The organism is Mucilaginibacter gossypii, assembly GCF_900100945.1.
GTDB classification, from domain to species: domain Bacteria; phylum Bacteroidota; class Bacteroidia; order Sphingobacteriales; family Sphingobacteriaceae; genus Mucilaginibacter; species Mucilaginibacter gossypii.
Genome location: NZ_FNCG01000004.1, coordinates 346029 through 403699, shown reverse-complemented (window position 1 = coordinate 403699; position 57671 = coordinate 346029). Strand labels below are relative to the sequence as shown.

Sequence of the window (57671 nt, the reverse complement as noted above, 5' to 3'; positions counted from 1 at the left end):
ATCAAGCCACGAGCATGACATATTGATATAATTTAATGTATCAGGAGATTGATTGCTCAAAGTTACCGGCATTACCGCATAAAGACATCTGTGTAACTTACCATCGCTATAGCATACGGTATCTTTCATTTGCCTAACGGAATCTTGATTAATAGTTATTATAAACATCCTCCTGTCAGTTTCCGAAAGCGCTGCAAATCCTGCAGGAACCCTACTTACAAGATCATGCCGGTAAAAGCCCGTATTTGTTTTAAATATCCCATCATCCCATCCCGTGCGGATCAATTTCGCGTTCGCATAATTTGTATCTGTGCGAGTACCTATTTGATTATGTATTATAAAGGATCGCTTTAGATATAAATCACTGCTTCTCCCGGCAGGCTTCCCCACGATAATTTCCGCTTGATGTTTTTCTTGACCAGCAACCCGATCGAGAAATAAAAAAAGAATAAACAAAAACAAGATCGGTTTAATGTTCATGATAGGCTTATCAGTTTAAACTAAGATAGCCGGTTTAATGAATAGTATATGTTAAATAGTACTAAATCTGTTTTATTCCATTTTGGAGGATTACACACTTATAATAATTACTATAAACAACAAAGGCCGCCAATGGCAGCCTTTGTTGTTATCATAATCTATAAGCAATAATTATTGTTTATCCCAATATACCCTTGTATTTAATGCATCAGGACCTTGACGGGCTATTACAGCGTTGTAATTAGCTTTATTAAGGTCGTTCTCGGTTTGCGGATATTGTTGCCTGCGCGGGATCTTTTGATCCGGGCTTAATGAACCAGGAACCGGATCAAGTAATTTAGGCAAGCCTGTACGGCGATATTCTGCCCATGACTCCCAACCGTTACCTAAGAAACCTGCAATCCATTTCTGGGTCATGATCTGGTTCATAGCAGTTGCTGCAGAAAATTTAACTGATGCCTGCGCAAGATAAGCGCTTTCATCTGCCGAGCTAACACCGTTTTGCTCCAATGATGCAGCTATACCTTTGTTATAGAAATCGGCAGCAGCGCCGTCACCACCAGCAATCCAGTTAAGGTGAGCAGCTTCGGCCTGGGTAAACATAATTTGTGCGTATGATGTCCAGACTGTTGGTGAAGCCTGGCCGGAAACGGCTAAACCAATCAATGATACGTTACCTGGTTTACTACGTGTTCCTTTATTATAGTTACCCAAAGCATCGCCAAAAGTACCATAAGGTAAACCTACGTAAGTTTTCGATGCTGTTTGCGCAGCATAAACCGGCAACCTTGGGTCTTTAAGATCACTTAAAGTATTAACAACAAGACTGCTTACGGCGTAGTCGTAGCGGCTTCTGTAATTGGTGTAATATGGGTTTTCGTTAGTTTGGATAGCCAAATAATCGTATACGGCGTTGTCATCGTTTGAAGTCATTAAACCGCCTGCTACTGCTTTTGCATATTCAGTTTTACCGGTTGCAGGATCAGCTTTTGATAACCTCAATGCCATAACCGCATGTAACGAGTTAGCCCAATGTTTCCACTTAGTAGCATCTCCACCAAATAAAATATCATTGCTTAAAGCTGCACCGCCGTCAAATTGTGCCTGCGCTTCGTCAAGTTCCTTCATTAAAGCCGCATAAACATCTTTTTGCGCATCAAATGCCGGAGTTAAGCCAGATACGCCATTTAAAGCCTGAGAGTAAGGAATATCACCCCACCTATCAGTAATGGTTAGGTAAATAAATGCCCTTAATATGCGCGCGGCTGCAATCTGGTTAGCATTTGAACCAAATTTAATAGTCGACTGCAGGCTTTTCTTAGCTGGATCCGTATTAAACTGGATCAGTGTCTTCAAGTCCTCAAGTGGACCAGTGTAATAACCCTGGTAGTCATATTGTTTTAACGAAAACTGCGATTCGTTGGTATAAAATGTTTCAGCAAGGTACTGAGAGTATAACTCGCCGGTGAATGCGTTGATATTAGTTGTTGCACCGGCGCCGTTTACACCACCTAAGTATTGCAGCGCACTGGTTAACAGATAACCTGTTTGCGCATTTGGCGACTGGTTTGGGTTAACGTTTAAATCGCCGCCCACTTTACATGAGGCAAGTATAAACATACCAGCCCCGATTATATATTTACTGATATATGATTTTTTCATAATGAAGAACTTGTTAGAATGTTACCTTAATGTTGAAACCTAAGTTTCTTGTGTTTGGCAATTGGCCACCTTCATAAAATGAAGTCTGCAATTGTGATGGGTCAACACCTTTAACTTTTGAATAGATCATCCATGGGTTTTGGGTTGTGATACCAAAGTACGCAGTTTGGAATGGTAACCTGCCTAACATCTTTTTAGGGAACGAATAACCAATGCTCACCTCTCTTAATTTAACGTAAGATGCGTCATAAGTCCATTTTTCCCAAATCTGGCTGTATGATTGCTCGTATAAAGTACGGGTTTCTACATAAGTAGTGTTCGGAGTACCATCAGCATGTACACCTGCTACCAAGGTACCACCACCTTCAGCTACCGGGTTACGTACCGGGTTACCTTTTGCGTTGTTACCTATGGTTTCGATACCTAAGCCCGAACCATTGAGGTTTTGCTGGGTAACTGATACAAATTTACCGCCTTTTTGGAAGTCAAGAGAAAAAGCAAGTACCACGTTTTTGTAGTTAAACGAGTTGGTAAAACCACCTGTATAGCTTGGTAACATGCTACCAAGGTTAACGTTGTCCTGCCTTACCGGAAGGCCATCAGCACCAATTATGATATTTCCTTTGCCATCTCGTGCAAAACCAGATCCAATGATCTGACCATAAGACTGATTAAGATAACCGTTGATACCAAAGCTTGGTGAACCAACAAAGCCAAAGCTTTGAGCGCCGGCAGACTGAACGCCACCTGGGCCATAACCGGCAAGACCGTCGGGAGTTACTTTTACGTTAGTTACACCCGGGTAAAGCGAAACAATTTTGTTGCGGTTAAATGAAACGTTGAAATCAGCATTCCATGTAAAATCTTTCGATTTAATTGGTGTACCTCCAAGGCTGATCTCGATACCGTTATTACGGATAGAACCTGCATTGATAACAACTGTTGAATAACCGGTTGTACCATTAACAGGCAATGATAAGATCTGATCTTTAGTAGTACGCGTGTAGTAGTTAAAGTCAAACTTAACCCTGTCTTTGATGAAATGCAATTCGGTACCAATTTCATATGATGTTGAAAGGCTTGGAGTTAAATTTGCATTTGGCAAAGTATTGGGTACTGTTTGCACAGCATCATTTCCATGCGGAGTAGTGCTTAGGTTATAAGTTGGGTATGTTGAGTAAATAGGCGCGTCAGAACCTAATTTAGCTGCGGATAACCTCAATTTACCAAATGTTAAGATGTCGTTTTTAGGCATCAGCTCGGTAAATACGAATGAACCTGATAAACCGCCATACCAGTATGAGTTGTGGTTAACCGGCAAGGTTGAAGACCTATCGTTACGGGCATTGAAATCAAGGTATAAGAAATCTTTATAGCCAAATGAGGTATAACCGTAATAGCTGTTTACCCTTGAAAGCGCATTGTAGCTAAATGAGGTTGCCGCATTTGCAGAGTTGCTTAAAGTATACAAATCAGGAATTGCTAAACCGCCTACTGTTGCACCTGATAAGTAAGTGTAACGATCCTGACGTGATTCTGCATAAACACCTGCCTTTACAGAAAGGTCTTTAAAGTTATGGCTATAGCTTACGTTACCGACATAGTTATTTTCTTTGTAGGTGTATTGATTTTGAGTGTATGAATCAGGGTTTATTGTACCTGAACCTACTTGTGCACTCGCATCGCGGGTCAATAAATCCTGCCTTGCTATGAATGATGCAGAAATGTCTTTAGTAAACTGATAGCTTAAAGTTAAGTTACCGTAAACGCGGTTGCTGTTTGATTTTGAAGTATTCTCGTAAACCTCAGTGTACGGGTTATCCCAGTAGTGCGGAGTTAAATCGTCAGGGCCGGAAATGTTCCATGATGTAAATGTACCATCGGCCCTTCTATAATTTTTAAGTTTATCAATTTCAACATCCCTGTGAAACCACTGGCTAAATGAACCTATGGTTTGTTTACCATAATCTTCTGAAGGAATGTTGAATGAATTAATTTGCGAAAAGTTAACGTTAGCGCTTGCAGTTAATTTTTTAGTAAGCTTCAGCTCCCCATTTACGCTTACGTTATTACGTTTCTGATCGCTGTTTGGAGTGATACCCGTACGATCTATGTTAGTGTATGAAACCCTCAGGTTATAGTCATCGCCTGCTTTTGAGAAAGCTGCGTTGGTATTGAAAGTAACACCCGTACGGTAAAAATCACGTACGTTATTAGGTTGCGGTACAAATGGTTTCAATTTACCAAAATCTGGATTGGTTGGATCCCAGAAATACCATGGCGCGTAAAGTGTACCATCCATTTTAGGGCCCCAGCTTTCGTCAACACCATAATCATAAATTTTTACGCCGTTAAATTTTGCGTATGAAGCAGGAGAGCCATTAGCAGGGTCATACTGATAAGTATCCCATTTTACACTTGTACCGCCACCATATTCGTTTTGATAGTCAGGTAGCTGATAAACTTTTTCGAAAGTGGTTGATTGATTGATTGAAACACCAACGCCTTTGTTTGCGCCTTTTTTTAATGTGATAACAACTGCGCCTTCAGATGCGCGCTGACCATAAAGTGCCGTAGCAGCAGGGCCCTTCAATACCGAAACTGATTCGATATCATCATTGTTCACTGCGTTCGGATCAGTAATAACACCGTTTACTACATAAATTGGGTTACCTCCAGATAATGAGTTGATACCACGGATACGGATAGTTGATACACCAAATTTTGCACCAGAACCACCTAAAACTTGTACACCGGCTATTTTACCGGCAAGTGCGGTGTTAAGGTCAGATTGCTTGGTAACCGTAAGGTCATCACCTTTAACCTGTTGCGCGGCATAACCCAATGATTTCTGTTGCCTAGTGATACCTAACGCGGTTACGATTACCTCGTTAAGGCCGCGGGCTGATGCTTCTAAAACCACTTTTAGGTTTGCTGAAGCGCCTACAGGTACATCCTGTGTAGCATAACCAATAAAGCTGAATGATAGAACCGCGTTGTTTGGAACGCTGAGTGAAAATTTACCGTCGATGGTGGTTTGGGTACCGGTAGTTGTCCCTTTTATCTTCACCGATACACCCGGCAGAGGAAGGCCGTCCTCCTTGGCTGTTACCGTACCGGTAACAGTGTGATTTTGCGCAAAAAGCTGTGTTACAGCAAATACGAAACTGCACAAAATTAGTAGTAGTCGTTTTTTCATAGAAAAAATTTAGCTAATAGTTAAGGAAGCAAACTTAATAGCCAATGACAAAATAAAACAAATAATGAATGTAATATTTCTTTTACATGAATTTTTTTAACTTCAATGAAGGTTTTAGGAAATAATCAACAAGAAATTACCTTTGCTATCGTTAATACCATATGGCCGTTAGATCCGGCCGGTAATAAGTCAGTTAATATTGTTAATTATAAATTAGGAAAATGCGCGAGGCATTTTCCTAATTTGTTTTATAAGCTCTTGTAAATCACAACACAATAAAATTAACTGTCACGAGAAATCCAACAGAAAAACTACAACTTGCCGGTCCTTAAACTCCCTTTTTACAACTATAAATTGTACCATGCATAGCCTGTTGAAAAAGGTATGACAGGAAGGAAAAACCTTAATTTTTTCATACTCTTCGGCGAGAAACTGCCACGTAACAATAAATTTACATGATTTATCGCATAATATTCCCTACCAATCCGGGCTTTAAATGACGCGGGGATGACAGAAAGAAGAGGGGGCGCCACATTTCAGAAACTATTTAAAAATGTTTTGGGAGTATTTTGTTTAAAAAGCATATCAATCCTTCTCTTCTTCCCCAATAGAGAGGGCGGGGGTGATGAGTCGACCGACCTTTACAAATCTCTCAAATACGGTTTCGGTATGTGGTGCGTCGGCAAGTTCATCTGTCAAATCCTGTCCGGCCCAGTGCTCATAATGTTTTCCGTTTCGCCATAAGCGGCTTTCAGTTACATCATAAATATCACCTTTATAGGCTACCCAGATCCGGGGCTTATCCTGCCCATTGCGTAAGGCCAGTTGTGATTTGTTGTATATTGGCAACTCACTCATTGGCTTAACTTTTGTCGTTTAAAATATTCAAAAAAACCAATGTTCATGAGCAGTAAAGCCATCAGGTAAAAATGATCCTCAAATGGGATGGTGCCAACCCGCTTTCCCAGGTTTTCGGCGTTATTGTACAACACTATTGGTACAGACGTTAATATGCCGTTTACTATATAAAAAGGCAAAAGCGCCACAATGTAAGCAAGGTAATAACGATTAACCCAATCGGCCTTAAAAACGTATTGAATCAGCACCACAAGCAGTAGCAATAAGCCAAACGTAATCTCGGTATAAAGCCGGTCGTGATATAATATCAGCATCAGGATGCTCAGCAATATTACCATACTGCTTATAATGCCGGTAAGCCTGAAAGGCATCAGCCACTTAACATAGTGATTAAGGCAGGCGTAAATGAATATACAGGCAAACGGTACCGTTAAAAAGAATAGCATTTCCTCTAAGGGCAAACCAAAAAACTTAACGCCTATGATGTATGCCGGATTGAACGACCAAACACCTCTTATGGTAAAAAGCACGTCCCAAAACAAAAAAAACAAACCGGTAATGGCCATGCCGGGCCATATAAATTTCCAGGTTTTGTAAAACTGCACCCTTTTATCAAATGAAAGCACAACGGGAAAAAATACCGTTAGCAGGTTGATCAGTAAATAGGTGTATCTCACGTAAGTTCGGTTAAGTGTTTATTGAGTGCCTGGCTTTGGGCAGGAGTACATCTTTTGGAATGAAGCAGGAATTTGATAATCTGGATTGTCAATTCCTTATCGGCCGAGCCATAATTCTTTTTACCCAGTTGGGCTATGATATCCTCAGTATCCGCAGCAAGGTCTTTATTAAAGCCTAAAATAGAAGGCACATTGTGTTCAACAGAAAAGCGCATGAACCTGATCTCGATATTATGCGGATCTTCAATTAATGCCTGCCTAAATACCTTTTCCGATCTGTTAAGATATTTCAATTTTAAATATGGGTTCCAGGCATGTTTGGCTTTTAAGGCAAACAGGCCGCCTATAAAACCATTGACTATACCACTCTTTTCTTTGATACCATTAAGGTTATTAAACAACGAATCGGTGGTTTTGCTTTTATCAATAGCAATAAGCATTTGCTTGCGCAGTACTTTCAGATTGGGTTCTTCGGCTTCAGCCGTTTTCAACCCAAATACCAATGCCAATATGCTGGCTATAAAAAAGATCTTGCTGAACATTAAATAACATTTAACTTTTGCTGCAGAACAGCTTTGATGTACAAACTCATTTTACACAAATCAGAAACCCTGATGCGTTTTTGTAGTATTACATTGGCAGGTGTGTAACTTATTTTTTTAAACAACTGCAGGTAGTAAATATAGGCAATATAAACCCCAAGCCTGGTACCGGCAGGCAGGCATTTTATCCCCTCAAAGGCTTCATCAAAATCGTGTTTAATTTCCGCCTCAATGGCAAGCTTATCATGCTCGGTAAAATTATTGAAATCGACCCCGGGAAAGTATGAGCGCCCACGTTCTGTATAATCTGCCTTAACATCCCTTAAAAAATTGATCTTTTGGAAAGCTGCCCCCAAGCTTCGGGCCTTCGGTACAAGGGCCTGATACTGAATATCATCATTGGTAAAAACACGCAGGCACATCATGCCGATAACCTCTGCCGAACCATAGATATAAGTTTGGTAGCTATCCTCATCATAGGCTTTATTATGCAGGTCCATTTCCATTGATCGCAGAAAAGCCCTGATCAATTCATGATCGATCTCAAACTGGTTAACTACCTGTTGAAAAGAATGAATCACAGGATTAGTGCTGATCCTTTCTTCAATCGCCTTAAAGGTCTCTTCCTCAAAACTGTTGATCAGTTGCTGCTGGTCGTACCCATGAAAGGTATCTACAATTTCATCAGCGTAACGTACAAAGCCGTAAATGGCATAAATAGGATAACGAAAACTTTTATCGAAAGTTCTAATGCCCAGACTAAAGGAAGTGCTATATTTTTTTGTTATAAGTTTACTGCATTCAAAACAAGTTTCATCGTACAGGTTCATCATCGGCACTCGCGTGGTCATTTTTTCAAAAGTACAAATTCAAAGCGGTATTGTTTTTTATAGGCCTAAAACATTTTTCTTATCTTGGGCTTCACATTAAACATGAACAGCAAACATATTATTGTTATTGGTTCGGGATTTGCTGGTTTATCAGCAGCCTGTGTTTTAGCTAAAGAAGGATTTAAAGTTACCATACTGGAAAAAAATGACCAGCCCGGCGGCCGTGCCAGGGCCTGGGAGCAGGATGGTTTCAGGTTTGATATGGGGCCAAGCTGGTACTGGATGCCCGACGTATTTGAAAACTTTTTTGCACTGTTCGGCAAAAAAACTTCCGATTATTACCGGCTAAAAAGGCTTGATCCCGGCTACCGTGTTTATTACAGCAAAAATGAAATATTTGATGTTCCAGCGGATATGGTTGAGCTTGAAGCCCTGTTTGAACAAGCCGAACCTGGCAGTAGTAAAGCATTACGGGATTTTTTAAACCAGGCGGCATATAAATATAAAGTAGGCATGGGTGAGTACGTTTTCCGCCCCTCCCATTCCATCACCGAATTTATCGACTTTAACCTTATCAAAAAAAGCTTCAGCATGCAGCTGCTTACCAGTATGAGCAGCCATGTACGCAAATATTTTAAAAACCCCCAATTAATTAAACTACTGGAGTTCCCCGTGTTATTTTTAGGAGCCACCCCGCAAAATACCCCAGCCATGTATAGCATGATGAACTATGCGGACCTTGCCCTGGGCACCTGGTACCCTATGGGTGGCATGAACGAAATAGTAAAAGCTATGGTAAGCATGGCCATCGAACTGGGGGTTGAGATCAAGCTCAATACAGAGGTTACAAAAATCAATATACAGGATAAACAGGTTGATAAAATCCAAACCAATAACGGCGTATTCACCGCCGATATGGTAATTGCAGGGGCAGATTATCAACATGTTGACCAGCATTTAATTGAAAAACCCTATCGTAACTACACTACTAAATACTGGAATAGCCGTACGATGTCGCCATCGAGCTTATTGTTCTATATCGGCACTAATAAAAAAGTGCCGAACATACAGCACCATAACCTATTCTTCGACGAAGACTTTGAATTGCATGCCAAGGAGATCTATACTGCGCCCCAATGGCCCTCCAGTCCGTTGTTTTATGTTTGCTGTAGTTCAAAAACGGATAGCACGGTTGCCCCCGAGGGCGGCGAGAACCTGTTTTTCCTGATGCCGATAGCGCCGGGCTTAAATGATGACGAAACCATCCGCGAAAAATATTTCACCCTGATGATGGATAGGTTTGCTCAGATTACCGGGCATGACATAAGGGATTCGATCGTGGTGAAACGGAGCTATGCGCTAAATGATTTCAAAGTCGATTATCATTCCTTTAAAGGCAACGCTTACGGGTTGGCAAATACACTTGCCCAAACTGCTTTTTTTAAACCCGCCATGCAGGCAAAACATATCAACAACCTGTTGTATACTGGCCAGCTTACTGTGCCCGGGCCAGGTGTGCCGCCGGCAATTATCTCAGGGCAGGTGGTAGCGAAGGAGGCAATGAAGAAGTTGGCGTATTAGCAATAACAGCAATGTCGTAAACATGACGTAAACAAGTCGGCAATTAATATCTTTAGGCAGTTATACTTTTGTTCAGCAAAATATATCAATATGAAAACCTATAACCCCGGAAAAAAGATTAAGGAATTGCGCAACCGTAAAGGATTAAGCCAGGAAGAATTGGCTGAACAAGCCCAACTAAGTTTAAGAACCGTGCAACGAATAGAAAACGATGAACAGACGCAAGGGGCGATACACTTAAAAGACTGGCAACCGCACTAAATATTACTCCTGAAGATTTAACAGAATTGCCTTTCGAACCGGCAGGAATTTTGAATCATGATAGCAGAAACTTCTTACTACAATTCAATTTATCAGCCTTAAGCTTCATTATATTCCCTATGTTGGGAATAGCATTGCCACTGGCCTTGTGGTTATCCAACAGAAAAAAAATAAAGGATATAGATAAACCTTGTAAACGGCTTATCAATTTTCAAATATCATGGTGTTTAGCTATCGTTTTAACAGCTATTGTTCTTTTTAACCACGAATTTTTTCATATTCCCTCATCTATATTGAACCTTGGCGTGGGCGAACTTATATTATTGAGTATGCCGTTGTTTTATGCTACAAACTTTATTTATATCGTTTTCAACAGCGTATTGGTATATAATACCCGGCAAATATTTTATCAGCCGGCTGTACCTTTTTTAAGATAACACAGCCCGGTTAATAACCTGGATTGAAACAAGAAACCCGCCTCATGAGCGGGTTTCTTCTATATATATGATGGAGTTTAATTAAATATTAATTCTCTGCGTAAACGGGTTTGGCGATGCCGTTATCATATGCCTTTAGGTTTTTCTTGAGCAGTTTGCGTGCTACGTGTATACGGGTTTTTACCGTACCGATCGGGATATCCAGGTGATCGGCAATTTCATGGTATTTATGACCTTCAAAGTACATGGTGAAGGGTACATAATAATCTTCGGGTAGCCTGTCTAAAGCTTTTTTAATATCATCCATAACAAATTTGGCTTCGCCCTGATTTTTGGTTGAACTAAATACCAGGTTGGGCGATGATATTTCATCACTCTTGGTAACGAAAGTGCTCATTTTAACAAAACGGCGATAGTTGTTGATGAATGTGTTTTTCATGATGGTATATAACCATCCTTTTAAATTGGTGCCTTCCTTAAACTTGTTGTAGTAAGTTATGGCCTTCAACATTGTATCCTGGACAAGGTCGTTAGCATCGTCTGCGTCGTGCGTGAAATGTAAAGCGTATGATCTTAAAGAAGTCGCCTGACGTAGTACAAGGGTGTTAAACTCAATCTTTGTCATTTTGTTAAAGTTTTGTGTTAACAATTAGACAAGCATGATGCCATTAAGCCAAAGTGTGTAGTAAAAAGTCCACATTTAAACATCAGTATTGAAACTTACCCATTGTGTAATATTCACACATTGATTACAAATACAATACTGAAAAACAGAACGTTATGAATTTTTACAGCAGAAAATCAAACTTATTCAGGGAACATTTGTAACAGGAATGTTATTGAGAAGAAATTTTATTAAAAATGAAAATTCACTTTAAATAAACTTATTTAACTAATAATATTAACCTCACGTTGTAGTGTAACGCCAAATTTAGTGTACACACTGTCTATGATTTGCGACGAAAAGTTATACACTTCCTGCCCCGTAGCGCCTCCGTGGTTCACCAAAACCAGGGCTTGGTTCTTCCATGTTCCTGTGTGCCCCACGGTTTTTCCTTTCCATCCACATTGTTCAATAAGCCATCCGGCAGCCAGTTTTACGCCGCCATCAGCAGCAGGATAATTTACCACATCAGGAAATTTAGCTTGCACCACAGCAAATTCTTCGGCACTGATCACCGGGTTTTTAAAGAAGCTGCCCGCGTTTCCTATAGTTGACGGATCGGGGAGTTTGGATACCCGGATATGCGCCACCACCTGCGATACATCTTTAATAGTAGGGTTTGAGATACCCCTGTTTTGTAATTCTTGCTCAATGGCCCCATACCTGGTGTTAATGCTTGCCACCAGCGATAAGTGGAACTTTACCGATACTATAATATACTGTTCTTTCAGTTCAGCTTTAAAAATGCTTTCGCGGTAACCAAATTTACAATCCTCTTTGCTGAAATTTCTGAATGTTCCTGTCGCTATTTCAAAAGCGCGGCAACTGTGAAATACATCTTTAAGCTCCACGCCATAGGCACCTATATTTTGTATAGGCGATGCCCCTACCGAACCCGGGATCAGGCTCAGATTTTCGACACCAGCATATTCATGCGCAACGCAATAATTAACCAGGTCATTCCATACCTCGCCACCACCTGCTTCTACATAAACATCGTCATGACTAATCCGGTGCTCAATACCGCGGATGTTCATGCGCACAACCAGTCCGTCAAAATCATCAACCATAAGCATATTGCTGCCGCCACCGAGTATTAGTCGCTCTGTTTGCTGCCACTGCGGGTCGGCAAACAGTTCTGTTAGTTCGGTTTCATGGGCTATCTCTACAAAATAACGGGCGCTGGTATCAATACCGAAGGTGTTAAAATTTTTGAGGGATACGTTTTCTTGTATTTGCAGCATGGGTATTTGATGTCGGATTTCGGATGTTCGATTTCGGAGTTTCCAGCGCAAAAATAGTTAAAAGATGCTGATTGTTTGATTTTGGATTTTTCACAATTTAATTGTTCTTTCAACGGTGTTCAAGAGGGCTACGCCGTTTCGGATGTTCGATTTCGGATTTTTTCTGAACAGACAAACCTCTTCCTCACTCACCCAATCAACCACTCACTACCCACCCTACCGTTAAAATTTGTTAAATAATTTCAAAACCATTTGTAAATACGAAATCTATCGTAGATATTTGTACGAAGAAATTCGTAATAGAGAGACAGATGGAAATTAAACCAACAGAAAGCGAACTTGAAATTTTACAGGTGATCTGGAAAAAGGGCCAGTGCACCGTACGTGAAGTTCACGAGGAGCTTGCTAAAAACAAGGATGCCGGCTACACCACCACCTTAAAACTCATGCAAATTATGCATGATAAGGGAATGGTTGAGCGCGACACCACTTCAAAAACCCATGTTTACAAGGCTTTATTCACAATGGAGCAGGCCCAAAGCAACGCTCTGGATAAAATCTTGTCTACTGTATTTAAGGGCTCCACTTCCGATTTGGTGATCCAGGCGCTTGGCCAGCACCGCGCATCAAAAGACGAGATTGACGCTATTAAAAATTTTTTGAATCAATTTGATCAGGATAAAAAATAAACGTGATGGAAAATTTATTCTATAATATAAGCCAGGTGTTGGGCGTAACTATTCTGCAATCGTTATGGCAGGGTTTGTTAGTATGGTTTGCCTTAAGGTTAGTGTTTATTTGCAGGCCGCAGTTATCGGCCATTAAAAAGCACAATTTGGCCATGGGCGCCATCCTTGCCATAAGCGCCTGGTTTATATACACGTTTATCCATCAGTTCAGGTTGCACGAGTGGATCAATTTTACATCCGCCAATGCACCATCTTTATTACCACGTTTCTACCTTCCGCTGCATGAAGTAGCATTCAAACCGCAAAACAATTATTACGAATACGTTATAAAAGGCTATCTGCCTTATATATCAGCCCTTTACTTTGCTGGTTTGGTATTTAACCTGCTTAAAGTTAGCTTAAGCTGGCAAAGGATCAGCCTGATAAAACGTACCATGGTACCCGCCGACAGGCTACAGGACTTTGCCGATGAGCTTTGCCAAAAGCTGGGCATTACTAAAAATGTGTGGGTAAACTTTAGCCGTATGGTTGATGCCCCTTGTATGATAGGCTTTTTAAGCCCCATTATTTTGGTGCCGATAACCCTTACTACATACTTATCGGCTACCGAGGTTGAAGCCATTTTACTGCACGAGCTATCGCACATTAAACGTAATGATTACCTGCTGAACCTGATGCAGCAATTTATTTCCATACTGTTATTCTTTAATCCCTTTGCCCAATTAATTAATCGAATCATTAATCAGGAGCGCGAAAACAGCTGCGATGACCTTGTTGTGCAAACAACACAGCAACCCTTGATCTATGCACACGCGCTTTTGAAGCTTGAGCAAACCAGGCAGCAGCATTTACAGCTGGCCCTGGCTGCTAATGGCAAAAAATATCATTTATTAAACAGAATTGAACGCATCATGAAAACAAAGAAACCTATAGGCAATATCCGCCACCTGCTTGTGGCCATTGCCATAATGGCTGCCGGCGTTAGCAGCATTGCCTGGCTAAACCCCACCATAAAAGATGGCAAGCTCTCAGTTAAAAAAGTTGCTGCGCCTGCCGCCTTACATGCTCTATTTGTGGAAGATACCATACGCAAGGTGGCTCCTAAAACTAAAAAACCTGTAACCTATAAAAAGAAAACCCAGGCCGAAATAGTTAAAGCCAAACAACGCCATGATTCTTTTAACTACGACGGTTTTAACGATGCTGAGCTTGAAAAACTCAGCGCCGAAGTAAACAAACAAGGCGAGCTGATTGGTAAATACTACAACAGCAATGATTTCAAAAAGCAACAGGAAATGCTTGAAGCTAAAAGCAAAGCCCTGCAGGCCTATTATAATACTGAAGGCATGGAAAAAATGAAGCTGGAAATGCAAAAAATGGGCGAAGATTTTCAAAAGGAATATGGCGAAACGTCCGAATCTAAAAAAACCAGCGAACAGATGGGTGAGATAGGCCGCAAGATTGGTGCTTATTACAGCAGTCCTGAGTTTAAAAAAATGAACGAAGAGCTGGAGAAAAAATATGGCATCCCGCATGATCGTGGGTATCGTGGTTATAACGACGATAGAGACCCTAACTACAAAAAATACCAGGACGAACTGCAAAGCAAGATCCCGGCCGATGTGAAGGCGCAAACAGAGCAATTGAAAAACCTGGGCCAAAAAATCCGCAGCCGCTATGACTCGCCGGAATTTATTGCCAAAAGAAACCGTATGCAGGCCATGGGCGATAGCATCAGGATGGCCTACAACAATCCCGACATGAAAAAACTACAGGAGGATATGAGGGACATTGGCCGGCAAATGCGCGGCTTCCAGGATAGCCCTGAAATTAGAGCGGCACAACAACGGCTTAAAGAAGCCAGCAAAAAACTGCGGGACTATATGAAAAGCCCGGCGTTTAAACAAAAAATGAAACTTTACCGCGATAAAATGGATAAAGACTTTGATTACAAGTTTGACACCGACGATAAAGAAGATATCAAACCAGACACAGCTGACTAAATAAATTAGCAATTAGCATTAAAAATCTTTTTTAAAGAACCTTAATTTGTAATTTAGTGTCCTCAATAAAATGAGGACACTTTTTTTATGCTTCAAAAGCTAACCATTAATAATTACGCGCTTATCGATAACCTGGAGATAGGTTTTGATAGCGGCCTGAACATATTAACCGGCGAAACCGGTGCAGGTAAATCGATCATATTGGGTGCCCTTTCACTTATTTTAGGACAACGGGCCGAAAGCAAGTACTTTTTTAACCAGCAAAAAAAATGCGTTATTGAGGGCACTTTCAAAATCAGTGGCTTTCATTTAGCCGATTTTTTTGAGGATAACGATCTGGATTATGAAACCGAAACGGTATTGCGCCGTGAAATTTCGGCCGATGGTAAATCCCGTGCTTTTGTAAACGATACGCCGGTTAACCTCACAGCATTGAAGCAACTGGGCGAAAAGCTGATTGACATCCATTCCCAGCATGCTACGCTGGAGATCAATGATCCGGATTTTCAACTGTTAGTGGTTGACTCCGTCGCCCGTCATTCGGATCTGCTGTTTGATTATCAAACCAAATTCAAAGCATATAAAAAGTCGTTAAGCAAGCTGAACCAGCTCATAGCCGAAAATGATAAAGGCAAAGCCGATCTTGATTATTTCCAGTTTCAGTTTGATGAACTTGAAAAAGGTGCTTTGGTTGCCGATGAGCAGGAACATTTGGAGCTGGAACTAAACACCCTCAACAATGCCGAAGAAATTAAGCGCAACCTTTTAGGCGCCAACTATCTTTTACAGGATGGCGAAGCTGCAGCGTTGACTCAGCTAAAAGAAGCCGGACAGGCTTTGGGTTCTATAGAAAAATACAACCCGGCTGTGGCTGAATTGCACCAGCGCATCAATAGCATTATCATAGAATTGAAAGATATTGCTGCTGAAATTGATGCCATTGAACAGCATACTTTTATTGATGAAGCCCGTGCCGAAGAGGTGAACAACCGGTTAAGCATGATCTACAATCTGCAAAAAAAGCATCGGGTAAATACCATCGCCGAGCTATTGCAGATTCAGGAAGAATTATCAGACAAAGTGCAGCAAGCCCTTTTTGGTGACGAAGCCATTGAAAAGCTGCAAAAACAAATTGCCGCCGATAAAGCCGAACTTGAAAAGCTGGCGACACAGTTATCAGTCAACCGCAAAAAAGCTATCCCGGATATTGAGAAACAAATATTGGCAACACTGGCCGAGATGGGGATGGGAAACTCGATGTTAAGCATTGAGCAAATGCCCCCCCCGCCCCCTAAAGGGGGGGCTACTGAGCAAGCTCCCTTACTTACTGCTACGGGGATTGATAACATTAAATTTTTATTTTCGGCTAATAAGGGACATGCTTTGGCTGAGATGAGCAAGGTGGCATCCGGTGGAGAGCTTTCGAGGTTGATGCTGAGCATTAAATCTATTGTGGCGCAATACACTGCCTTGCCTACTATTATTTTTGATGAGATTGACACTGGTGTATCTGGCGAGGTAGCCAATAAGGTTGGGCAGATAATGGAGCGATTAGCGCAAAACCTACAGGTAATCACCATTACCCACCTGCCGCAAATCGCCAGCAAAGGACAAAGCCATTATTTTGTTTATAAAGATGATAGCGAAGCCGCTACCTTTACCCGGATCAAGCAATTGGACAACGATGAACGCGTATTGGAGATAGCCAAAATGCTAAGCGGGGATAAGCCGGGCGAAAGTGCTTTGCAAAATGCGAGAGAGTTACTCTTCAGTTAGCAGTTTTGAGTTTGCAGCAGGCAATAACGGCCGTTAGTTTAAACAGCCAATCAGCAACTGAAATAAAATTATAACTTTGCTTCAATTATAAAAACTTAACAAATGGCTTATAATTTATTAAAAGGTAAAAAAGGCATCATTTTCGGTGCGCTAAATGAGCAATCAATAGCCTGGAAGGTAGCACAACGTGCCGTACAGGAAGGTGCTGAAATTGTATTATCAAATGCCCCTATTGCTTTACGCATGGGCGAACTCAATAAACTGGCCGAAGAATGCAATGCGCCGGTTATTGGTGCCGATGTTACCAATGGCGATGATATCAATAACCTGTTCACCAAAACCATGGAGCATTTTGGCGGCAAGGTTGATTTCATCCTGCACTCAATAGGCATGAGCGTTAACGTGCGCAAAAACATTCCTTATTTTGAAAACAACTACGAATTTACCCACAAAGGTTTCGATATATCAGCATTAAGTCTTCACCGCATTTTGCAGGCTGCCATGAAACATGATGCCATTAATGAATGGGGATCAGTACTGGCATTAAGCTACATCGCTGCCCAGCGTTACTTCCCTGGTTATAATGACATGGCCGATAACAAAGCGGTATTGGAAAGCATTGCCCGTAACTTTGGTTATGAGTACGGCATGGCTAAAAAAGTACGTGTTAACACTATTTCTCAATCGCCAACCCGTACAACCGCCGGTTCGGGCGTAAAAGGCTTCGACGGTTTTATTGAATTTGCCGAAAAAATGAGCCCGCTGGGTAATGCTGATGCTGATCAGTGCGCTGATTACTGCGTTACTATGTTTAGCGATTTAACCAAAATGGTTACTATGCAAAACTTGTTTCACGATGGTGGTTTCTCATTCACCGGCGTAACCCAGGCGGTTATTGATCAGATGGGGAAATAATTTCAAATGTTCTTAAACAAAAAGGAGCGTTGCGTTTGCAAGGCTCCTTTTTGTTTTGAGTTAAATTGGATTACGGCACCAATACTATTTTCACTTTTAACGGGCCGGGGATACCGTTACCTGTAGGGACGCTTCCGTCGGAATTTTGAGCATCAATGTATAGCTTGCCTGTTTGATATACAAACCTGTAACTTATCCCCCCATATACATCCGGTAGCTGTTCATAGGTACCATTATCCTCTAAATACACCAAAACAGCACCGTGATTGTTATAGTAGTCAGTAATTTCGGGTACATTTAAAGTCGTGGTATAGCCGTTAATACTATTGTCGAGCACAAAATTTGGAGTGGTATCAAAAATAGTGGTAGCGCTCGGGCTGGTAGTTACATATTCCTTTTTACACGATGTTGCAGCAAGTACTATAGTGCAGCAAATTAAAGTCAAGATTTTTTTCATAAAGTATTGCGTTAGTTATATAACTGTTTGAACAAAAAATTGTTCAAAGGTTTAAACGTTTTTTAAATTATTTTATTTCGAATCTTTATTTCTGATAAATTTTCATGCAGCTATATTGTTAAACTAAAATTTTAGTTTAATTTTAACCATGCGTAAGTTATTGTTGCTTTTATCGTTACTGATACCTGCGTACTGTATGGGCCAGGTAAAAATTACCGGCAAAGTAATCAACATGACCGATACCAAGCCCGTGCCCAATGCCAGTGTGTTTTTAAACAATGCCCAGGTAGGCAACAAAACGGCTGATGACGGTACTTTCACCCTCAGCAACGTAAAGCCCGGCAAGTATGATTTCATTATATCCATAGTTGGTTATGAAACCTACACTTATAGTTTGCAGGCGGGCAGTGCCAATATCAACCTGGGGACCATCAGTATTATCCCCAAAACCTTTCAGCTAAATGAGATTAAGATCAGGCCCGATCCTAACCGTGAAAAATACTATGCTATTTTCAGGCAGCAATTTTTAGGCTATTCGGACAATGCCGCTAAATGTAAAATCCTGAACTCAGATGTGCTTGATTTTGATTATGATGAAGCTACCCGAATCTTAAAAGCTACTTCTCACGATTTTTTGGAGATTGAAAACAAGGCACTGGGTTATAAGATCCGATACAAATTAACCAACTTCAATTACAACCCGGCAAAAGCCATGTTGTATTATGAGGGAATCTCCAACTTCGAAGACCTGAAGGGAACCGAAAAACAAAAGCGTAAATGGCGTAAAGAACGACAATCAGCGTACCTTGGTTCATATATGCATTTCTATCGGTCGGCTATAAAAGATAGTCTCACACAAGAAAACTTTGTTGTGATGCGCCTGATCCGTAAGCCTAATCCTAATTATCACGGTGGCCCCAATAATAAATACCTGCAAAGTCTTGTCAATAAACCCTTAGACAGAGCCGACTTTTTCAAGCTAACAGACCAGGAAGGCTTATTTGCTATAGGATTTACCGATTGCCTGTATGTTATGTATACTAAAAAAGGCCGGGAAGCTTCAGACAATTCTTTCCAGGCGTTTAACATGCCTAACAACGCTACAACTATTATTTCTTTCGATGAGCCATATGCCTTTTTTGATAACAATGGTATTGTAGCTAATCCTCATTCCGTAATCTATGAAGGTGACTGGGGCATAAGCCGCGTTGTCGAAATGTTACCTGTTGATTATGAGCCGGTGGTGGAAAAAAAGTAAGTCTGAATCAGAATTTTCAGAATTAAAGGATTTACAGAATATTGTCTGAACTAGAATTAAACGAATTGAGTGAATTATCAGAATGAAAAGGCAATTAAATAAATTCTTAAAATTCAAAAAATTCGAGTTCAGACAAAAATCCGATTAATCCCAAAAATCCACTAAAATCCTAGTTCAGACAGCAAACAAAACCCCGTTCCGAAAAATCGAAACGGGGTTTTAATATTAATACAGTATTGCAAAATTACTTTTGCTCTTCCTGCTCTGGTTTTTTGCTTTCGCCTTTGCGGTCGGTGATTTTGATCTTTTTGGTTTCGGTATCAAAATCAACTACCATCACATCACCTTCGGCTAATTCACCTTTAAGGATCTCTTCGGCAATTGGATCTTCCAGGTATTTCTGGATGGCACGTTTAAGCGGCCTTGCACCAAATTGCGAGTCATAACCTTTATCGGCAATGAAATCTTTTGCAGCATCGGTAAGCTCGATTTTGAAACCTAAGCCATTTACACGGCTAAACAGGTAAGCAAGCTCGATATCGATGATTTTGAAGATTTCTTCTTTACCTAATGAGTTAAATACGATAACGTCATCAATACGGTTCAGGAACTCAGGAGCAAATGCACGTTTCAAGGCATTCTCAATAACACCACGTGAATGGCTTTCGGCCTGTAAAGTTTTAGCATTGGTGCTGAAACCCACGCCCTGACCAAAGTCTTTCAACTGGCGGGCACCGATGTTTGATGTCATGATGATGATAGTATTCCTGAAATCAACCTTGCGGCCTAATGAATCAGTAAGCTGACCTTCGTCCAACACCTGTAACAGGATATTGAATACATCAGGGTGAGCTTTTTCAATCTCATCCAGCAACACTACTGCATATGGTTTACGACGAACTTTTTCAGTCAACTGACCACCTTCTTCGTAACCTACGTAGCCCGGAGGCGCACCCACTAAACGGGATACTGCGAATTTCTCCATGTATTCGCTCATGTCAATCTGGATCAGGGCATCTTCGGTATCGAACATAAAGCGGGCAAGCTCTTTAGCAAGCTCGGTTTTACCAACACCTGTAGGGCCTAAAAAGATGAATGAACCAATAGGTTTTTTAGGATCTTTCAAACCTGCACGAGTACGCTGTATAGCACGGGTTAGCTTTTTGATAGCCTCATCCTGACCAATGATCTTGCTGGCAACAGTATCGCTCATGTGCAACAGCTTCTGACTGTCGGCCTGACCTACACGTTGTACAGGGATGCCGGTCATCATTGATACTACTTCGGCAACGTTATCCTCGGTTACAGTGTAACGTTTTGATTTTGTTTCAGCTTCCCAAACAGCTTTTGCCTGGTCAAGCTCAACTAACAAATTCTTTTCAGTATCACGTAACTGAGCAGCTTCCTCGTATTTCTGGCTGCGAACAACTTTGTTTTTTTCAATCTTGATCTGTTCTATCTTTTGCTCAATATCTAAAATGTTTTGAGGCACGTGGATATTGGTTAAGTGAACGCGTGAACCTGCTTCATCAAGCGCGTCGATAGCCTTGTCCGGTAAAAACCTGTCGGTAATGTAACGCGTGGTTAAGTTAACGCAAGCATTAATTGCTTCAGGAGTATAAGTAACACCGTGGTGTTCTTCATATTTATCCTTAATGCGGTTCAGGATCTCGATAGTTTCAGTCGGCGTAGCCGGCTCAACCATTACCTTTTGGAAACGACGGTCCAAAGCACCATCTTTTTCAATGTACTGGCGGTATTCATCTAAAGTGGTTGCGCCAATACATTGTATCTCTCCCCTCGCCAAAGCTGGTTTAAACATATTTGACGCATCAAGCGAACCTGAAGCACCACCAGCGCCTACTATAGTATGGATCTCGTCAATAAATAAAATTACATCAGGTGATTTTTCCAGTTCGTTCATTACCGCTTTCATACGCTCTTCAAACTGGCCACGGTATTTGGTACCGGCAACCAATGAGGCTAAATCAAGTGTAACTACACGCTTATTGAACAATACACGTGATACTTTGCGCTGAACAATGCGTAATGCAAGGCCTTCGGCAATGGCCGATTTACCTACACCAGGCTCACCTATTAATATAGGGTTGTTCTTTTTACGGCGCGATAGAATTTGTGATACCCTTTCGATCTCTTTTTCACGACCGACAATAGGGTCAAGCTTGCCATCTTCAGCAGCGCGGGTTAAATCGCGGCCAAAGTTATCAAGTACCGGTGTTTTTGATTTAATGTCGGATACTTTTTTAGGCTGACTAAATGACTCTTCTTCTTTAAAGTCATCGTCGCCACCTGTAGGTGACCCCGGCATCTCGTCAGTAACATCGTTTTTATGCGATTCAACTTCGCCTTTAAATACTTCGTAGTTTACATTAAACTGTACAAGTATTTGTGAGGCAATGTTGTCCTCATCGCGAAGGATGGACAGCAGCAGGTGCTCTGTACCAATTACATCGCTTTTAAATATTTTGGCTTCCAGATAAGTTATCTTCAATACCTTCTCGGCCTGTTTTGTTAACGGGATGCTGCCGATATGTACGTTTGTTCCAATAGTTCCCTTTACTGCATCCTCAACGGCGCGGCGAAGTTTTGCGGTATCAACGTTCAATCCCTTCAGCAATTTAATTGCTACACCATCCCCATCGCGGATAAGCCCAAGCAAAAGATGTTCAGTACCTATATAGTCATGCCCAAGACGTAATGCCTCTTCCCTGCTATATTGAATAACATCCTTTACCCTCGGCGAAAATTTAGCTTCCATATATACCTTTCTAATTATTGAACGCCCTAATGTATAAATTATGTTTTTACAAATTACGACGCCTGTTTACTTTCATCAACAATATTGCCAACATTTAATGCTTTGCAGAAACAGACATTGTAATGATACGCAATGTATCAAAGTTTGGCATCAATCAACAGTTTTTATCTGAAAAGCCCGCTAACAAGCATTTTTTTTACAATATACGAACGAAACTTACCTGTTTGATATAAATATCCTAAAAAAGTTTAAACAAATTTCAAATATTTAATAACATTTCCACCTTTTAAGGCATTTCGTCATAAACATGACAATTAGGCATTAACCACCGGGTATCGTCATATAACTTATATACGGGAAACCCGCGGTGATGGTTGTGCGCTTCGCTTAAGATTCAATTAAATTTAAATTAACATTATAACTCAAAAAACAACTTAAAATTACTGCCCCCTAATCATTAATCTACAACCTCCGTTTCATCTATTTTAGCCATATTTGAATTTCTATTTATTGATCCAATTATAATGGCAGACGAAAAGATAATTTTTTCAATGGCCGGGGTGAGCAAAGTTTATCCCCCGCAAAAAACAGTATTAAAAAACATATACCTGTCGTTTTTTTACGGCGCTAAAATTGGCGTTATCGGCTTAAATGGCTCCGGTAAATCGTCATTGCTCAAAATTATTGCAGGGATTGATAAAACCAATATAGGCGAAGTGGTGTTTTCGCCTGGATATACCGTTGGCTACCTGAGCCAGGAACCGGAACTTGACCCTGAAAAAACCGTGCGCGAAATAGTTGAGGAAGGGGTTTCTGAAACTACTGCCTTACTAAAGGAGTATGAAGAGATCAACGAAAAATTCGGTCTTCCGGAATATTATGAAGATGCCGATGCCATGGAAAAACTCATGAACCGCCAGGGCGAATTACAGGATAAAATTGATGCGGTAAACGCATGGGAACTGGATAGCAAACTGGAACGCGCCATGGATGCCCTTCGCTGTCCTGAACCGGATACCAAAATCTCAGTATTATCTGGTGGTGAGCGCCGCCGCGTAGCTTTATGTCGCCTTTTATTAAAGGAGCCGGATGTATTGTTGCTTGATGAGCCTACCAACCACTTAGATGCCGAATCTATTGATTGGCTGGAACAACATTTACAACAATATAAAGGAACAGTTATAGCTGTAACGCACGATAGATATTTCCTTGATAACGTTGCCGGCTGGATCCTGGAACTTGACCGTGGAGAAGGTATCCCATGGAAAGGAAATTATTCCTCATGGTTAGATCAAAAAGCCAAGCGTTTGGCCCAGGAAGAAAAGAGTGAAAGCAAACGTCAGAAAACCCTGGAGCGCGAGCTGGAATGGGTGCGTATGGGCCCGAAAGGCCGCCACGCCAAATCAAAAGCCCGTTTAGGCAATTACGAAAAACTGGCATCTGAGGAAACTAAAGAGCGCGAAGAAAAACTGGAGCTGTTCATTCCGCCGGGCCCGCGTTTGGGTAATGTAGTGATTGAGGCCAATGGCGTAAGCAAATCATACGGCGATAAATTATTGTTCGATAACCTGAGCTTTTCCTTGCCTCCGGCAGGTATAGTTGGTATTATTGGCCCTAACGGCGCCGGTAAAACTACACTGTTCCGCTTAATCACCGGACAGGATCAGCCCGATGCAGGTACCTTCCGTGTAGGTGAAACAGTAGCTTTAGGTTATGTAGACCAGATGCACGACGACCTTGACCCCAACAAATCTGTTTGGGAAAACGTAACGGGCGGCTTGGAAACCATTATGGTAGGTAACCGCCCGCTAAATTCAAGAGCATATGTATCTAAGTTTAACTTTAACGGTGCCGATCAGCAGAAAAAGGTAGGTGTACTATCAGGTGGCGAGCGTAACCGTGTGCACTTATCTATCACCCTCAAAAAAGGGTCGAATGTATTACTGCTGGATGAGCCTACTAACGATATTGACGTAAATACTTTACGTGCATTGGAAGAAGCCCTGGAAAACTTTGGCGGTTGTGCCGTAGTCATCAGTCACGACCGCTGGTTCCTCGACCGTATCTGTACCCACATCCTGGCCTTTGAAGGTAACTCACAGGTTTACTTCTTTGAAGGAAATTATTCTGACTACGAAGAGAACAGGAAGAAACGCCTGGGAGATGTTGCGCCGAAAAGGATTAAGTATAAAAAACTGACTGCGTAAAAACTTCATGTAAAGGTCGCATCTAACACAATTGATGCGGCCTTTGCTTTTATTTCTTAATTGCGGTAGTATAAGATGCTATATGTAATAGAAAAACTTAAATACCTGTTAAATAAATACGAGTTTGAACGGAGGTTAAAACCTTTGGAACAGAATATTTTAAACGCCCTTCCTTTTCAACTACCTGAAGACTATAAATATTACCTCGAAAATTACGGACCGTTTGGGGAGTTTATTGGCGAAAACTTTGTGCGCCTATGGCCAGGCGAAGAACTTGCAGAAGCAAACGATGGTTATGAATTTCCTGAATACAGGCCAGGTATATTAGGTATTGGCACCAACGGTGGAGGCGAATTCTTTGGCATCCAATTTAAAAAAGATGGAACTCATCGTATTATTCTTTCAGATTTTCTTAATGACGAAGAAAAGTACTTTATTGAAATCGGCACATCTTTTTCAGATATGCTTATTCGATTGGATAATGGCAAAGATTGGTTTGAATAAAATAAAATCCAAAATCTGCCGTGTGGGTTTAGCGATAGCGTAACCCGTGGTAAACACGCATAAAGCTTTCAGCTTTATCACTGAAGCTGAAAGCTTAAGCAATGCCCACTCCGGGTTACGCTATCGCTAAACCCGAAGTAGTTTTGAATATAACAAAAAATGCCATCCTGTTAGGATGGCATTTTTTTTAGCTATTGAAATAAAATCTTACTTTATCCCGTAATGATCATTCATTAATTTCTCAAACAAACCGCCAGGTAAAATCGACTTTAGCGTAGGCACTATAGTTTGTCCCACCTGCCCAACCAGGTAACGATGTTTAGGGCTTGACGAAGCTACTATCGAAACCAGCTTTTTAGCTAATGATTCAGGACTTGGGGCAATGCTTTCGTCTTTCTCCATAGCGGCAACTGCGGCGTTGTATTCGGTTTCCAGTTTATCGTTCTTGATTGGGAATTTAACCTTAGCGCGGTTCTGGCTAAAGTCTGATTTAAAGTCGCCGGGGTTAAGCAGGGTTACTTTAACACCTGTATTGCGCAGTTCCATCCTTAAACTTTGTGAGTAGCCTTCAATAGCATATTTTGAAGCGCTATACATACCTTGATATGGCAAGCCGAATAAACCGGCCAATGAGCTGATGTTTACAATAAGGCCCTGACCTTTTTCGATCATGCCCGGCAATACTGCCGAACTAACACGGATCACACCAAAAAAGTTAACCTCAAACTGTTGCTTCGCACTTTCAACCGGCATAGCATAAGCCGGGCCAGTTACACCATTGCCGGCATTGTTCACCAATACGTCGATTTTGCCTTCGGTCTTAATAATGGTGTCGATTGCTGCCTTTACCGAAGCATCGTCGGTAACATCAAGTTGAACAGGTTTAAACGACACAGATTTCATGCGGTCGAGGTTACGTGATGACCCGTAAACCGTATGGCCCGCCGCTTGCAGTGCACTGGCACAAGCTAAGCCAATACCAGAAGATGCTCCTGTTACTAATATTACCTTTTTCATTGTTTGTAAGGGTGAGTTTGTTTTATTGTTTATTGGTTTGATGATGCCGTTTTTTGGCAACGTAAAGATGTGAATTTATAATGCAGCAAAGCAAGGGGATAGATTAAAAATAATGCAGGCTACATGAAAAATTCATGATTGTGAAAGCGATATCGTCCGCAAAATAGTAAACACATGGAGAGCGACGGCCTGTCACCCTGAGCTTGTCGAAGGGTCGCGCGCAGAGGCCCTGGATTTAAACACTCAGCAGGACACTCGTTTTAGGAATGTCAGAATTTCTCTACCCTTCCTTTATCCCCTCTTCACCCGGTGCATGGATCTGTTGCAATGATAATGGGATCAGTTTTTTAGTTTTCAGGTAAGTAATGCCTACTATAATCATAGTCATACTCCCCCCAAACAATACAGACGGAACAGTGCCCAGCAATTGCGCAGCCGTACCTGATTCAAAAGCACCAATTTCGTTTGATGAACCGATAAACATCTGGTTAACAGCCGATACCCTACCACGCATATGATCGGGCGTTAAAAGCTGCATCAGCGTACCTCGGATAATAACACTGATACTATCAAAAGCTCCTTCAGTAAATATAAATAATAGCGAGAGGTAAAAATTAGTTGATAAACCAAAACATATGATTGACAAACCAAAACCGGTCACCGCAATAAGCAGGTTACGCCACGGCTTGCCCATCGGCGAAAAACGTGTCATCACCAGCATGGTCAATACCGCCCCTAATGACGACATAGCCCTCATGATACCCAGTCCCTCAGCACCTACTTTTAATATCTCATTGGCAAAAACAGGCAGCAAAGCCACCGCACCACCAAAAAATACCGAAAACAGATCGAGGCTCATAGCGCCGATCATCATTTTGTTTCCAAACACAAAATGAATCCCTTCCGAAAGGCTTTTCCAGATACTTTCTTTAGGAACATATTGCGCCGGATATTGACGCAGCATGTACACCAACACCAACGATACCAGTAGCAAAAACAGAATACAGCTAAACGTAGCAGTTATACCGCTTAAACCAGGTATTACCTTATCCGCATAACCGTATATTAAACCACCTGCTGCCGGGCCCAAAATAGATGCAACTTGCCAGCTGCTACTGCTCCAGGTACTGCCATTTGGATACAATTCTTTTGGGATACTGTTAGCGTAAATGGTGAATGTTGCCGGGCCATAAAAGGCACGCGCCACACCATTACAAAATATCATAGCGTACATAATAGGTACAATCCAACCAGTATGAATAATACCGCTCATGCTTTTGAGTGTTACGGTAAACATCACCAGGGATGTCAGTAACACTCCACTAAAGATCAGCAAAAGCATTTTTCGCTTTTCAGATTTATCGGCGATATAGCCGCCGTACAAAGCAATACCAATAGCCGGAATAGCCTCGCACAAGCCAATAAGGCCGAGGGCTATTTTACTATGGGTGATACTGTAAATATAAAAGCCGAGTACTACGGCCTGCATGGAGTATGCAAAGGTGAAACAAAAACGCATGCCTATGTAAGATCTGAAATCTTTATAACGCAATGCTGCAAAGGAGTCTACTTTCCGGGGTTTACTATCGCCTTCTTCGGTCACTATTTATTAATTTTTAGATGTGCCGCAAAGGTAGCTATTTTTTTGAACCATGATTTTTAGGATTAGAAGATTACCATGAATTTTATGCATGGTATCACATCAGGATCATCCTTTAATCCTAAAAATCATGGTTCGGTTCCTTACAATCCGTGCTGATCTATCAAATAAATTAACGCTGCCATACCAGCCGCGCCAAGTTCCAGCTCACGTTTGTTTACGTTTTCAAAAACGTCTTTAGCGGTATGGTGCAAGTCGAAATACCGTTGTGAATCAGGGCGGAAGCCAATTAATATTACTCCCGGTACCGTTTCTTTCATCGGCTCAATATCCGTACCCGCCCCTCCGATAGTTAACTTATCAACATCGTATGGCTCCAGGATTGATTTGAAGTTATCATTCACTTTTTTGATAAAATCTTTTGATACATCGGCAAAGCTGAACCCGCGGGGCGTAAAGCCACCTTCGTCGGTTTCAATAGCAGCAATGTGTTGCTCTTTATTTTGGGCGGCCAGTTCGGCATATTTAGTGCCACCTTTATGACCATTCTCCTCGTTCATGAAAAGCACGGCGCGTACCGAGTTTTTAGGTTTGTATCCAACCGTTTTAAAAATTCTCAATACCTCAACCGACTGCATTACGCCGGTACCGTCGTCATGTGCACCTTCGGCCAAATCCCATGAATCAAGATGCCCGCCAACGGTAATAAATTTATTAGGATTTTCAGAGCCGGTAATTTCTCCTATAACGTTATATGATTTCACATCAGGCAGTAACTCGCAATTTTGCTTAAAGTAAAATTTGGCCGCCGGGAATTTCCTCAACTTAAGCATAGCGCTCAACTTATTGGCTGCTTTTGTAGATATGGCCGCGGCTGGAATCATTTTACTGCCCGGGGCAGCAAGGGTAGCGCCGGTATGCGGATAATCATCGATGATTTCAGTGAGCGAACGTACTATTACACCGGCTGCACCAAGTTTGGCGGCTACGGCCGGCCCCATAAAACGCTGATCGCCTGCTGTACCGTAAGCCATGCCTGTTTCAATAAAACGGGGATCGAACGCGCGGTTAAAGAAAACGATCTTTCCTTTCACCACACTCTCGCCAAGGCCTTCAAGTTCTTTTATGCTTTTAACCTCGATAACATTAGCTGTAATACCTGCTTTAGGCGTTGCTATTGACATACCCAGGGCAACAATCGGTACCGGGATGCGGGTTTTACCATCAATAATAGCGGCCTTCTCTTTTGCTCCGCGCACCCAATGCGGCACCATTACTTCCTGCAGGTAAACTTTATCGAAACCATAACCATCCATCAGTTTTTTACTCCAGTCGACAGCCTTTTGAGCATTGGCAGAGCCGCTGAGGCGCTGACCTATATTTTTGCACAGGTAATGGAGATTTTCATAACACTGGCCGTTAACCAACGCTTCGTCATACATTTTGCGGATAGTTAATGAGTCCTGTGCCTTAACTTGTGTGCACAACAAGGCAGCAACAGAAAATAATAAAGTAAATTTCTTCATATATAAACAGTAAGATCAGTTTTAACAAATGTACTATTTGAGCAGTAAAGAGCGAAGAGCGGCGGGACTATAATTAAAAGAAGGCATTCAAATCACAAACCGCTAAAAAACCAATAACTTACGAGGAGGGCTGGCCTGTTACCTGAGCCCTGCTGAAGGGTCGCGCGCAGATGCCCTACCCACCATGCTTCGAGAGCATATCCATGACACCTGTTTTACCCGTCATACAAACAAGAAAGCAAAATGATGACGATTAATCCCTTAGGATATCTTATCCCAACTCAACCCTGCGTTCTTTACTTCAAATGCATGATGCAAAATCTGGTTTTCAGGGTGTGCCAGCTGAGGATCTTTTTCAAAAATGGTTTCAACACATTTGCGTACCTTGAAAAGTAACTCCTGATCGGTGGCCAGGTTGGCCAGTTTCAGATCAACTACGCCGCTTTGCTGGGTGCCTTCTATGTTGCCCGGTCCCCGCAACTGCAGGTCTATCTCCGAAATTTCAAAGCCATTGTTGGTCTTCACCATGGTATCCAGACGGATCTTGCCGTCGTGACTCAATTTATGACTGCTCATCAAAATACAATAGGATTGCTCGGCCCCGCGCCCAACCCTCCCCCTCAGCTGGTGCAATTGCGACAGGCCAAAACGCTCGGCATTTTCAATGATCATCACCGAAGCATTCGGTACGTTTACCCCTACTTCTATTACGGTAGTGGCCACCATGATCTGCGCTTCGCCTTTAATAAAACGCTGCATTTCAAAATCTTTCTCGGCAGGCTTCATTTTGCCGTGTACAATACTGAGCCGGTAATCAGGCAGCGGAAACTCGCGTGACATAGTCTCAATGCCATCCTCCAGGTTTTTAAGGTCGAGCTTTTCACTTTCCTGGATCAGCGGGTATACTACATAGATCTGTCTGCCCAATGCTATCTCCCGTTTCATAAAACCAAACATCCGTAAGCGCTGATTTTCATAAAAATGAACCGTTTGGATAGGTTTACGACCAGCCGGCAACTGGTCAATCACTGACACATCCAGGTCACCATATAATGTCATGGCCAATGTACGGGGAATAGGTGTAGCCGTCATTACCAATATATGCGGCGGAACAGCATTTTTTCGCCAAAGTTTAGCCCGTTGCTCAACCCCAAAGCGGTGCTGTTCATCAATTACCACAAAGCCCAGGTTTTTAAACTGTACTTTATCTTCAATAAGGGCATGGGTACCAACCAATATTTTAAGCGTACCTTCTTCAAGCTTTTGATGCAACACTTTACGCTCCTTTTGTTTGCTTGAACCCGTTAATAAAGCGACCTCAATAAAATCATCGCCTACGAGGCTTTTAATGGTTTGATAATGCTGGTTGGCCAAGATCTCGGTAGGCGCCATAATACAGGTTTGAAAACCGTTATCAATAGCTATTAACATGCTCATCAGCGCTACTACGGTTTTACCGCTACCCACATCACCCTGAAGCAGACGATTCATTTGTATGCCCCGTTGAGTATCCTGCCTAATCTCCTTCAATACCCGCTTCTGCGGATCGGTTAAGGTAAAAGGCAGCTTGTGATGATAAAACTCATTAAAATAATGCCCAACTTTATCAAATACATTCCCTTTAAACTTTTGCGTATGAAGAAGTTTATTTTTAAGTAATTTAAGCTGAAGCAGAAACAACTCTTCAAACTTCAAACGGTGTAATGCTTCATTAAGAAGTGTAGCATCAGCCGGGAAATGAATGTTACGATAAGCATCAGCCCGGTTGAGCAGCTTAAACTGATTGGTGATATATAAAGGCAGGTTTTCACGAATGTCCTTAGCATGCAGATCAAGCAATACCGCGGTAAGTTTTTGAATTCCTTTGCTATCCAGCGAAAATTGTTTGAGCTTTTCTGTTGAGTTGTAAACAGGTTGTAAGGATAGGTTACCCTGTTTTTGAGCGCCCGGCATATACAACTCCATTTCGGGATGCGCCATCTGTGGCATCATGTTAAAAAAGCCGGGCTTTCCGAACAATACATAAACCTTGCCGGGAATAATGGTTTTCTCTATCCAGTTAATGCCCTTAAACCATACCAGCTCAATAATACCAGTATCATCTTTGGCTTTTACCACCAGGCGGCGGCTTTGCTTTTCGCCAACAACTTCTTTATTGATAATACGCGCCAGCACCTGTACATAAGGCAGTTCTTCACGTATCTCCCTTACCTTATAAAAGCGGGTACGGTCAATATACCTGAACGGGAAATGGCGCAGCAAATCCTCAAAGGTGTGCAGTTCAAGTTCCTTTTTCAAAACCTCGGCCCTCGACTGGCCTACACCTTTTAAATATACAAGTGGCGTTTGAAAAGGGTTCATTGATTAACTGTTTTAACCTTTCTTTATAGCGGTAGAGTAAATGTAGTTTATGTGGTTTTCTTAAATTAACAGATGGCTATAATAACTATCGACTAATCTATAAATATAACGAGACAATCGCTGGTTGGGACAGGATACAAGGTAAATGAGCGTTCTTAAAACGCTGCTTATTGGATTTCATATGCAAACCTAATCTCTAACCGCCAATCTTTAATTTTGGGCGTTCCTTCGGCCGGGCTATCCGCTCATACGCCCGCAAGCCTTAGGCTCGGGCCGGTATCCGCTACTATCCCTAACGCATTTGTCTGAATCAGTATTTACAAAATTTAAGGATTTATAGAATGCTAAATAAATCCTTAAATCTGCTTAATTCCGGCTCAGACAAAATCCGAAATCGAAAATCCGAATTTCGAAATCAAAATATTATTTAACCGCAATAACCGAGATCTCAACGTTTACCCCTTTTGGTAAAGCGGATACCTGGATAGTTTCGCGGGCCGGAAAATCGGCAGTAAAATAGGTTCCGTAAACTTCGTTAACCTGTACAAAATTCTGCAGATCGGTTAAGAAGATACTGGTTTTTACTATGCTATTGAAACCTAAGCCAGCTTCGGTTAAAATAGCTTTGATGTTTTCCATTACCTGTGTAGCCTCTGCTTTGATGTCGCTGCTAATGAGTTCGCCACTTAGCGGATCAATAGGGATCTGGCCCGAAACAAATAAAAAACCACCGGCTAAAGTAGCCTGGCTATATGGCCCTATAGGGGCAGGTGCATTGTTGGTATTGATGATTGTTTTCATTTTTTAAGTATAAATACCTGTACCAGTTTCCAGATAATCCCGGCCAGGAACATGATTACAGCCAATGCATTTATAAAATGCATTACCCGCAAGTTAAAATTGTCGGGCCTGTTTGGATCTTTTTTCCTGAAGAAATACATTACACAAACTTACGCAAAATTTTGCCGCTGTAAACCCATACCTATTATATTAAGGTACAACAATCAAATACAAAACCTTATAAAACAAAGAAGGCTCCGGGTTATCCGGAGCCTTCGCAAATAATATTTAATCAGATATTATTTCTTTTTGAATTGAACACGACGGTTAAGTACGCGACCTTCTTCAGTTGAGTTGTCAGCAATTGGGTTAGTTTCACCGTAACCTTTTACTTTCACTTTCTTAGCATCAACACCAGAGTTAACTAAGTAAGTTTTTACTGAGTTAGCGCGGTCTTTAGATAATGATAAGTTGTGAGCAGCAGTACCTTCAGATGAAGCGAAACCATCAACTTCAACGGCTGAACCAGATGAACGCAAGTCAGCTGAAGTAGCATCTAACACTGGGTAAGATGAAGTACGTAATACTGAGCTATCAAATTCAAACTGGATGTTTGAGTAAGCAGCAGCTGGAGTTGGAGCAACAGTATCTTTAGGGAATACGATAACGCAACCAGAACCATCAACTACGCTACCTGCAGCAGTACCTGGGCATTTGTCAAACTGATCAGCAACACCGTCACCGTCAGAATCTTTTTTCAGGTCGTTAACAGCAGTTTCAACGTTAGCAACACGGCCTTTTAAAGCTTCTACTTCCTGACGTAAAGCTGCATCATACAGCTCGTCATACATCATAGCAACCGGGTTAACCCACTCTAATACTGGTTTCGATTTTGAACCTAAAGTAAATTCTAAACCAGCGTAACCGTATGAGTAGTGGTCTTTAGTAGGATAAGCCCTGTTGAAACCGTCAAGGTTATCACCATCAACATAGTTTTGAGTATAACCCAAATCTAAGGCAACAGCGTCACTTAACCTGAATTTAACACCTGCACCAACAGGGATAACCAATTCTTTTACGTAATGAGTACCGCTTGCACCATCGTTTTTGAAATGACCGGTTACCTGGGTTCCATTGTTAATCCTTGTAATAGTTGGATCATACATCGCTAAACCGAAACCACCTTTGAAATAGAAGTTAACAGCATTTTTACGACGGATGAAATCGATAGTAGCAACGTTAACAACCGCGCTTAAACTTCCTTGCCAGAATTTGGTATCATAGCTAACATAACCATTACGGTAAGTACCGCCGGTACCATCATTTTCGCCTTTAATTTTACCGCCGTTCAGGTCTAATTGTAAAGCAAAAGAATGTGCTAATTGCTCTTTCAATGAAATACCATAACCAAGGCTAAGTTTTTTCTTTTGGAAATCGCTTGAACCACCGGTTGCTAATGATTGTGAGGTAACACCACCATTTACACCAATGCTAAATTTCCTGTACTGGCCTAAACCACCAAATACCTTAGCGGTTGAGGTTTCAGATGACGTTGTAGTTGCCATTGTTTTGGTTGAATCGGTTTGCGCATTCGCCAAACCTGCAACCATCAAAGAAGCAAAAGACAATGCGACTGTTTTCTTTAATGTAGAATAATTCATAGTTTTTAAGATTAAACGATTTTAATTGTGATTTTTTTCAAATTTAGTAATTATGTTTGAATCCATGACCAAACATTGTTCCAAAAATTGTAATAGTTACACAAATAACTAAAAAAAAATGATTTAATAAAATATTCAACCGATAAATATGAAATATCTGCCGATAAAAAATAGCTTATTTACAAATAATAGAAAAAATTTCGTTTCGAGAACAAAACCCAATTCAATCGCTATTTTTCATGCCAATGACGAGTTCCCGCGCAGTGGTGATCAGGCATTTATGTTTAAACAAAACCCGGATTTTTTTTACCTAACGGGCATTGATCAGGAACAAAGCATCCTGGTTTTGTACCCCGATTGTCCTAATAAAGCATACAGAGAAGTACTTTTTTTAAGACAAACTAACGAGCATATAGCTATTTGGGAAGGCCACAAATACACTAAAGAGGAAGCACGCGAAGCATCGGGCATTGAAAGTATTTTTTGGCTGAATGAATATGATACCATACTCCATGGCATTATTAACTATAGCGAAAATATTTACATCAATACTAATGAAAATGACCGGTACGCTCATACTGTTCCATATCGCGATTACCGCATGTATGAAGCTCTTAAATTAAAGTACCCGCTTCATAATTACACCCGTTCGGCGCCAATTTTACGCGATCTTAGGGTAATAAAATCAGATATTGAAATACAGCTCACACAAAAAGCCTGTGACATTACGCGTGATGCTTTTGTACGTGTTTTAAAATATACCAAACCCGGTGTAACCGAGTATGAAATTGAAGCTGAGATCATTCATGAATTCATCAGGCAGCGTGCTACGGGCCATGCTTACAATCCAATTATTGCTTCGGGCGCCAACGCTATTGTGCTGCACTACAATGATAATAACCAGGTATGTAACAAGGGCGATGTAATACTGCTTGATTTCGGCGCCGAATATGGCAATTATAATGCTGATATGACCCGGTCAATACCTGTTAGCGGCCGTTTCACTGAGCGGCAGCGCCAGGTTTATAATGCCGTTTTAAAAGTGATGCGGGAAGCTACAAAACTCATTGTAGCAGGCACAGTATGGAATGAATACCAGGAGGAAGTTGGTAAAATCATGACGGGAGAGCTTATTGGCCTGGGCTTGCTTGACAGACATGATGTTGAAAAACAGGATAAAAACGCCCCTCTGTATAAAAAATACTTCATGCATGGCACCTCGCACCATCTGGGCCTGGATGTTCATGACTATGCCAGCAGGTATAAACCTTTCGAGGCAGGGAATATACTAACCTGCGAACCAGGCATTTACATTTCCGCTGAGGGGTTGGGTATCCGCCTCGAAAACAATATCCTCATCACCGGCACCGGTAATATAGATTTAATGGGCAGCATCCCGGTTGAAGCAGAACACATTGAAGAAATTATGAACAGCTAAAACATACATTAAATTTATATAAACAAAAAAGCTCAATCTGTATTTTCTTTACATTAAGCTATCAAATAACTATACATAAGTATCCACAAAACTATACAGGTTAAAATTTCCGGCCTCCAAAGCTTTAGCTATATCAAGCTGAAGCTTTTTTTTATCGATTCCAGTCATCATTTTTTGCTGAATAAGTTTGTATACTTTTTCGGTCAACAGCAATTTACGCCTGTTATTTTGCTTTAAATTGGCGTTTTGTATAAAGGCGGCTATATCCACGAGCCCCTGGTTTTGGGAGGCTATAGTTTTAAAAATGGGCGGCTGCTCGTTAACGCTGTGTGCAATGATCTTTTTTAAATTATTGGCAAACACATCGGCCCCCTCCCGATCTGCTTTATTGATAATAAAAGCATCAGCAATTTCCATCAAGCCCGATTTAATATGCTGAATCTCGTCTCCTGCCTCAGGCACCAATACAACCAGCGTAATATCGGCAAGCCCAGTAATTTCAATTTCAGATTGCCCTACGCCTACTGTTTCAATCAACACGAAATCAAACCCTGCAGCCCTTAGCACATCGGCCATCTCAATAGTTTTTGCTGACAAGCCTCCTAAAGAGCCCCGTGTGGCTAATGATCGGATAAAAACATCGGGATGAGTAAAATGAGAAGCCATCCTAATCCTGTCGCCAAGCAGGGAGCCAAAATTAAACGGCGATGTAGGGTCAATAGCCAGCACAGCCACTTTTTTTCCCTCTCTTAAAAGTAAATCAATAACACCGTTTACCAGCGTACTCTTGCCGGCTCCGGGTGGGCCGGTAATGCCGATAACCGGGCAGCTTTTATCAAACTTAAGGCTTTTAAGCAATGCGCCGCTGCCATTAAGATCATTCTCAACGATCGTTAAAGCACGCGCAATTACACGAAAATTTAATTGACCAACGATATTTTGATGCAAATTCAAAGCAAATGATAATAAAGTCCAAATCTATTCATTATGTAACAAACACCTTATACCAATATTAAAACTTCGCTACGGGGAATTGGCTTATTTATTATATATCATGCGTATTATACCACTAACATAAATAACTAATATTTAAGCAAAAGACGAATAAGTAAAACTATAAATTGTTAATCAGATAAATAAGATATCTATAAACTACTATCTATAAAAGATGCGGATTAATATAACAACGATATAAAATTACATTAACCCTGTAACAGATTTAATCTTATCATTGCAAATTAATGTGTAGCATTTTTTTAATCCTGCCCGTACAATTCTTTAAGACAATGGCCGATATTAATTATATAAAAACACCACACATCTTAATAAGCAGGGTTGACGCTATTGGCGATGTTGTACTTACTTTACCTGTAGCAGCATACATTAAGCAATTATTTCCAAATGCTATGGTATCTTTTTTAGGCCGTACCTATACGCAGCCAGTAATCAATACCATATCTTCAATAGACTCATTTATTAATTACGATGAATTAAAAAAGCTCTCCGAAGCACAACAGATTGAATATCTGCAGAAACAAAACGTAGATGCAATAATTCATGTGTTGCCTAATAAACATATTGCCAGGATAGCAAGACAATCGGGTATTAAGCTCCGGATAGGAACAACCAACAGGGTTTTTCATTGGTACACCTGCAACAGGCTGGTAAAATTAAGCCGCAAAAAGTCCGACCTGCATGAGGCACAGCTTAATCTGGTGTTGTTAAAACCATTGGGGCTTAAGTATGTACCGTCCTTAATAGAAATTATATCCAATAATAACTTTCACAGCAAAATTGAGCTTACGCCGGCTTTAAGTTCTGTACTTGTAAATGATAAGTTTAACCTGATCATCCATCCAAAATCACACGGCAGCGGTATGGAATGGGGCCTGGATAATTTTGCCGAATTGATACACCTCCTTTCACCCGAAAAATTCAACATCATTGTAACTGGCTCCGAAAACGAAAAGGCCTTGCTTGCAAACTGGCTGAAAACACTCCCTTCAACAGTACAAGATATGACCGGAAAGATGTCGTTAAGTGAGTTAATTGCATTTATAAGTAAAACTGGCGGGCTTATTGCTTCAGGTACAGGCCCGCTGCATTTGGCTGCTCTAACCGGGATCAATACCCTTGGATTATTCCCCTCATTAAGGCCTATACACCCTGGCCGATGGGCACCTGTTGGCAAAAAAGCGAGCTATATTGAAAGCGGAACAAACAATTTAGAAACAATTACGCCGTTTATGGTGTCAGAGAAAGTTAAAACATGGATATGAATAAACCTCGTGTATTGGTAACGTTTGATTCGATGCAATATCCCAATACAGGCTTATTTTATTTTGGAAGAAGCTTGGGAAAGGCACTGATAAAAGAAAATAAAAATTTTGATTTGAGTTATTTTTTATATGACGCCACATCTGACTTTGATAACGATGAAGTGAAGCGGCATTTCCGCCAAAAATATCATAAGTTTTTTTTCATAAACAGAGACAGTATAAAACTTTTCCATTTTACCGATCAATTTTCAAGGTTAAAACCCAAAAAAGTACATAGCAAGTACAAGAAGATCATGACTATACATGATATTAACCAGATTCACGAAAATATTGGCAAAAAAAAACTAAATCATTACCTTAAAAAGTTAGGCGAGCGTATTAATAAATGCCACCGTATAGTAACCATTTCTAAGTTTGCTGCAAGAGATGTTGTTACTTATTTTCCTGAAGTAGCTGATAAATTAACGGTAATTTACAACGGTGCCGACAAACTTGAATCACCGCACGGCCACCTCCCCGCATATCATACTAAAGGAAAATTCCTGTTTACTATAGGTATCGTATCTGCCAAGAAAAACTTTCATGTTTTACCTGCATTATTAGCCAATAACAACTTTGAACTCATTATAGCCGGGATAAAAACCCCGTATGAAGACGAAGTTATGGCAGAAGCAAAAAAATATGGAGTGGAAAGCAGAGTAAAAATAATTGGAACAATATCAGATAATGACAAAGCATGGTATTACAAACATTGTGAGGCCTTTGTTTTCCCTTCAATAGCCGAGGGCTTTGGCTTGCCTGTAATAGAGGCGATGCACCACGGCAAACCTGTTTTTACTTCAACGCATACTTCGTTACCCGAAATTGCAGGAGATTGCGCTTACTTTTTCCCGAGTTTTGATGGCAGCGAGATGCAAAAAGCATTTAATGAGGGTATGCAGCATTTTCGCCAACATAACCCGTCAGAAAAAATCAAGGCCCATGCGCAAAAATTCAATTGGGATGAAACAGCAAGGCAATATCTGCAGCTTTATTGCGAGATGCTTGACGAAGAATGACCGGCTACATAGTCAACAGCCGCATCAAATTTCTCTAACACTTTTACCCAGGTATAATTTTCGGCTACATATGATTTGGCTTTTTCGCTCAGATCCGCAACATTTGTATTATTACTAAAAGCTGTTTGGATAGCCGCTATAAAAGTTTCCTGGTTGTTATATAAGAAACCGGCTCCACTTTTATTAATATGATCTTTGATAACCTCGCATTTTTCATTGGCTATAACAGGAATACCATAAGCCATGCTTTCGAGCGTTACTAATGATAAGCTTTCAAATATTGAGGGAATTACCAACGCCCTGGAATTTTTGAGCAGGTTAAATTTAATATATTCATCAACAAAGCCAGTGTAAATGATTGACGGATGTTCTGTAACCGGCATAAATGCCCTGCCTACAAATACAAGCTTAATATCATTATCCGTACTGGCCTTAAACTTTATAAAGTTGCTGATAAGTTCATCACAGGCCTTAGCAACCTCTATACGCCCGATATAAATAATATAATTGCCGGCCTGTTGTAGCAGAGCATTGGCGCCCGGACTGGGTTGAAGTGCCGGCACATCAATTCCAACCCCAACAACGTCTGAATAGATATCCTCGTTACCAAAAACTTTGTTAACAAAGCGTCTTTCGCTTTCGGTATTATAAAGAATGGCCTTAGGCTGTTTAAAAAAGCTTCTAAAAAATTCGAGATATATAGGTGGCTCGTCGTGAGCAGTAGGTATCAGTATAGATTTATGAGAGGCCACTGAAATCCCTATAGCGGTGGGATAATACAAATAGGTAAAAAAGATAAGGACATCATAATTTTCCTGATTGGTTTTCAAAAACGTGATGAGCTCGGGCACATAAGGCCCCTGTTCCTTTATCCACGCTAACTCGTTTTCGGCCCGGGGTTTAACCCCGGTCAATTTTTCAAAGTTTTTCAGCTGCCCGAAATAGCCAAGCAACCTATGATATCTTCTTTGCTTTTTCTTCCGTAACCTGCGGCCTGCAAGCTTAAATTTTTTCAAGTCCCTTGGGTGTTCAACACCGAAACGTATCACCTTAACGCCATTTATAAATTCGGTGCCGATAGCGTATTCGTTTGCCCATGACATATAATCTTTAGCACAGGTAGTAAGCACCTCAACAGTAAAACGGTTGTTTAGTTTTTCAGCAACTAAACGGCAATGGTACTCGGCACCACCATTAACCTCGATGCCATACCGCTGAACAATAAAAGCTATACGTTTCACTAAAATAAATGTGTTTGGTCAGGATTGTAAGGTATCATAAAAATTGTTTTGGGCTTCCTGTCGTTCAAGGTTTTTAATGTGCATCAGGCAATACTTCTCATTTTTACGAGGCAAATAGCAGCTTTTTTCAAAGCCATAAAGTTCTTCATGTACCTTATTTTTCCATTTAATATGCCCGTTTAACTTGAGGATCCTAAACTGGTAATCCGGAAAGTTAACGCGGTTAAGTTTATCAACCGTCCAGTTCCATTTTTGTATATGCGCCTCTGTAAGCCCTTCAACAATATTAACCCTTGGTACCAGGAAGCAATCGCAATCTGGCTTCCGGTACAAACGTTTTTTTATACGTTTGATAAGCGTTTTCTTAGGGATTTCATCGGCATCTATCTGAAACAGGTAGTCGCTGGATGCATTTTTCACCAGGTTATTTTTAAACGATGCAAAATCGCTGTTAAGCTTTGCCTTTAAATGTACTATTTGATGCTTATACTTTTCAATTACTGCGGTAGTTTTTTCATCCTCCTTAGTAATATCCTGCAATATTATTACTTCATCATTTTTATCAATGTTTTTGAGCAAATGAGCCAGCAATTTGTTTAGTTGCTCATGTTCATTACAAACCGTTACGCCGTATGATATGCTTACTTTATTTTTATAAAAACTGAAAAACATTATTTCCTTTTGATGAGCAGGTGTTGATAAGTTGCAAAGTTAGCTATCCTGACCCGGAAAATATGCTTTCTGAATATCATATTGCCCAACCCTAACAACTTGTAAATTATTGCAGTTCGTTTCTGTCTTTTGCGCGTAATTAAGCCGCTTAGGTTTTCCAGGATATCCAGCGAACGTGCACCAAATTTCTTTCCGTCAAAAAAAACAAGGATGTCATTTTCTTTTTTTTGATGGTATGATTTTATCTTATTATTTAAATTAAACAGGGTATTCCGTTGCTCCCGATCAATATATTCGTTGAAATCACCATCTACATAAACGGTAGCACAAAGTGGTTCTATTTTTTCAAGCAACTCTGTGCTTCCATTCTTTACTACAAACCCAACGTCGTATTTTATTTTTACTGCCGATGAATTTTTGAAACCCCACTTCCTGAAAAAATTACGGTTAGAGTTTAGTTCAATCTGCATGGTACGGTTTTGATACTCCTCTGAAAACCTGGATGTTTTACTAACAAAGTGATAACACAAAGCATTAACTGTTACGTATCCTGTGAGGCCCAGCAGTCCCAGTCTTATAATCATATCGTCATCCTCACAAAACATCGGATTGTATAAAGGGTCAAAGCCGCCGATATCGAGCAATGTTTCTCTTAGCATACAAAAGAAAAAAGTTGTAGCATCATTTTTAACATCGGGTTGCTTTTTGTTTTGAATTTCAGCAGCGTATTTATAAAACCCCGCAATATCAAAGGTGTTAATATCGGCTCCAAAATCTTTTACAAGTTTGCCTGGTCTTTCGTCATCAGCAAAAACCGGCGGTTCAACGGTGGTAAATTTGGTGATGCTTTGTTTCGATATGCTTTTCTCCAGATATTCAATAAAATTGGGAGCAATTATTATATCGTTATGTAATAAGGCAACGTATTTTTTTGTTGCTATTTCAATGCACTTGTTATAAGTATCTGAAAATGTTTTCGCTTCATCCGAATAATAATACCTGACATTGCTGTCATTCAAACTATCCAACCATAAATGGGTTCCGTCGGTACTATTGTAACTTGTAAAAACAATTTCAACATCAGGGTAAAGGGCGCGCGTGGTAGCATAAAAGTTTTTACTGTAGTCTAAATTATTCTTCAGTCCTACCAGTAATGCTATATTATTATTCATTTTTTTAACGTTGATATGCCTGATGTATTTAAGCACAATCTTTGATAAAGGTATATAAAATCGGATAGTTTCTAACAGGCCAGGTTCTGTCAGCTGTAAGTATTAGTAAATGCCCCCGGCAGCTTCTATATTTTTGATCACTTTAATTACTTAATTACTATTAGCTTTGCACTTTTAAAATAATTTGATGAAGATATATTTCAGGCTTCTGTCATTCGCTCGTCCTATAGGAAAATTTGCATTCCCTTATTTTATATGCACGTTGTTCTCGGTAATATTTAATACGCTCAATATAGCGTTGCTTGCACCCTTACTTACTACAATTTTTGATAAACACGCTGCAAATGCCGTAATTGTTAAACCCAAAAACTGGTGGGACCCTATTAAGGACTTTGAATTTTTCGCTCATACAGCTAATCAACATTATGGCCCGCTTGGCGCTTTAAAGTTTGTTTGCATAGCAATCGTTACATCAGTTTTACTTAGTAATTTATTCAGGTATTTATCGCAGCGCATAATGGAAAACCTGCGTATTTATACATTGCTTAACCTTCGCCGTACTGTATTTAACAATGTAATGAACCTGCACCTTGGTTATTTTAGTAATGAACGCAAGGGCGATATCCTTTCAAAAATTTCAGCAGATGTGCAGGTGGTGCAGTTTTCGGTTACCGGTACTTTACAGGTTGCTTTCAAAGAACCTTTTCAATTGATAGCCTACCTGATAATGCTGTTTGTAATATCCGTTAAACTAACCTTGTTTTCCATGCTGATAATTCCTGTTTCGGCGTTTATAATATCAAGGATAGTTAAACGGCTTAAAGAACAGGCCGCCGAATCACAACAAACCTATAGCAACATGATCAGTAATCTTGATGAAGCATTATCGGGTATTAAGATCATAAAAGCATTTAATGCTGCTTCATTTATAAAAGACCGTTTCGATCACGAAAACAAGGAATATTCAAGAATTACCCGATCAATGGCCAAGAGGCAGCAAATGGCCTCGCCTGTATCCGAATTCTTAGGCGTTTTAATGGTTGCCGGCATCGTGTTATATGGTGGCTCGCTAATTATAAGCGGCACCGGCACTTTAGCCGCCTCGGATTTTATTGTTTACATTGCCCTTTTTTCGCAAGTTATGCGTCCGGCTAAAGCAATTTCAGATTCTTTTAGTAACATTCACTCCGGCATAGCAGCAGGCGAACGCGTACTGGCGCTAATAGATGAGAAACCACTAATTGTTAACGCTCCTGATGCCACAGAACTTACCGGCTTTGAAGACAAGGTTACATTTGAAAATGTATCATTTGCTTATGCAGTTAAACCTGATGTTAAGCAATCCGCTGATACCGGAAAGTCATTGATTGAAACTGAAAAATATGTACTTAAAAACATTAACTTCGAAATTCCGAAAGGAAAAACAGTAGCCCTTGTCGGGCCATCCGGCGGAGGAAAATCAACTTTGATGGATCTGCTGCCCCGGTTCAGTGAGCCTCAATCTGGTACGATCTCTATCGATGGTAAAAATATCCAAACCGTTACCATGGAATCATTAAGAGCTTTAATGGGTATAGTTAACCAGGAGTCCATTTTATTTAATGATACCATTTTTAACAATATCGCTTTTGGTAAAACAGGTGTAACGCAGGCAGAGGTTGAAGCGGCTGCGCGAATAGCCAATGCCCATAACTTTATTATGGAAACGCCAAATGGCTATCAAACCAATACCGGCGACCGCGGCACAAAATTGTCCGGCGGCCAGCGCCAGCGGATCTGTATTGCACGCGCGGTGCTCAACAACCCGCCAATCATGCTATTAGACGAAGCTACCTCTGCATTGGATACCGAATCCGAAAAACTGGTACAGGAAGCATTGAACAACCTAATGCAGAACCGGACATCGCTTATAATAGCCCACCGTTTAAGCACCATACAAAATGCAGATATCATTCTCGTTCTTGAAAATGGCTGCATTGTTGAACGTGGCTCGCATTTGGAATTATTGCAAAACAATGGTTTGTACAGGAAACTGATAGATATGCAGGCCTTTAACAGCGGAGAGTGAGTTGAGAGTCCAAAGTCATAAGTCCTAAGCCCTACAAGTTCAAAGTATTAATCTGATCATGTCTGACAGACATCCGACTTTGAACTATCGACTTAGACTTCGAGCTTAATACTGTCCTATCGATAACATTACTAACGTACAGGCATACTCCGTTTCGATGCCCTGCTCGTTAGCCTTGCGCCTCAGTTCGCTGTTTTCAGTACCAGGGTTAAATATGATCCGTTTGGGTTTTGTGTTCAATATATAATCATACAACGAAGGTTGATTTTGTGGGCCAACATACAGCGTTATGGTATCAATATCACGGTGTATGGTTTCAGGTTTTTCAATAGGTACGCCAGCTACTTCGCCCGTTTTTACGCCGACATTAACAATGGTATGCCCGCGTTCAACCAAACGGGTAGCCGCAAAATTGGCATACCTGCTGGTATCTGGCGTTGCCCCTAATATTAATGTTTTTTTATTAGCCATTGATCATCCTGTTTAATAAAGCAATTTGCGCGGAATGATAAATATGATGCTGTATCAAACCGGTCACCTGGTATTCGTAAGTTTCTCCGGCTTCTCCGCCCTTTTTGGTAACAGGCTCGTTCCATTTTTCTTCCGGGAAGTTTTGGATAAAGCCTGCCAGGTTTACATTCACCAGCTTTATATCTTCAACAATCCATTTCCACTTTTGTTCGTCGGGCAGGCCGGGTTCAGGCCAGTCACCACGAACCGGCAACTGTGCGTCCATGCCATTCATGCGGTCCATTACTTCTTCAGTCCATCCGGTCATGTGCAAAATAATAGCGGCAATATTATGTATTGAGCCAGCGGGCTTTTCATAGGCAGCTTCAAAACTGATATTATCAACAATGGAATAAACTGAGGGGCCATACCATGGTTCGCCCGACAAAACGCTTTGAAGCTGGTTAAATAATTTTTGAGATGTGGTCATGATAATATTTTTAAAGCAGCAGTTGCACAGTTAATTCCATCAATAGCAGCAGAAATTATACCACCCGCATAGCCCGCCCCCTCTCCGCAGGGAAATAAACCCCTAACCTGTGGATGCTGTAAGGTCTCCCTGTCGCGCGGAATTTTAACAGGCGATGATGTACGCGATTCAACGCCAACCAAAATGGCGTCGTTGGTATAATAGCCTTTCATTTTTTTACCGAATACCGGTAGCGCTTTGCGCAAGCGCTCATTGATCCACCCCGGTAACAATTCTTTAAGTTCAACGCTTTTAGTACCGGGCAAGTATGAATTAACGGGTAAATCGTTTGATAAACGGTTCTGCACAAAGTCAACCATCCGTTGTCCGGGCGCTACCAGATTACCGCCACCGGCTACAAAAGCAGCATGTTCAACCTGTTTCTGAAAGTTGAGCATCTTAAAAGGATCGCTATCATCGCCGGCAACGTCCTCCAGGTTAATCTGAACTACCGTACCCGAATTGGCAAATGGGTTATTTCGCTTTGAAGGGCTCCAGCCGTTTACCACAATCTCCCCTGCTTCTGTTGAGCACGGGGCTATGATGCCGCCCGGGCACATACAAAAAGAAAACACACCGCGGTCGTCAACCTGTTCAACAAGGCTATAATATGATGGCGGCAAATCAGGGCCTCGCAATTCGCAATGATATTGCGCGCGGTCAATTATTTCTTGCGGATGCTCTATCCTTACACCTAAAGCAAAAGGTTTAGCTTCGATCAGGATATTTTGGCTATGCAGCATTTCAAACACATCCCTTGCCGAGTGGCCTGTAGCCAGGATCACAGCATCTGACATAATCTTTTCGCCCGCAGCTATTTTGACGCCTTTAATTTTTCCAAAATCAACCAACAGTTGACTTACTTTGGTATCAAACATGATCTCACCGCCTGCGTTCAGCACTGTTTCGCGCATGGCAGTGATAATCTGCGGCAGTTTGTTGGTACCGATATGCGGACGGGCGTCAATCAAGATATCTTCGGCAGCACCATGGGCTACAAACATTTTAAGCACCTGGGTCACGTCTCCCCGCTTGGTTGAGCGGGTATACAGCTTACCATCCGAATAAGTACCTGCCCCGCCTTCCCCAAAACAATAATTTGATTCGGGGTTAACGAGGCCTTGTTTGTTGATATTTGCCAAATCACGGCGGCGTTGTTTTACATCTTTGCCCCGTTCAATAACAATTGGTTTTAAACCCAGTTCGATGCATTGCAGGGCAGCAAATAATCCGGCCGGGCCTGCACCAACGATGATTACTGGTCGGCCAAATTGCACGTTGGGGTAATTAACAGAAAAAATTTCAGGCTGGTAGACCTCTTCTATAAAAACCCTCACCTGCATGCGGTAAACCACACGGCGGCCGCGCGCGTCAATAGAACGCTTTAAGATTTTTAACGCCGAAATATTTTTCAGGGGAATTTTCAGCGCTGCTGACGCCAGTTGCTTTAAAACTGCTTCATCTTCCTGTTGCCCGGGAGGACAAACTATCTCTGTTTCTTTTGTCATGACTGATGCCGGGTTTTTATCCCGGATGGTGCAAAGTTAAGAATCCCCGGTTAAATCTCTCCTCAAAGGGGGAGACTTTTAAAAGTATCGGGAGAAGGTTCAAAATCCTCAAAACCGTTCGGCTTTGCACATTGACCGTACGCTATCGAACAGTTTTAAAAGCCAACAAAAAATAAAATACTGAAAATCAATAAATTACAAAATGGCACTTAGATTGGCATGCACCTCATGTATTTAAATAATAGAACAATGACTACCGCCGACGAACGCTTACACACTATATGGAATGGCTGCATGACTAACGACAGGAAGAGCCAGGAACAATTATACAGGTTATTAGCACCACGTATGCTTGCTGTTTGCATGCGTTATGCAACCGATAAAGACGAGGCACAGGATATATTACAGGAAGGTTTTATAAAAATGTTCCGCAATATGAAAAACTACCGTGGCGAAGGCAGTTTGGAAGGATGGATCCGCCGCATCATGGTACATTGCGCCATATCACGTTATCGCAAGTTAAAGCCAATAGTTTTGGTTGATGATTTTGCAGCAGAGGAAGCCGCCGCTATACCTATCAGCAGCTCATTTAATGATAATGGACTTGAAGCTAAAGACCTGATGAAACTGGTACAAAAATTACCAAAAACATACCGCTCTGTTTTTAACATGTACGCCATTGAAGGTTACTCGCACCAGGAAATAGGTTCGTCGCTGGGCATGAGCGAACTTTTATCACGCACTACACTGCACCGTGCCCGTACGCTTTTAAAAGATATGGTAGCGAAACTAACCATGCGCGAAGAACATTGCCTGGCAGGATAAGCCGGTCCCGCTATTAACCTTATACAAATCATTTACAATGACGCAGCCCCTGATGGGGCTTTCTGCTTTTATAGGGTAAAAGAACAGAACATTCTCATAACTCACGTCTCATATCTCAAATCCATTAATTATTTCTCATATCGCACATCTTACGTCTCACATCCTTCTATAATTTACCAAAAAGCCGTAACTTGACACCTTGTCAGCAACTCATGCCCTTTGTAACAACGGTACGTGATTTGCACTCTAACCCAAAACATCACAAAAACACACGAAAAACAAATGAAAAAGTTATTCTCGGTTATATTAATCATAGCTGCAGCTATGTCCTTAAGTTCATGCAGCTATAACAGTATGGTTAAATTAGATGAAACTGTTAAAGCTAAATGGGGTGCCGTGCAAAGCGATTACCAGCGCCGTAGCGACTTGATCCCCAATTTAGTTAATACCGTAAAAGGCGCAGCAAATTTTGAAAAAAGCACCCTTACAGCTGTGGTTGAGGCACGTTCAAAGGCAACATCGGTGCAAGTTGACCCCAACAAGCTTACACCCGAATCAATAAAAGCTTTCCAGGCATCACAAGGTGAGCTAAGCGCGGCCCTTGGTAAATTGCTTTCAATTACTGAAAACTACCCCGACCTGAAATCGAATTCCAACTTCCACGACTTGCAAATTCAACTGGAAGGCACCGAAAACAGGATCAATGTATCGCGCAAAGATTTTAATGATGCCGTTCAGGAATATAACAGCAAAATCCGTTCGTTTCCAGCCAATATAACTGCCAAAATGTTCGGTTTTTCTGAAAAAGGCTATTTCACTGCCGAGCCTGGTGCCGACAAAGCCCCTAAAGTAGAGTTTAATTAATTATTGAATTACTGAATTATTGAGTTATTGAATTACGACTTGTACTTCAACAGTTAAACAAGCCCACAGATGCAATAACTCCACAATTCAACAATTCACAAAATCAATAATTAAAATATATGGCTGTATTTAACGAAGAGGAACAGCAGCGCATCCGCAAAGCTATTGAAGATGCCGAGCACCGCTCATCGGGCGAAATCAGGGTGTGCATCGAAAAGCGGTGCAGTGAAAATGTTCTTGACCGTGCTGCAAAATATTTCCAACAGCTCAATATGCATAAAACCAAGCTCAGGCATGGGGTGCTTGTATATGTGGCCACCGTCGACCGCAAATTTGCCATCATAGGCGATGCCGGTATTAACCAGGTTGTCCCCCCCGATTTTTGGGATACCACCCGCGATGATATGCTGCAGCATTTTAAATATGGCGATATTGTTGAAGGAATTGTTACAGGCCTTAAAATTGCCGGGGAACAGCTCCAAAAATATTTCCCTCATCAAGATGGCGATCAAAACGAACTTCCGGATGATATAGCCTTTATGGATGGCGATTAAAAATTAAAAACATGCTCAAAAAGTTTATACTGTTTTTCGGATTTACACTTTGCGTTATTGCCGCAATTGCTCAGGACTTTCCGGAACGCTCCAATACTCTCGTAACAGATTATACCAACACTCTAAACCCGGCTGATAAACAGCGACTGGAAACTAAGTTGGTAGCCTTCAATGATTCCACTTCAACGCAAATTGCAGTGGTGATCCTGAAATCGACAGGGAGTTATGATATTAATGACTATGGCGTTCAACTGTTACGGAAATGGGGTATAGGGCAAAAAGACAAAAATAATGGCGTATTGGTATTGGTTGCTATTGGCGACCGTAAAATGAGTATTCAAACCGGCTACGGCGCCGAGGGCGCCTTGCCCGATATCGTTACTCAGGATATTATCCAAAATGACCTTAAACCGCACTTTAAACAAGGCGACTATTATGGCGGACTTGATGCTGGTACCAACAGCATTATCAAAGCAATGAAAGGCGAGTATAAGGCGGCAAAAAAACAAAAGCAAAGCAACGGCGGCCCGGCTGGTTTTATAGTCATTGTCATAGTCGTAGTTATCCTGATCCTGGTATTCCGCAATCGCGGCGGCGGAGGCGGCAGGCAAATCATTGGTCGCAGGGGGGGTGCAAGCCCATTCTGGTGGTTCCTGGCAGGTAACATGCTTGGCGGCGGAGGCCGGAGCGGCGGTGGCGACTGGGGAGGTTTTTCCGGCGGTGGCGGAGGCGGTGGCTTTGGTGGTTTTGGCGGCGGAAGCGGCGGCGGCGGCGGCTCAAGCGGCAGCTGGTAGTCGTTCACGGTATAACACATCTTAACCAATGCAAAAAGACTTCATCTTACGCGAGATTGAAAAGATCGTATATTCGATATCAAAGCTGGCAGGTTTCAAAAACGCTGCAAATCCTGAAGCATTTATTCAACATGCTGATCAAATGCTTCAGGACGAGTATGATCTAAAATTGAACGATCTGCTTGAACTAAGCATCGAAGATTTTGACATTTTACTCAACGAGAGAAACTATTCGCCCGAAAAGCTGGATGCTTTAGCTCAGTTGTTATATATGTATTATGAACCTTTTGCAGCTAATGACGAAACCTTGGCCGCCTTACAAAAGATCATTTCTATATTTAACCGACTGGAGAAGAATCACAATCGAGCATCATTCGAAAACATAAACAAGCGTAACGCTATCTATCAATTTCTGCAAAATAACTATGAGTAAAGATCTCACCTGGAAACTACTTTCATCATCATACATCCACAAAGGCCCCTGGGCCACCCTCCGCATTGATAAATGCGAAATGCCAAATGGCAAAATAGTTGAAGATTACTATGTACTTGAATATTCAAACTGGGTTAACGCAGTAGCCATAACCGAAGACAATAAAGTATTGATGGTGAAACAATACCGTCATGCCGCAGGTGTTATCTCGCTCGAAATTCCGGGCGGTGTGATTGATGCAGGCGAAGAACCTGTACACGCAATACGCCGGGAATTGCTGGAAGAAACCGGCTACCAGTTTGACGAATTTGAACTGATTTGCACTGTATATGGTAACCCATCCACTGCTAACAATCAAACATTTACCTATTTTACTAAAGGTGGCAAAAAGGTGCAGGGCCAACACCTCGATGAACTGGAGGAACTGATTGTTGAAGAATACACCATTGAAGAAGTAAAACAACTACTGCTCAATAACGAGATAAAACAAGCTATGCATTGCGCCGGTTTGTTTTATGGAATGATGAAGTTGGGTGTGATGTAGAATATCACTCCGGGCAATTGCCCTTCCGCCTTGTATCAACTATGTAAATGATTTTCCAGCCATCTGCGGTTTTCATCAATTGAAAAACATCCACTCCACAATGGCTGTATTTATCATCTAAGTAAAACTTGTATGGAGCCCAAACGCTGGCCAGCGGACCGTCAATTTTAATATCGGCAAAAGTTATACGTTCATCATAAACACCCTTATGTGGCGTGCCAATAAGTTTGATAAAATCGTCAGGGTTTTCAATTTCCAAAGTTACGGTTCCATCCTTTTTGTTGGCTACGCTATGAAAAGCGATTCCTTTAGCAAAGGTGGATCTAAGCATCGTGCTATCGCCCTTACGCATGGCGTTAAACATAGTATTGATGGTTTGCTTAATAGCATCCTGCTCCGTTTGCTGGGCGAAGGATTGGAACGACAATAAAATAAATACTGCGAGGATAAGTTTTTTCATAACTAAATATACCTCATTTACCTTTCTCCATAACAATTTTAGTTATTTGCCGGATACATCTGATTAAGCTTTTTAATGATCCCCGTCCAGTCGCCACCAAACTTCAGGGTCAGCATTTTACCCTCGGGCGATATAATAATCTTAGAAGGATAGCTTGAAACGCTATATTGCTTTTCAATAGTATCATTCGCCATAGCCGCAGGTATCTCAAACTTATTAGCGGTAATATATAGTTTTACCTCCTGCTCGTTATCCCGGCAGGCAATACTTAAAAAATTGATACCGCTATGTTTGCCTTCACTCAGCTCCTTGTTAAAAGCATTAATTTGGGGCATCTCAGCGCGACATGGGCCGCACCAGGTTCCCCAAAATTCAAGTACCAACCAACTATTCCTGAACGCGGCCAATGAATATTCCTTGCCATCAAGTGCCTTAAGGGTAAATGGCGGTGCGGTTTTCCAGGTACTTATCACATCCGAAACAAAAAAATCCTTAAAACTTTTATTTGTAAAATGCGACTCATACAATTTTTGTAATTCGTCAATATTATCCAATCCGGCGTTAACGTGATCAACAAATACCTTAAGCGCTTGTGTATCATCCCCACTATTAAAAAGCCGTTCAATGAACTCTTCCCTATAACTCTCCTTTGAATGCAGGAAAACCCGGTCGTAATAACTGGCATGAGCCTTTTCCTTGGTAGTAGCGGGTGAACACCTGGCCGCTTTTGAGAGGTATTGCAGCGCCTTAACCGAATCGGCAGGTTTTTCGGCCTGATATTTCAGATACCAGGCATAAGCCAGCATATTTTGATCGGCATAGTGGTTAGCATTAAGCGTATCTGCGCTGTATCGCTCCAGGTTTTCAATCGTTTTTAACAAAAGTGCATTTGCCTTGGCAGTTGCGTGAGCGCCTAAAAGCAGCTTATACGTCAATAAGGCATATCTGCTACCATTTCCAGCTTTCATACTGGCATCGTCCATATGCATAAAAGCTTTGGCTGTTTTGTTTAACAAGTTGGGCTCTTGTTCATGTTTTTTTGCGTTTACCCACAAATAAAGCGGGTTTATTTTTTGTTGAATCAACACATCTTTATCCTGATGCAGTAAAAGTAGCAGCTCATTTGCCTTTTGCACAGAATTGCGCCGTTGCTCGCTTTGCTCGGCAAGCACTTTCTTTACATCTGCGTCACTTAGTTTTTGTAAAGCCACATACCTCTTAAAGCCTTCGTCCTGCATAAGACTGGCTATATCTGAACTTAAAAAACTTTGTGCATATGATTCCTGAATGAGTTGATCAAACAATCTGGTTTTATAAAGGTATTTACTGATCACATAGGCCGAGTCGGCAGAGGTATTACTCACCTCAACAAATTTATTGAACAAGTGCCCTTCCTCGTCTTTCAAAAACCTTGTGGGTGTATTTCTGAGCATTTTGGAGTAAGCATCATAATTACTGGAACCGGCTATTTCTTGCATTAAATTTAATCTGGTTACTACATAATAAGGATCATTACCAAATTTAGCATCGTTATCCCTGAAATAGCGATGCACCTTTACCGAATCGAACATCGTATTGGTTTTAAGAGCATCACTAAATGAACGACTTGTTTTTATGGCCATGCTAATCCAGGCAGTATCCTGCGTATAATGCCTTTCACCATACCGCAGGCTTTGCTTGTAGGCATACTGCGGCACCATTATTTTTCTCCCTTCTTCTTCCTGTTCAAACTTGGTTTCTGTTGCATATTGCCACTGCTCCATGAGCCCCGTTACCTGGTTAAAAATACCCGAGCCGCTCATGCCCTGGCCATTTCCTGTTTTAATACTTGTTGAAGTAATATAAAGCAAAGCACCATTAATAGCAGTAACCTTATAATTTAAGTTATCGCTTGTCCACTCGCTTTTGTAACTGATGGTTTGTGGCGGCAATTGAGTAAATATGCCGGTTATACTGGTTTCAGGAAAGCTTTTACCATTAGCCTTTAGCTGTGAAGCCATTGCATCGCTGAGGCCCCATTTGTCAATGGCAGCCTGCAAAGCTTTATCAACACCGGTAATACTCAGCAATTGCCCGCGCGGGCTCATTGTTACAGTTAACGGCTGATGCATCAACGCCAGATGTAAAAGCAGCCAGGACGAGTTTAATTTAAGTGTATGGATGCTATCGGTATTTAATATACTATTGGAACCTGGATATTTAGCATAGAGGCTACTCATAACCACTTTTACAATCCTGCACTCAAGTACAGTATTAGGCCCGTCTTTACCCTCTACCTTAAAGGCAAAGGTTAAAGTGGAATAGTCCGCCATATCGGGCGACCTCGTTTCTGTATGCACATCAACCTCAAATTGCTTGCCTTTTTCAAGGGTAACGGATTGACCATAAATATTTGAAAAATGGAAAAAAAACAAAAACAGCAGGAGGGTGTGTTTTTTCATATGCAGTTTTATGATAAGGTTTACAACCGTTAAAACTACATTTAAAAAACATAAAAACAAAAAGGCCGGTTAAAAATAACCGGCCTTTTTGTTGTATTAGCGAGCAATTATTAGCTCATTTTTAGTTTCTTCTGAATATCTGCTACGTACCCTTTAAATTTCTTGTCCGTGTCAATCAAATCCTCCACAGTTTGGCAGGCATAGATCACGGTTGAGTGGTCACGGCCACCAAAAAAATGACCGATTGATTTCAATGAACTTTTGGTATGTGCCTTAGCCAGGTACATCGATATTTGACGGGCTTGTACAATTTCACGTTTGCGGGTTTGAGATTTTACCATTTCAATAGGTACTTCAAAGTACTCGCACACTAAACTTTGGATATACTCCATCGAAATTTCTTTAGATGAGTTCTTCACAAAGTTTTTCAACATTTGTTTAGCCAGGTTCAGGTCAATCTCCTTACGATTAAGGGTTGACTGGGCCAGTAACGATACCATGGCGCCTTCCAGCTCCCGTACGTTATTATCAATGTTATGAGCAACGTATTCGATCACATCGTTTGACAGATCGATGCCATCCTGGTAAATTTTATTCTTCAGGATAGCCATACGGGTTTCCAGGTCAGGGATCTGCAAATCGGCAGATAAGCCCCATTTAAACCTCGAAAGCAGGCGTTCTTCCAAACCGGCCAGATCCTTAGGCGCTTTATCTGATGTAATGATTAGTTGTTTGCCCGATTGGTGCAGGTGGTTAAATATATGGAAGAAGAAATCCTGTGTCTTTTCCTTACCGGCAAAGTTGTGCACATCGTCCATGATCAGCACGTCAATGGCCTGGTAAAAGTTCACAAAATCATTAATATTATTGTGCTTTAAAGCATCAACAAATTGCTGCGTAAATTTTTCGCATGATACATACAGTACCAGTTTATCGGGCAGGGTGCGCTTAATTTCGTTACCAATAGCTTGTGCCAGGTGCGTTTTACCCAAACCTACACCACCATAAATCATTAAAGGGTTAAATGAAGTACCTCCGGGTTTAGCGGCAACGGCATAACCGGCAGAGCGGGCCAAACGGTTGCAATCACCTTCAACAAAGTTTTCGAAGGTGTAGTTACGGTTAAGCTGAGGATCTACGTTCAACTTCTTGAGCCCGGGTATAACAAAGGGGTTTTTAATATCCTTGTTAATTGAAATAGGTATCGGCATACTCTGATGTTTTGAATCAGCGCCATTTCCGTTTGAAGGCATGTTAGTTGTGTATGGTTTACTTGATGATTGCTCAACAACTATATTATACTCTAAACGTCCTTCGTCGCCCAATTGTTTTTTGATTGTCTTGCGCAGTAACCCTACATAGTGCTCTTCAAGCCACTCGTAAAAGAATAAACTTGGTACTTGTATGGTTAATACGCTTCCCTCCATTCTCAAAGCTTTAATCGGCTCAAACCAGGTTTTAAAACTCTGGGCCGGTATGTTGTCTTTGATGATCTGAAGGCAGCTATTCCAAACGTTCGTACAAGTTTTTTCCATATAAATAAAAGTAAAATATTGATTTCCAACCCCCAGCGAAACAACTTTTGGCCTTGCTACGGAACATCGAATATTGCCAAAAAAAGCTTATAAAAAAATTAAATTTTCACTTTTTTAACATTTGGCTTTTTACTAACAAATTCGATTTTTTAATGAAATTTTTGTATGGATAACATAATTTTTGGTATAAAAATCACAATCCAAATATTTCTCAATTGTTTTTTTCTTTTTTTGGAATTTCAAAAAAAAGAATAATAAAACCGCCGGTTACAACCCTTAATTATACGTCAAAACAGGGGTAATTGTTGAGCCGTTTCAGCTATTATTATAAACTAAAAAATAATGCGCTGGTTTAGTGTTTTATAAAATTAAAAATTAACTTTTTTTGATTTGCGGCACGCAATAAACACATACCTAAAAGCCGCACCCCGATCCTAATATTCCCCAAAAACGCCGCGCAATACGTCGGCAATCTCTCCCAGGGTTGCATAGCTCTCTACCGAAGTTACTATAAACGGCATTAAGTTTTCAGCACTGGCAGCAGCCATTCTCAAAAGATGTAAACTTTTCTCAACTTCTTCACTATTACGCGCCTTTTTTAGCTCTGCAATTTTTTCCGATTGCATTTTTCTGATCGCATCATCCACCCTAAACACGTTAACGGGAGCTTCCTCCTGCTGGGTAAACCTGTTAACACCTACAATCACTTTTTCGCCGGTTTCAATCTCCTGTTGGTACTGATAAGCAGAGGCTGCTATTTCCTGCTGGATATAATCCTGCTCTATGGCTTTTACCGCGCCACCCATAGCATCTATCTTATTTATATATAATTGGGCTGCTGCTTCTATCTCATCTGTCAAAGCTTCGATAAAGTATGAACCGGCAAGCGGATCAACCGTATCGGTAACACCGCTTTCAAACGCGATAACCTGCTGGGTGCGCAAGGCTATTTTGGCTGCGGCTTCTGTTGGTAACGACAAGGCTTCATCATACCCGTTGGTATGCAATGATTGTGTACCCCCCAGCACGGCAGCCATTGCCTGGTTGCTTACCCTTATAATATTATTGAGCGGCTGTTGAGCGGTTAAAGTAGAGCCGCCTGTTTGCGTATGAAAGCGAAGTTTTTGAGCGCCGGCATCGGTAGCTCCCAATTGTTTAGTAATATGCGCCCACATGCGCCTTGCAGCCCGGAACTTGGCTATTTCCTCAAAAAAATTACTATGACAGTTAAAAAAGAAGGAAAGCCGCTTGGCAAACACATTAATATCAAGCCTTTTATCCAACGCGGCCTTTAAATAAGCTTTGCCATTGGCCAATGTAAATGCAAGCTCCTGCACGGCGGTTGAGCCTGCTTCGCGGATGTGATAACCTGATATGGAGATAGTATTCCATTTGGGCACCTCTTTACTGCAGTATTCAAATACATCGGTAATGAGCCGCATGGATGGCGCAGGGGGATATATATAGGTACCACGGGCAGCATACTCTTTTAATATATCGTTTTGGATAGTACCCGAAATCTGTTTCAGATCAGCGCCCTGTTTTTTTGCCAGGGCAATGTACATGGCCAGCAAAATAGGAGCGGTTGCGTTGATGGTCATGGAGGTGGTGATATTCTTAAGTTCAATACCCTCAAATAAAACCTCCATATCTTTTAACGAATCAATGGCTACGCCTACCTTGCCTACCTCACCCTCGGCAAGGGGGTGGTCGGAGTCATAGCCTATTTGTGTTGGGAGATCGAAGGCTACCGAAAGTCCGTTTGTTCCCTGGCTTAATAAATAGTGGTAGCGCTTGTTTGATTCTTCGGCGGTTGAAAAACCGGCGTATTGACGCATGGTCCAGGGTTTGCCCCGGTACATATCTTTTTGGATGCCGCGGGTAAAAGGGAACTCACCGGGCAATTCATTCATATTTGAAGGTTCGGTATAAACCTCCTTAATTTCGATACCCGATGTAGTGGTAATTTTTTTATCCCTGGCCATAAGCTTAGTGTAATTCTTCCATGTCCTGCCTGATGAGCCCAAGCGCCACATCATAAGGGTTATCTTCAAGCTTACTTAAATGTACCAGGATAACCTTACTTAACTCAAGTGCTGAAGTATCAGGAGGTAAAGCCTTTACAGCATTATTGATCATATTAATGGTATCGTCCTTTACCCTTTTTACCACGTTCCAAACCCGGGCGCTTACATAAATTTGCTGCGTAATGTTATGCTGAAACTCGTTGCGCACCTCGTTAACAATAATAGCCTGCAATTCGGCGGCGGTATCGGCCGATCCGTTAAGGCGGATAAGTAAACTTGCAGGATTAACCCTTTCAATGAAAAGTACAACCCTTTCGTAAGCCTGCAGGCGCAAGGGCAGTGTTTGATTACTGATAGTACGTTTTAATTCCAATAGCTGGATACTTTCTGATTTATCAAGGTATGGTTTAAACAGGTAAAAAGCGATATACACAACGCCTAAGCCCGAAATAGTATATTTTAAAATATCAAACAAAAAAGGTAGAGTGGGCATGTTTATAAATGTTATACAGGGGTCATAAAATTATGACACTAACAAAAATCTGCATTTTACGTTATATTTGTGTGGAATAAATAAAAATAAAGATGAGTATAGCTGTTGAAGCTGCTCCGGTTTCTTTTACACCGGGCGCAGTAAAAGAACTTTATAAATTAAAAGACCAGCAAGAAATACACGACGAATTTGGTTTACGTGTTGGTGTTGAGGGTGGTGGATGTTCGGGCATGAACTATATTTTAGGCTTCGACATGAAAAAAGACGGCGACCAGGAATATATTATTGATGGTATTAAAGTTTTCATGCACAAAGCGC

General features: G+C 41.2%; 51 protein-coding genes (2 of these 51 cut by a window edge). 21 read left to right on the top strand and 30 right to left on the bottom strand.

Annotated features, from left to right (window positions below; translation table 11 throughout):
* The 7 genes from BLS28_RS10735 to BLS28_RS10705 all read right to left on the bottom strand — a co-directional run.
* Positions 1-480, bottom strand: the 5' portion of a protein-coding gene (locus BLS28_RS10735; protein ID WP_091165944.1) for a hypothetical protein. Its footprint begins 135 nt before the window's first position; only the first 480 of its 615 coding nucleotides appear in the window; the start codon lies at positions 478-480; the stop codon falls past the left edge of the window.
* 171 nt (positions 481-651) lie between these two features.
* Positions 652-2142, bottom strand: a complete 1491-nt coding sequence (locus tag BLS28_RS10730) for a SusD/RagB family nutrient-binding outer membrane lipoprotein (RefSeq protein WP_091165940.1) — start codon at positions 2140-2142, stop codon at positions 652-654.
* Positions 2143-2155: 13 nt separating this feature from the next.
* The gene (locus tag BLS28_RS10725) at positions 2156-5341 is read right to left on the bottom strand and encodes a SusC/RagA family TonB-linked outer membrane protein (protein WP_091165936.1); all 3186 of its coding nucleotides are present in this window, start codon (positions 5339-5341) and stop codon (positions 2156-2158) included.
* 585 nt (positions 5342-5926) lie between these two features.
* Positions 5927-6199: a cytochrome b5 domain-containing protein gene (locus BLS28_RS10720; protein ID WP_091165934.1), complete on the bottom strand. Its 273-nt coding sequence runs from the start codon at positions 6197-6199 to the stop codon at positions 5927-5929.
* The gene (locus BLS28_RS10715) at positions 6196-6876 is read right to left on the bottom strand and encodes a lycopene cyclase domain-containing protein (protein ID WP_091165930.1); all 681 of its coding nucleotides are present in this window, start codon (positions 6874-6876) and stop codon (positions 6196-6198) included. Before BLS28_RS10715 ends, BLS28_RS10720 begins: the two co-directional genes overlap by 4 nt.
* Positions 6873-7418: a hypothetical protein gene (locus tag BLS28_RS10710; protein ID WP_091165927.1), complete on the bottom strand. Its 546-nt coding sequence runs from the start codon at positions 7416-7418 to the stop codon at positions 6873-6875. The genes BLS28_RS10715 and BLS28_RS10710 overlap by 4 nt, the downstream gene beginning before the upstream one ends.
* A complete protein-coding gene (locus tag BLS28_RS10705; protein ID WP_256337395.1) occupies positions 7418-8269 on the bottom strand; it encodes a phytoene/squalene synthase family protein in 852 nt (283 codons plus the stop codon). Before BLS28_RS10705 ends, BLS28_RS10710 begins: the two co-directional genes overlap by 1 nt.
* Before the next feature lie 81 nt (positions 8270-8350).
* Between BLS28_RS10705 and crtID the strand changes: the two genes are divergently transcribed.
* From crtID to BLS28_RS31555, 3 genes are all read left to right on the top strand, one after another.
* On the top strand, positions 8351-9829 hold the full coding sequence (gene crtID / locus BLS28_RS10700; RefSeq protein WP_091165919.1) for a bifunctional phytoene desaturase/3,4-desaturase: 1479 nt from the start codon (positions 8351-8353) through the stop codon (positions 9827-9829).
* 90 nt (positions 9830-9919) lie between these two features.
* Positions 9920-10090 carry a helix-turn-helix domain-containing protein gene (locus BLS28_RS10695; RefSeq protein WP_091165915.1) on the top strand — a complete coding sequence of 57 codons (171 nt, stop codon included), beginning with the start codon at positions 9920-9922 and terminating at the stop codon, positions 10088-10090.
* 26 nt (positions 10091-10116) lie between these two features.
* Positions 10117-10527 (top strand): magnetosome magnetite crystal formation protein family, encoded by a 411-nt coding sequence (locus BLS28_RS31555; protein WP_176844433.1) that lies wholly within the window; start codon positions 10117-10119, stop codon positions 10525-10527.
* Positions 10528-10615: 88 nt separating this feature from the next.
* Here BLS28_RS31555 and BLS28_RS10685 read toward each other — a convergent pair whose 3' ends face one another.
* Together BLS28_RS10685 and murB are read right to left on the bottom strand one after the other, a co-directional pair.
* Positions 10616-11152 carry an RNA polymerase sigma factor gene (locus BLS28_RS10685; protein ID WP_090528721.1) on the bottom strand — a complete coding sequence of 179 codons (537 nt, stop codon included), beginning with the start codon at positions 11150-11152 and terminating at the stop codon, positions 10616-10618.
* A gap of 263 nt (positions 11153-11415) precedes the next feature.
* Positions 11416-12453, bottom strand: coding sequence for a UDP-N-acetylmuramate dehydrogenase (gene murB / locus BLS28_RS10680; protein ID WP_256337404.1), 1038 nt, complete (start codon positions 12451-12453; stop codon positions 11416-11418).
* A gap of 293 nt (positions 12454-12746) precedes the next feature.
* Here murB and BLS28_RS10675 point away from each other — a divergent pair, with 293 nt between their 5' ends.
* From BLS28_RS10675 to BLS28_RS10660, 4 genes are all read left to right on the top strand, one after another.
* A complete protein-coding gene (locus BLS28_RS10675) occupies positions 12747-13124 on the top strand; it encodes a BlaI/MecI/CopY family transcriptional regulator (RefSeq protein ID WP_091165901.1) in 378 nt (125 codons plus the stop codon).
* Between the two features lie 5 nt (positions 13125-13129).
* Positions 13130-15127: a M56 family metallopeptidase gene (locus BLS28_RS10670; RefSeq protein WP_091165898.1), complete on the top strand. Its 1998-nt coding sequence runs from the start codon at positions 13130-13132 to the stop codon at positions 15125-15127.
* A gap of 87 nt (positions 15128-15214) precedes the next feature.
* Complete coding sequence (gene recN / locus BLS28_RS10665) at positions 15215-16903, top strand: DNA repair protein RecN (RefSeq protein WP_091165895.1); 1689 nt, start codon at positions 15215-15217, stop codon at positions 16901-16903.
* 102 nt (positions 16904-17005) lie between these two features.
* Positions 17006-17818: an enoyl-ACP reductase FabI gene (locus BLS28_RS10660; protein WP_091165893.1), complete on the top strand. Its 813-nt coding sequence runs from the start codon at positions 17006-17008 to the stop codon at positions 17816-17818.
* A 70-nt stretch (positions 17819-17888) separates the two neighbouring features.
* On the opposite strand, the gene BLS28_RS10655 is transcribed toward BLS28_RS10660, so the two are convergent.
* Complete coding sequence (locus BLS28_RS10655; protein WP_091165890.1) at positions 17889-18275, bottom strand: hypothetical protein; 387 nt, start codon at positions 18273-18275, stop codon at positions 17889-17891.
* A gap of 148 nt (positions 18276-18423) precedes the next feature.
* On the opposite strand from BLS28_RS10655, the gene BLS28_RS10650 reads away from it, so the two are divergent.
* Positions 18424-19533, top strand: a complete 1110-nt coding sequence (locus BLS28_RS10650) for a carboxypeptidase-like regulatory domain-containing protein (RefSeq protein ID WP_091165887.1) — start codon at positions 18424-18426, stop codon at positions 19531-19533.
* Positions 19534-19777: 244 nt separating this feature from the next.
* On the opposite strand, the gene BLS28_RS10645 is transcribed toward BLS28_RS10650, so the two are convergent.
* Positions 19778-22312, bottom strand: a complete 2535-nt coding sequence (locus BLS28_RS10645) for an ATP-dependent Clp protease ATP-binding subunit (protein WP_091165885.1) — start codon at positions 22310-22312, stop codon at positions 19778-19780.
* 524 nt (positions 22313-22836) lie between these two features.
* On the opposite strand from BLS28_RS10645, the gene ettA reads away from it, so the two are divergent.
* Positions 22837-24519 carry an energy-dependent translational throttle protein EttA gene (gene ettA, locus BLS28_RS10640; RefSeq protein ID WP_090528750.1) on the top strand — a complete coding sequence of 561 codons (1683 nt, stop codon included), beginning with the start codon at positions 22837-22839 and terminating at the stop codon, positions 24517-24519.
* Between the two features lie 75 nt (positions 24520-24594).
* Entirely contained in the window at positions 24595-25023 is a 429-nt protein-coding gene (locus BLS28_RS10635) for an SMI1/KNR4 family protein (RefSeq protein ID WP_091165880.1), read from the top strand.
* Positions 25024-25230: 207 nt separating this feature from the next.
* On the opposite strand, the gene BLS28_RS10630 is transcribed toward BLS28_RS10635, so the two are convergent.
* From BLS28_RS10630 to BLS28_RS10605, 7 genes are all read right to left on the bottom strand, one after another.
* The gene (locus BLS28_RS10630) at positions 25231-26040 is read right to left on the bottom strand and encodes an SDR family oxidoreductase (RefSeq protein WP_143020732.1); all 810 of its coding nucleotides are present in this window, start codon (positions 26038-26040) and stop codon (positions 25231-25233) included.
* A gap of 280 nt (positions 26041-26320) precedes the next feature.
* A complete protein-coding gene (locus BLS28_RS10625) occupies positions 26321-27643 on the bottom strand; it encodes an MFS transporter (RefSeq protein ID WP_254780122.1) in 1323 nt (440 codons plus the stop codon).
* Positions 27644-27783: 140 nt separating this feature from the next.
* A complete protein-coding gene (locus BLS28_RS10620; RefSeq protein WP_091165872.1) occupies positions 27784-29166 on the bottom strand; it encodes a M20/M25/M40 family metallo-hydrolase in 1383 nt (460 codons plus the stop codon).
* A 261-nt stretch (positions 29167-29427) separates the two neighbouring features.
* On the bottom strand, positions 29428-31527 hold the full coding sequence (gene recG / locus BLS28_RS10615) for an ATP-dependent DNA helicase RecG (protein ID WP_091165869.1): 2100 nt from the start codon (positions 31525-31527) through the stop codon (positions 29428-29430).
* 423 nt (positions 31528-31950) lie between these two features.
* Positions 31951-32328, bottom strand: a complete 378-nt coding sequence (locus BLS28_RS10610; protein WP_091165865.1) for a RidA family protein — start codon at positions 32326-32328, stop codon at positions 31951-31953.
* A complete protein-coding gene (locus BLS28_RS31550) occupies positions 32325-32468 on the bottom strand; it encodes a DUF6728 family protein (RefSeq protein ID WP_369596624.1) in 144 nt (47 codons plus the stop codon). Before BLS28_RS31550 ends, BLS28_RS10610 begins: the two co-directional genes overlap by 4 nt.
* A gap of 138 nt (positions 32469-32606) precedes the next feature.
* Entirely contained in the window at positions 32607-33968 is a 1362-nt protein-coding gene (locus BLS28_RS10605; protein WP_091165862.1) for an OmpA family protein, read from the bottom strand.
* Positions 33969-34116: 148 nt separating this feature from the next.
* On the opposite strand from BLS28_RS10605, the gene BLS28_RS10600 reads away from it, so the two are divergent.
* Positions 34117-35406 carry an aminopeptidase P N-terminal domain-containing protein gene (locus BLS28_RS10600; protein WP_091165858.1) on the top strand — a complete coding sequence of 430 codons (1290 nt, stop codon included), beginning with the start codon at positions 34117-34119 and terminating at the stop codon, positions 35404-35406.
* A 69-nt stretch (positions 35407-35475) separates the two neighbouring features.
* Here the strand turns inward: BLS28_RS10600 and meaB are convergent, their stop codons facing one another.
* Complete coding sequence (meaB, locus tag BLS28_RS10595; protein WP_091165855.1) at positions 35476-36360, bottom strand: methylmalonyl Co-A mutase-associated GTPase MeaB; 885 nt, start codon at positions 36358-36360, stop codon at positions 35476-35478.
* 332 nt (positions 36361-36692) lie between these two features.
* On the opposite strand from meaB, the gene BLS28_RS10590 reads away from it, so the two are divergent.
* Positions 36693-37685 carry a glycosyltransferase family 9 protein gene (locus BLS28_RS10590; protein ID WP_256337394.1) on the top strand — a complete coding sequence of 331 codons (993 nt, stop codon included), beginning with the start codon at positions 36693-36695 and terminating at the stop codon, positions 37683-37685.
* Positions 37682-38743, top strand: coding sequence for a glycosyltransferase family 4 protein (locus BLS28_RS10585; RefSeq protein WP_176844432.1), 1062 nt, complete (start codon positions 37682-37684; stop codon positions 38741-38743). Before BLS28_RS10590 ends, BLS28_RS10585 begins: the two co-directional genes overlap by 4 nt.
* Here BLS28_RS10585 and BLS28_RS10580 read toward each other — a convergent pair.
* From BLS28_RS10580 to BLS28_RS10570, 3 genes are read right to left on the bottom strand one after another with little or no spacing between them, the layout of a single operon-like run.
* Positions 38716-39984 carry a glycosyltransferase family 4 protein gene (locus tag BLS28_RS10580; RefSeq protein WP_091165849.1) on the bottom strand — a complete coding sequence of 423 codons (1269 nt, stop codon included), beginning with the start codon at positions 39982-39984 and terminating at the stop codon, positions 38716-38718. The two genes, BLS28_RS10585 and BLS28_RS10580, sit on opposite strands and share 28 nt — an antisense overlap.
* Positions 39985-40002: 18 nt before the next feature.
* Complete coding sequence (locus BLS28_RS10575) at positions 40003-40656, bottom strand: glycosyltransferase (protein ID WP_091165846.1); 654 nt, start codon at positions 40654-40656, stop codon at positions 40003-40005.
* Positions 40656-41828 carry a glycosyltransferase family 2 protein gene (locus tag BLS28_RS10570; RefSeq protein WP_143020731.1) on the bottom strand — a complete coding sequence of 391 codons (1173 nt, stop codon included), beginning with the start codon at positions 41826-41828 and terminating at the stop codon, positions 40656-40658. The genes BLS28_RS10575 and BLS28_RS10570 overlap by 1 nt, the downstream gene beginning before the upstream one ends.
* Positions 41829-42015: 187 nt before the next feature.
* Between BLS28_RS10570 and BLS28_RS10565 the strand changes: the two genes are divergently transcribed.
* Positions 42016-43896, top strand: coding sequence for an ABC transporter ATP-binding protein (locus BLS28_RS10565; protein ID WP_091165839.1), 1881 nt, complete (start codon positions 42016-42018; stop codon positions 43894-43896).
* A 105-nt stretch (positions 43897-44001) separates the two neighbouring features.
* On the opposite strand, the gene BLS28_RS10560 is transcribed toward BLS28_RS10565, so the two are convergent.
* The 3 genes from BLS28_RS10560 to BLS28_RS10550 are packed head-to-tail and all read right to left on the bottom strand — an operon-like array spanning position 44002 to position 46383.
* A complete protein-coding gene (locus BLS28_RS10560) occupies positions 44002-44367 on the bottom strand; it encodes a CoA-binding protein (RefSeq protein WP_091165836.1) in 366 nt (121 codons plus the stop codon).
* Positions 44360-44836 (bottom strand): DinB family protein, encoded by a 477-nt coding sequence (locus BLS28_RS10555; protein WP_091165832.1) that lies wholly within the window; start codon positions 44834-44836, stop codon positions 44360-44362. The genes BLS28_RS10560 and BLS28_RS10555 overlap by 8 nt, the downstream gene beginning before the upstream one ends.
* The gene (locus BLS28_RS10550; protein ID WP_091165828.1) at positions 44833-46383 is read right to left on the bottom strand and encodes an NAD(P)/FAD-dependent oxidoreductase; all 1551 of its coding nucleotides are present in this window, start codon (positions 46381-46383) and stop codon (positions 44833-44835) included. The genes BLS28_RS10555 and BLS28_RS10550 overlap by 4 nt, the downstream gene beginning before the upstream one ends.
* 249 nt (positions 46384-46632) lie before the next feature.
* Between BLS28_RS10550 and BLS28_RS10545 the strand changes: the two genes are divergently transcribed.
* From BLS28_RS10545 to BLS28_RS10520, 6 genes are all read left to right on the top strand, one after another.
* Positions 46633-47208 (top strand): RNA polymerase sigma factor, encoded by a 576-nt coding sequence (locus BLS28_RS10545; protein ID WP_091165826.1) that lies wholly within the window; start codon positions 46633-46635, stop codon positions 47206-47208.
* Positions 47209-47490: 282 nt separating this feature from the next.
* The gene (locus BLS28_RS10540) at positions 47491-48072 is read left to right on the top strand and encodes a LemA family protein (protein ID WP_090528807.1); all 582 of its coding nucleotides are present in this window, start codon (positions 47491-47493) and stop codon (positions 48070-48072) included.
* A 119-nt stretch (positions 48073-48191) separates the two neighbouring features.
* Complete coding sequence (locus tag BLS28_RS10535; RefSeq protein ID WP_090528810.1) at positions 48192-48626, top strand: TPM domain-containing protein; 435 nt, start codon at positions 48192-48194, stop codon at positions 48624-48626.
* Positions 48627-48637: 11 nt separating this feature from the next.
* On the top strand, positions 48638-49420 hold the full coding sequence (locus tag BLS28_RS10530; RefSeq protein WP_091165822.1) for a TPM domain-containing protein: 783 nt from the start codon (positions 48638-48640) through the stop codon (positions 49418-49420).
* Between the two features lie 28 nt (positions 49421-49448).
* Positions 49449-49853, top strand: a complete 405-nt coding sequence (locus BLS28_RS10525) for a hypothetical protein (RefSeq protein WP_091165818.1) — start codon at positions 49449-49451, stop codon at positions 49851-49853.
* Positions 49846-50397 (top strand): NUDIX hydrolase, encoded by a 552-nt coding sequence (locus BLS28_RS10520; RefSeq protein WP_091165815.1) that lies wholly within the window; start codon positions 49846-49848, stop codon positions 50395-50397. Before BLS28_RS10525 ends, BLS28_RS10520 begins: the two co-directional genes overlap by 8 nt.
* A 4-nt stretch (positions 50398-50401) precedes the next feature.
* On the opposite strand, the gene BLS28_RS10515 is transcribed toward BLS28_RS10520, so the two are convergent.
* The 5 genes from BLS28_RS10515 to BLS28_RS10495 form a co-directional block, all read right to left on the bottom strand.
* Positions 50402-50857, bottom strand: coding sequence for a nuclear transport factor 2 family protein (locus tag BLS28_RS10515; RefSeq protein WP_091165812.1), 456 nt, complete (start codon positions 50855-50857; stop codon positions 50402-50404).
* Positions 50858-50895: 38 nt separating this feature from the next.
* Positions 50896-53298, bottom strand: coding sequence for a DUF6263 family protein (locus tag BLS28_RS10510; RefSeq protein ID WP_143020730.1), 2403 nt, complete (start codon positions 53296-53298; stop codon positions 50896-50898).
* A gap of 110 nt (positions 53299-53408) precedes the next feature.
* Positions 53409-54833, bottom strand: coding sequence for a chromosomal replication initiator protein DnaA (gene dnaA / locus BLS28_RS10505; protein WP_090528828.1), 1425 nt, complete (start codon positions 54831-54833; stop codon positions 53409-53411).
* Positions 54834-55267: 434 nt separating this feature from the next.
* On the bottom strand, positions 55268-56872 hold the full coding sequence (locus BLS28_RS10500) for an acyl-CoA mutase large subunit family protein (RefSeq protein WP_256337392.1): 1605 nt from the start codon (positions 56870-56872) through the stop codon (positions 55268-55270).
* The gene (locus BLS28_RS10495; protein ID WP_091165804.1) at positions 56823-57353 is read right to left on the bottom strand and encodes a DUF7935 family protein; all 531 of its coding nucleotides are present in this window, start codon (positions 57351-57353) and stop codon (positions 56823-56825) included. The genes BLS28_RS10500 and BLS28_RS10495 overlap by 50 nt, the downstream gene beginning before the upstream one ends.
* A gap of 92 nt (positions 57354-57445) precedes the next feature.
* On the opposite strand from BLS28_RS10495, the gene BLS28_RS10490 reads away from it, so the two are divergent.
* A protein-coding gene (locus BLS28_RS10490; RefSeq protein ID WP_091165800.1) for a HesB/IscA family protein crosses the window boundary here: on the top strand, positions 57446-57671 show its 5' portion. 122 nt of this gene lie beyond the right edge of the window; only the first 226 of its 348 coding nucleotides appear in the window; the start codon lies at positions 57446-57448; its stop codon lies off the right edge, out of view.

Coding starts and splice junctions, on each gene's coding strand:
- BLS28_RS10730 (WP_091165940.1), bottom strand. CDS start 2,142: ATGAAAAAATCATATATCAGTAAATATATAATCGGGGCTGGTATGTTT.
- BLS28_RS10725 (WP_091165936.1), bottom strand. CDS start 5,341: ATGAAAAAACGACTACTACTAATTTTGTGCAGTTTCGTATTTGCTGTA.
- BLS28_RS10720 (WP_091165934.1), bottom strand. CDS start 6,199: ATGAGTGAGTTGCCAATATACAACAAATCACAACTGGCCTTACGCAAT.
- BLS28_RS10710 (WP_091165927.1), bottom strand. CDS start 7,418: ATGTTCAGCAAGATCTTTTTTATAGCCAGCATATTGGCATTGGTATTT.
- BLS28_RS10705 (WP_256337395.1), bottom strand. CDS start 8,269: ATGACCACGCGAGTGCCGATGATGAACCTGTACGATGAAACTTGTTTT.
- crtID (WP_091165919.1), top strand. CDS start 8,351: ATGAACAGCAAACATATTATTGTTATTGGTTCGGGATTTGCTGGTTTA.
- BLS28_RS10695 (WP_091165915.1), top strand. CDS start 9,920: ATGAAAACCTATAACCCCGGAAAAAAGATTAAGGAATTGCGCAACCGT.
- BLS28_RS10685 (WP_090528721.1), bottom strand. CDS start 11,152: ATGACAAAGATTGAGTTTAACACCCTTGTACTACGTCAGGCGACTTCT.
- BLS28_RS10675 (WP_091165901.1), top strand. CDS start 12,747: ATGGAAATTAAACCAACAGAAAGCGAACTTGAAATTTTACAGGTGATC.
- BLS28_RS10670 (WP_091165898.1), top strand. CDS start 13,130: ATGGAAAATTTATTCTATAATATAAGCCAGGTGTTGGGCGTAACTATT.
- recN (WP_091165895.1), top strand. CDS start 15,215: ATGCTTCAAAAGCTAACCATTAATAATTACGCGCTTATCGATAACCTG.
- BLS28_RS10660 (WP_091165893.1), top strand. CDS start 17,006: ATGGCTTATAATTTATTAAAAGGTAAAAAAGGCATCATTTTCGGTGCG.
- BLS28_RS10655 (WP_091165890.1), bottom strand. CDS start 18,275: ATGAAAAAAATCTTGACTTTAATTTGCTGCACTATAGTACTTGCTGCA.
- BLS28_RS10650 (WP_091165887.1), top strand. CDS start 18,424: ATGCGTAAGTTATTGTTGCTTTTATCGTTACTGATACCTGCGTACTGT.
- BLS28_RS10645 (WP_091165885.1), bottom strand. CDS start 22,312: ATGGAAGCTAAATTTTCGCCGAGGGTAAAGGATGTTATTCAATATAGC.
- ettA (WP_090528750.1), top strand. CDS start 22,837: ATGGCAGACGAAAAGATAATTTTTTCAATGGCCGGGGTGAGCAAAGTT.
- BLS28_RS10635 (WP_091165880.1), top strand. CDS start 24,595: ATGCTATATGTAATAGAAAAACTTAAATACCTGTTAAATAAATACGAG.
- BLS28_RS10630 (WP_143020732.1), bottom strand. CDS start 26,040: ATGAAAAAGGTAATATTAGTAACAGGAGCATCTTCTGGTATTGGCTTA.
- BLS28_RS10620 (WP_091165872.1), bottom strand. CDS start 29,166: ATGAAGAAATTTACTTTATTATTTTCTGTTGCTGCCTTGTTGTGCACA.
- recG (WP_091165869.1), bottom strand. CDS start 31,527: ATGAACCCTTTTCAAACGCCACTTGTATATTTAAAAGGTGTAGGCCAG.
- BLS28_RS10610 (WP_091165865.1), bottom strand. CDS start 32,328: ATGAAAACAATCATCAATACCAACAATGCACCTGCCCCTATAGGGCCA.
- BLS28_RS31550 (WP_369596624.1), bottom strand. CDS start 32,468: ATGTATTTCTTCAGGAAAAAAGATCCAAACAGGCCCGACAATTTTAAC.
- BLS28_RS10605 (WP_091165862.1), bottom strand. CDS start 33,968: ATGAATTATTCTACATTAAAGAAAACAGTCGCATTGTCTTTTGCTTCT.
- BLS28_RS10600 (WP_091165858.1), top strand. CDS start 34,117: ATGAAATATCTGCCGATAAAAAATAGCTTATTTACAAATAATAGAAAA.
- BLS28_RS10590 (WP_256337394.1), top strand. CDS start 36,693: ATGGCCGATATTAATTATATAAAAACACCACACATCTTAATAAGCAGG.
- BLS28_RS10585 (WP_176844432.1), top strand. CDS start 37,682: ATGAATAAACCTCGTGTATTGGTAACGTTTGATTCGATGCAATATCCC.
- BLS28_RS10575 (WP_091165846.1), bottom strand. CDS start 40,656: ATGTTTTTCAGTTTTTATAAAAATAAAGTAAGCATATCATACGGCGTA.
- BLS28_RS10570 (WP_143020731.1), bottom strand. CDS start 41,828: ATGAATAATAATATAGCATTACTGGTAGGACTGAAGAATAATTTAGAC.
- BLS28_RS10565 (WP_091165839.1), top strand. CDS start 42,016: ATGAAGATATATTTCAGGCTTCTGTCATTCGCTCGTCCTATAGGAAAA.
- BLS28_RS10560 (WP_091165836.1), bottom strand. CDS start 44,367: ATGGCTAATAAAAAAACATTAATATTAGGGGCAACGCCAGATACCAGC.
- BLS28_RS10555 (WP_091165832.1), bottom strand. CDS start 44,836: ATGACCACATCTCAAAAATTATTTAACCAGCTTCAAAGCGTTTTGTCG.
- BLS28_RS10550 (WP_091165828.1), bottom strand. CDS start 46,383: ATGACAAAAGAAACAGAGATAGTTTGTCCTCCCGGGCAACAGGAAGAT.
- BLS28_RS10545 (WP_091165826.1), top strand. CDS start 46,633: ATGACTACCGCCGACGAACGCTTACACACTATATGGAATGGCTGCATG.
- BLS28_RS10540 (WP_090528807.1), top strand. CDS start 47,491: ATGAAAAAGTTATTCTCGGTTATATTAATCATAGCTGCAGCTATGTCC.
- BLS28_RS10535 (WP_090528810.1), top strand. CDS start 48,192: ATGGCTGTATTTAACGAAGAGGAACAGCAGCGCATCCGCAAAGCTATT.
- BLS28_RS10530 (WP_091165822.1), top strand. CDS start 48,638: ATGCTCAAAAAGTTTATACTGTTTTTCGGATTTACACTTTGCGTTATT.
- BLS28_RS10525 (WP_091165818.1), top strand. CDS start 49,449: ATGCAAAAAGACTTCATCTTACGCGAGATTGAAAAGATCGTATATTCG.
- BLS28_RS10520 (WP_091165815.1), top strand. CDS start 49,846: ATGAGTAAAGATCTCACCTGGAAACTACTTTCATCATCATACATCCAC.
- BLS28_RS10515 (WP_091165812.1), bottom strand. CDS start 50,857: ATGAAAAAACTTATCCTCGCAGTATTTATTTTATTGTCGTTCCAATCC.
- BLS28_RS10510 (WP_143020730.1), bottom strand. CDS start 53,298: ATGAAAAAACACACCCTCCTGCTGTTTTTGTTTTTTTTCCATTTTTCA.
- dnaA (WP_090528828.1), bottom strand. CDS start 54,833: ATGGAAAAAACTTGTACGAACGTTTGGAATAGCTGCCTTCAGATCATC.
- BLS28_RS10500 (WP_256337392.1), bottom strand. CDS start 56,872: ATGATGTGGCGCTTGGGCTCATCAGGCAGGACATGGAAGAATTACACT.
- BLS28_RS10495 (WP_091165804.1), bottom strand. CDS start 57,353: ATGCCCACTCTACCTTTTTTGTTTGATATTTTAAAATATACTATTTCG.